At 37.6% G+C, this 57,671-nt stretch carries 58 protein-coding genes (1 of these 58 only partly in view); 32 read left to right on the top strand and 26 right to left on the bottom strand.

The window, feature by feature from the left end; all coding sequences use genetic code 11:
• Positions 1-127: 127 nt before the first annotated feature.
• Positions 128-1,045: a LysO family transporter gene (locus tag KKW16_RS00800; RefSeq protein WP_215767767.1), complete on the top strand. Its 918-nt coding sequence runs from the start codon at positions 128-130 to the stop codon at positions 1,043-1,045.
• 235 nt (positions 1,046-1,280) lie between these two features.
• On the opposite strand, the gene argS is transcribed toward KKW16_RS00800, so the two are convergent.
• Positions 1,281-3,014: an arginine--tRNA ligase gene (gene argS / locus KKW16_RS00795; RefSeq protein ID WP_215767766.1), complete on the bottom strand. Its 1,734-nt coding sequence runs from the start codon at positions 3,012-3,014 to the stop codon at positions 1,281-1,283.
• 79 nt (positions 3,015-3,093) lie between these two features.
• Between argS and KKW16_RS00790 the strand changes: the two genes are divergently transcribed.
• Genes KKW16_RS00790 through KKW16_RS00780 form a run of 3 tightly spaced genes read left to right on the top strand, consistent with a single transcriptional unit; the run spans position 3,094 to position 4,467 of the window.
• The gene (locus tag KKW16_RS00790) at positions 3,094-3,663 is read left to right on the top strand and encodes a VOC family protein (protein ID WP_215767765.1); all 570 of its coding nucleotides are present in this window, start codon (positions 3,094-3,096) and stop codon (positions 3,661-3,663) included.
• A gap of 3 nt (positions 3,664-3,666) precedes the next feature.
• A complete protein-coding gene (locus tag KKW16_RS00785) occupies positions 3,667-3,969 on the top strand; it encodes a hypothetical protein (protein WP_048952582.1) in 303 nt (100 codons plus the stop codon).
• Positions 3,970-4,002: 33 nt separating this feature from the next.
• Positions 4,003-4,467: an outer membrane lipoprotein gene (locus tag KKW16_RS00780; protein ID WP_048952581.1), complete on the top strand. Its 465-nt coding sequence runs from the start codon at positions 4,003-4,005 to the stop codon at positions 4,465-4,467.
• Between the two features lie 69 nt (positions 4,468-4,536).
• On the opposite strand, the gene KKW16_RS00775 is transcribed toward KKW16_RS00780, so the two are convergent.
• Together KKW16_RS00775 and KKW16_RS00770 are read right to left on the bottom strand one after the other, a co-directional pair.
• Positions 4,537-6,303, bottom strand: coding sequence for an ABC transporter ATP-binding protein/permease (locus KKW16_RS00775; protein WP_048952580.1), 1,767 nt, complete (start codon positions 6,301-6,303; stop codon positions 4,537-4,539).
• Positions 6,304-6,367: 64 nt separating this feature from the next.
• Complete coding sequence (locus KKW16_RS00770; protein ID WP_215767764.1) at positions 6,368-8,575, bottom strand: TonB-dependent siderophore receptor; 2,208 nt, start codon at positions 8,573-8,575, stop codon at positions 6,368-6,370.
• A 181-nt stretch (positions 8,576-8,756) separates the two neighbouring features.
• Between KKW16_RS00770 and truA the strand changes: the two genes are divergently transcribed.
• Positions 8,757-9,554: a tRNA pseudouridine(38-40) synthase TruA gene (gene truA, locus KKW16_RS00765; protein ID WP_140527634.1), complete on the top strand. Its 798-nt coding sequence runs from the start codon at positions 8,757-8,759 to the stop codon at positions 9,552-9,554.
• 54 nt (positions 9,555-9,608) lie between these two features.
• On the opposite strand, the gene dacB is transcribed toward truA, so the two are convergent.
• Positions 9,609-11,048, bottom strand: a complete 1,440-nt coding sequence (dacB, locus tag KKW16_RS00760; RefSeq protein WP_215767763.1) for a serine-type D-Ala-D-Ala carboxypeptidase — start codon at positions 11,046-11,048, stop codon at positions 9,609-9,611.
• 163 nt (positions 11,049-11,211) lie between these two features.
• On the opposite strand from dacB, the gene greA reads away from it, so the two are divergent.
• Positions 11,212-11,688, top strand: a complete 477-nt coding sequence (greA, locus tag KKW16_RS00755; RefSeq protein WP_005628917.1) for a transcription elongation factor GreA — start codon at positions 11,212-11,214, stop codon at positions 11,686-11,688.
• Positions 11,689-11,726: 38 nt separating this feature from the next.
• Here greA and yhbY read toward each other — a convergent pair whose 3' ends face one another.
• Positions 11,727-12,026 (bottom strand): ribosome assembly RNA-binding protein YhbY, encoded by a 300-nt coding sequence (gene yhbY / locus KKW16_RS00750; RefSeq protein ID WP_215767762.1) that lies wholly within the window; start codon positions 12,024-12,026, stop codon positions 11,727-11,729.
• A 126-nt stretch (positions 12,027-12,152) separates the two neighbouring features.
• On the opposite strand from yhbY, the gene rlmE reads away from it, so the two are divergent.
• From rlmE to KKW16_RS00720, 6 genes are all read left to right on the top strand, one after another.
• Positions 12,153-12,782, top strand: coding sequence for a 23S rRNA (uridine(2552)-2'-O)-methyltransferase RlmE (rlmE, locus tag KKW16_RS00745; RefSeq protein WP_005637911.1), 630 nt, complete (start codon positions 12,153-12,155; stop codon positions 12,780-12,782).
• 89 nt (positions 12,783-12,871) lie between these two features.
• Positions 12,872-14,764, top strand: coding sequence for an ATP-dependent zinc metalloprotease FtsH (ftsH, locus tag KKW16_RS00740; protein ID WP_215767903.1), 1,893 nt, complete (start codon positions 12,872-12,874; stop codon positions 14,762-14,764).
• 135 nt (positions 14,765-14,899) lie between these two features.
• On the top strand, positions 14,900-15,727 hold the full coding sequence (gene folP, locus KKW16_RS00735; protein ID WP_215767761.1) for a dihydropteroate synthase: 828 nt from the start codon (positions 14,900-14,902) through the stop codon (positions 15,725-15,727).
• Between the two features lie 37 nt (positions 15,728-15,764).
• Positions 15,765-17,099 carry a phosphoglucosamine mutase gene (gene glmM, locus KKW16_RS00730; RefSeq protein ID WP_215767760.1) on the top strand — a complete coding sequence of 445 codons (1,335 nt, stop codon included), beginning with the start codon at positions 15,765-15,767 and terminating at the stop codon, positions 17,097-17,099.
• Between the two features lie 58 nt (positions 17,100-17,157).
• Positions 17,158-17,637, top strand: a complete 480-nt coding sequence (sixA, locus tag KKW16_RS00725) for a phosphohistidine phosphatase SixA (protein WP_215767759.1) — start codon at positions 17,158-17,160, stop codon at positions 17,635-17,637.
• Positions 17,638-17,872: 235 nt separating this feature from the next.
• On the top strand, positions 17,873-18,298 hold the full coding sequence (locus KKW16_RS00720) for a hypothetical protein (RefSeq protein ID WP_139989985.1): 426 nt from the start codon (positions 17,873-17,875) through the stop codon (positions 18,296-18,298).
• 62 nt (positions 18,299-18,360) lie between these two features.
• Here the strand turns inward: KKW16_RS00720 and KKW16_RS00715 are convergent, their stop codons facing one another.
• The 3 genes from KKW16_RS00715 to moeA are packed head-to-tail and all read right to left on the bottom strand — an operon-like array spanning position 18,361 to position 20,651.
• Positions 18,361-18,681 carry an HI1450 family dsDNA-mimic protein gene (locus tag KKW16_RS00715; protein ID WP_179222760.1) on the bottom strand — a complete coding sequence of 107 codons (321 nt, stop codon included), beginning with the start codon at positions 18,679-18,681 and terminating at the stop codon, positions 18,361-18,363.
• Positions 18,682-18,701: 20 nt separating this feature from the next.
• Positions 18,702-19,433 (bottom strand): molybdopterin-synthase adenylyltransferase MoeB, encoded by a 732-nt coding sequence (moeB, locus tag KKW16_RS00710; RefSeq protein WP_215767758.1) that lies wholly within the window; start codon positions 19,431-19,433, stop codon positions 18,702-18,704.
• 3 nt (positions 19,434-19,436) lie between these two features.
• A complete protein-coding gene (moeA, locus tag KKW16_RS00705; RefSeq protein WP_215767757.1) occupies positions 19,437-20,651 on the bottom strand; it encodes a molybdopterin molybdotransferase MoeA in 1,215 nt (404 codons plus the stop codon).
• 149 nt (positions 20,652-20,800) lie between these two features.
• On the opposite strand from moeA, the gene folE reads away from it, so the two are divergent.
• Positions 20,801-21,457 carry a GTP cyclohydrolase I FolE gene (gene folE / locus KKW16_RS00700; RefSeq protein ID WP_140578816.1) on the top strand — a complete coding sequence of 219 codons (657 nt, stop codon included), beginning with the start codon at positions 20,801-20,803 and terminating at the stop codon, positions 21,455-21,457.
• Between the two features lie 48 nt (positions 21,458-21,505).
• On the opposite strand, the gene KKW16_RS00695 is transcribed toward folE, so the two are convergent.
• Together KKW16_RS00695 and fumC are read right to left on the bottom strand one after the other, a co-directional pair.
• Positions 21,506-22,114 (bottom strand): chalcone isomerase family protein, encoded by a 609-nt coding sequence (locus KKW16_RS00695; protein WP_215767756.1) that lies wholly within the window; start codon positions 22,112-22,114, stop codon positions 21,506-21,508.
• Positions 22,115-22,241: 127 nt separating this feature from the next.
• A complete protein-coding gene (fumC, locus tag KKW16_RS00690) occupies positions 22,242-23,636 on the bottom strand; it encodes a class II fumarate hydratase (RefSeq protein ID WP_005626500.1) in 1,395 nt (464 codons plus the stop codon).
• Positions 23,637-23,870: 234 nt separating this feature from the next.
• On the opposite strand from fumC, the gene KKW16_RS00685 reads away from it, so the two are divergent.
• From KKW16_RS00685 to valS, 4 genes are all read left to right on the top strand, one after another.
• Positions 23,871-24,305, top strand: a complete 435-nt coding sequence (locus KKW16_RS00685; protein WP_215767755.1) for a DNA polymerase III subunit chi — start codon at positions 23,871-23,873, stop codon at positions 24,303-24,305.
• A gap of 7 nt (positions 24,306-24,312) precedes the next feature.
• A complete protein-coding gene (yqfB, locus tag KKW16_RS00680; protein WP_215767754.1) occupies positions 24,313-24,627 on the top strand; it encodes a N(4)-acetylcytidine aminohydrolase in 315 nt (104 codons plus the stop codon).
• Positions 24,617-24,955, top strand: coding sequence for a hypothetical protein (locus tag KKW16_RS00675; RefSeq protein WP_215767753.1), 339 nt, complete (start codon positions 24,617-24,619; stop codon positions 24,953-24,955). The genes yqfB and KKW16_RS00675 overlap by 11 nt, the downstream gene beginning before the upstream one ends.
• 73 nt (positions 24,956-25,028) lie before the next feature.
• A complete protein-coding gene (gene valS / locus KKW16_RS00670; RefSeq protein ID WP_215767752.1) occupies positions 25,029-27,893 on the top strand; it encodes a valine--tRNA ligase in 2,865 nt (954 codons plus the stop codon).
• A gap of 132 nt (positions 27,894-28,025) precedes the next feature.
• Here the strand turns inward: valS and KKW16_RS00665 are convergent, their stop codons facing one another.
• From KKW16_RS00665 to KKW16_RS00650, 4 genes are all read right to left on the bottom strand, one after another.
• Positions 28,026-31,205 carry a type I restriction endonuclease subunit R gene (locus KKW16_RS00665; protein WP_215767751.1) on the bottom strand — a complete coding sequence of 1,060 codons (3,180 nt, stop codon included), beginning with the start codon at positions 31,203-31,205 and terminating at the stop codon, positions 28,026-28,028.
• 199 nt (positions 31,206-31,404) lie between these two features.
• Positions 31,405-32,046: a hypothetical protein gene (locus KKW16_RS00660; protein ID WP_140523752.1), complete on the bottom strand. Its 642-nt coding sequence runs from the start codon at positions 32,044-32,046 to the stop codon at positions 31,405-31,407.
• Position 32,047: 1 nt separating this feature from the next.
• Positions 32,048-33,448 (bottom strand): restriction endonuclease subunit S, encoded by a 1,401-nt coding sequence (locus tag KKW16_RS00655; RefSeq protein WP_215767750.1) that lies wholly within the window; start codon positions 33,446-33,448, stop codon positions 32,048-32,050.
• Complete coding sequence (locus tag KKW16_RS00650; protein WP_215767749.1) at positions 33,438-35,117, bottom strand: class I SAM-dependent DNA methyltransferase; 1,680 nt, start codon at positions 35,115-35,117, stop codon at positions 33,438-33,440. The genes KKW16_RS00655 and KKW16_RS00650 overlap by 11 nt, the downstream gene beginning before the upstream one ends.
• Before the next feature lie 164 nt (positions 35,118-35,281).
• On the opposite strand from KKW16_RS00650, the gene rbfA reads away from it, so the two are divergent.
• From rbfA to tyrA, 3 genes are all read left to right on the top strand, one after another.
• The gene (gene rbfA, locus KKW16_RS00645) at positions 35,282-35,668 is read left to right on the top strand and encodes a 30S ribosome-binding factor RbfA (RefSeq protein ID WP_118800409.1); all 387 of its coding nucleotides are present in this window, start codon (positions 35,282-35,284) and stop codon (positions 35,666-35,668) included.
• The gene (gene truB / locus KKW16_RS00640; RefSeq protein ID WP_215767748.1) at positions 35,668-36,588 is read left to right on the top strand and encodes a tRNA pseudouridine(55) synthase TruB; all 921 of its coding nucleotides are present in this window, start codon (positions 35,668-35,670) and stop codon (positions 36,586-36,588) included. Before rbfA ends, truB begins: the two co-directional genes overlap by 1 nt.
• Positions 36,589-36,677: 89 nt before the next feature.
• Complete coding sequence (gene tyrA / locus KKW16_RS00635; protein WP_215767747.1) at positions 36,678-37,802, top strand: bifunctional chorismate mutase/prephenate dehydrogenase; 1,125 nt, start codon at positions 36,678-36,680, stop codon at positions 37,800-37,802.
• Positions 37,803-37,837: 35 nt separating this feature from the next.
• On the opposite strand, the gene queF is transcribed toward tyrA, so the two are convergent.
• Genes queF through KKW16_RS00610 form a run of 5 tightly spaced genes read right to left on the bottom strand, consistent with a single transcriptional unit; the run spans position 37,838 to position 41,565 of the window.
• On the bottom strand, positions 37,838-38,677 hold the full coding sequence (gene queF / locus KKW16_RS00630; RefSeq protein WP_215767746.1) for an NADPH-dependent 7-cyano-7-deazaguanine reductase QueF: 840 nt from the start codon (positions 38,675-38,677) through the stop codon (positions 37,838-37,840).
• A 54-nt stretch (positions 38,678-38,731) separates the two neighbouring features.
• Positions 38,732-39,517, bottom strand: coding sequence for a Zn-ribbon-containing protein (locus tag KKW16_RS00625; protein WP_215767745.1), 786 nt, complete (start codon positions 39,515-39,517; stop codon positions 38,732-38,734).
• On the bottom strand, positions 39,508-39,888 hold the full coding sequence (locus KKW16_RS00620) for a SufE family protein (RefSeq protein WP_215767744.1): 381 nt from the start codon (positions 39,886-39,888) through the stop codon (positions 39,508-39,510). The genes KKW16_RS00625 and KKW16_RS00620 overlap by 10 nt, the downstream gene beginning before the upstream one ends.
• Entirely contained in the window at positions 39,885-41,084 is a 1,200-nt protein-coding gene (locus KKW16_RS00615) for a cysteine desulfurase (protein WP_215767743.1), read from the bottom strand. Before KKW16_RS00615 ends, KKW16_RS00620 begins: the two co-directional genes overlap by 4 nt.
• 1 nt (position 41,085) lies before the next feature.
• Positions 41,086-41,565 carry a thermonuclease family protein gene (locus KKW16_RS00610; protein WP_215767741.1) on the bottom strand — a complete coding sequence of 160 codons (480 nt, stop codon included), beginning with the start codon at positions 41,563-41,565 and terminating at the stop codon, positions 41,086-41,088.
• A gap of 313 nt (positions 41,566-41,878) precedes the next feature.
• Here KKW16_RS00610 and KKW16_RS00605 point away from each other — a divergent pair, with 313 nt between their 5' ends.
• The 4 genes from KKW16_RS00605 to KKW16_RS00590 all read left to right on the top strand — a co-directional run bounded on the left by KKW16_RS00605 (position 41,879) and on the right by KKW16_RS00590 (position 46,541).
• Complete coding sequence (locus KKW16_RS00605; protein ID WP_048952682.1) at positions 41,879-42,310, top strand: CidA/LrgA family protein; 432 nt, start codon at positions 41,879-41,881, stop codon at positions 42,308-42,310.
• Between the two features lie 20 nt (positions 42,311-42,330).
• Complete coding sequence (locus KKW16_RS00600; RefSeq protein ID WP_065264778.1) at positions 42,331-43,026, top strand: CidB/LrgB family autolysis modulator; 696 nt, start codon at positions 42,331-42,333, stop codon at positions 43,024-43,026.
• A gap of 92 nt (positions 43,027-43,118) precedes the next feature.
• A complete protein-coding gene (locus tag KKW16_RS00595) occupies positions 43,119-44,504 on the top strand; it encodes an anti-phage deoxyguanosine triphosphatase (RefSeq protein WP_502793449.1) in 1,386 nt (461 codons plus the stop codon).
• Between the two features lie 93 nt (positions 44,505-44,597).
• Entirely contained in the window at positions 44,598-46,541 is a 1,944-nt protein-coding gene (locus tag KKW16_RS00590) for an ABC transporter ATP-binding protein (protein ID WP_215767740.1), read from the top strand.
• Positions 46,542-46,569: 28 nt separating this feature from the next.
• On the opposite strand, the gene can is transcribed toward KKW16_RS00590, so the two are convergent.
• Complete coding sequence (can, locus tag KKW16_RS00585; RefSeq protein WP_215767738.1) at positions 46,570-47,259, bottom strand: carbonate dehydratase; 690 nt, start codon at positions 47,257-47,259, stop codon at positions 46,570-46,572.
• A 75-nt stretch (positions 47,260-47,334) separates the two neighbouring features.
• Positions 47,335-48,738 (bottom strand): asparagine--tRNA ligase, encoded by a 1,404-nt coding sequence (gene asnS / locus KKW16_RS00580; RefSeq protein ID WP_140449917.1) that lies wholly within the window; start codon positions 48,736-48,738, stop codon positions 47,335-47,337.
• A gap of 118 nt (positions 48,739-48,856) precedes the next feature.
• Between asnS and sohB the strand changes: the two genes are divergently transcribed.
• The gene (sohB, locus tag KKW16_RS00575; RefSeq protein WP_215767736.1) at positions 48,857-49,918 is read left to right on the top strand and encodes a protease SohB; all 1,062 of its coding nucleotides are present in this window, start codon (positions 48,857-48,859) and stop codon (positions 49,916-49,918) included.
• A 191-nt stretch (positions 49,919-50,109) separates the two neighbouring features.
• Positions 50,110-50,964, top strand: coding sequence for an OmpA family protein (locus KKW16_RS00570; RefSeq protein WP_048952675.1), 855 nt, complete (start codon positions 50,110-50,112; stop codon positions 50,962-50,964).
• A gap of 61 nt (positions 50,965-51,025) precedes the next feature.
• Here KKW16_RS00570 and ytfE read toward each other — a convergent pair whose 3' ends face one another.
• Positions 51,026-51,697 (bottom strand): iron-sulfur cluster repair protein YtfE, encoded by a 672-nt coding sequence (ytfE, locus tag KKW16_RS00565; RefSeq protein ID WP_204713949.1) that lies wholly within the window; start codon positions 51,695-51,697, stop codon positions 51,026-51,028.
• 239 nt (positions 51,698-51,936) lie between these two features.
• Here ytfE and KKW16_RS00560 point away from each other — a divergent pair, with 239 nt between their 5' ends.
• The 4 genes from KKW16_RS00560 (at position 51,937) to cspD (ending at position 53,483) form a co-directional block, all read left to right on the top strand.
• Positions 51,937-52,251, top strand: a complete 315-nt coding sequence (locus KKW16_RS00560; protein WP_048952673.1) for a YqcC family protein — start codon at positions 51,937-51,939, stop codon at positions 52,249-52,251.
• Positions 52,251-52,970, top strand: a complete 720-nt coding sequence (gene truC, locus KKW16_RS00555) for a tRNA pseudouridine(65) synthase TruC (RefSeq protein WP_215767901.1) — start codon at positions 52,251-52,253, stop codon at positions 52,968-52,970. Before KKW16_RS00560 ends, truC begins: the two co-directional genes overlap by 1 nt.
• Positions 52,963-53,115, top strand: a complete 153-nt coding sequence (locus KKW16_RS00550) for a YoaH family protein (RefSeq protein WP_048952672.1) — start codon at positions 52,963-52,965, stop codon at positions 53,113-53,115. The genes truC and KKW16_RS00550 overlap by 8 nt, the downstream gene beginning before the upstream one ends.
• 149 nt (positions 53,116-53,264) lie before the next feature.
• The gene (gene cspD, locus KKW16_RS00545) at positions 53,265-53,483 is read left to right on the top strand and encodes a cold shock domain-containing protein CspD (RefSeq protein ID WP_215767734.1); all 219 of its coding nucleotides are present in this window, start codon (positions 53,265-53,267) and stop codon (positions 53,481-53,483) included.
• A gap of 65 nt (positions 53,484-53,548) precedes the next feature.
• On the opposite strand, the gene matP is transcribed toward cspD, so the two are convergent.
• Positions 53,549-53,995 carry a macrodomain Ter protein MatP gene (matP, locus tag KKW16_RS00540; protein ID WP_048952670.1) on the bottom strand — a complete coding sequence of 149 codons (447 nt, stop codon included), beginning with the start codon at positions 53,993-53,995 and terminating at the stop codon, positions 53,549-53,551.
• A gap of 121 nt (positions 53,996-54,116) precedes the next feature.
• Between matP and KKW16_RS00535 the strand changes: the two genes are divergently transcribed.
• Both KKW16_RS00535 and fabA read left to right on the top strand, forming a co-directional pair.
• Entirely contained in the window at positions 54,117-55,883 is a 1,767-nt protein-coding gene (locus KKW16_RS00535) for an AAA family ATPase (protein ID WP_161798463.1), read from the top strand.
• A 165-nt stretch (positions 55,884-56,048) separates the two neighbouring features.
• The gene (fabA, locus tag KKW16_RS00530; protein WP_048952668.1) at positions 56,049-56,582 is read left to right on the top strand and encodes a bifunctional 3-hydroxydecanoyl-ACP dehydratase/trans-2-decenoyl-ACP isomerase; all 534 of its coding nucleotides are present in this window, start codon (positions 56,049-56,051) and stop codon (positions 56,580-56,582) included.
• 84 nt (positions 56,583-56,666) lie between these two features.
• Here fabA and hybG read toward each other — a convergent pair whose 3' ends face one another.
• From hybG to KKW16_RS00515, 3 genes are all read right to left on the bottom strand, one after another.
• On the bottom strand, positions 56,667-56,942 hold the full coding sequence (gene hybG / locus KKW16_RS00525; protein ID WP_005626486.1) for a hydrogenase maturation factor HybG: 276 nt from the start codon (positions 56,940-56,942) through the stop codon (positions 56,667-56,669).
• A gap of 29 nt (positions 56,943-56,971) precedes the next feature.
• Positions 56,972-57,481 carry a hydrogenase-2 assembly chaperone gene (hybE, locus tag KKW16_RS00520; RefSeq protein ID WP_048953234.1) on the bottom strand — a complete coding sequence of 170 codons (510 nt, stop codon included), beginning with the start codon at positions 57,479-57,481 and terminating at the stop codon, positions 56,972-56,974.
• A gap of 91 nt (positions 57,482-57,572) precedes the next feature.
• On the bottom strand, positions 57,573-57,671 hold the 3' end of the coding sequence (locus tag KKW16_RS00515; RefSeq protein ID WP_005638555.1) for a HyaD/HybD family hydrogenase maturation endopeptidase. 375 nt of this gene lie beyond the right edge of the window; only the last 99 of its 474 coding nucleotides appear in the window; its start codon lies off the right edge, out of view; its stop codon occupies positions 57,573-57,575.

The following is a 57,671-nucleotide window of genomic DNA, read 5'->3' as shown; positions in this document are numbered from 1 at the left end:
AACGTAGATATTCTTTCATTGGGAATTTGGTAGATTGATAAAAAGTATATATTATAAATAGTGCTTAGATATTGAAATGGTCTTTACTTTTACAGATGAGATAAAAGTAATAGTGGTGAAGGAAACAATGGAAGAAATAATTAACGGACTACTCATTGTGCTTGTGCCGATGGTGTTGGGTTACTTAGTCAAAATACAGAATCAAAATGCGTTAGCATTCATTAATAAAATTGTGATGTTATTGCTTTACATCATTTTATTTATGATGGGGTTTATGCTTGGGCAGCTAGAGCATTTAGAACAAAAATTGCCAATTATTGGTATGACCGCTTTAGGGCTATCGGCTATTATTTTGACTTGTAATATCGTAGGTTTGGCTATTTATGACCGCACTTTGTCTAAGCCTGTTAATTATTTACAGGGGGAATTACCATCTCGTTGGCATTCGTTAATAGACTCAATTAAATTATTAAGTGCGGTAATTATTGGCATCGTTTTAGGTTGGCTGTGCAATGATTGGTTGCATTTCCCATATGGTTCCAATCTTTACGTGCTTATTGCGTTGATCTTTTTTGTCGGGATTCAGCTTCGTAATAACGGCATTTCCTTGAAAGAAGTCTTATTAAACAGGCAAGGTTTAATGATGGGGGCAATTTTTACCCTAAGTTCTTTAGTCGGTGGTGTTATTTCGTCATTTTTTCTAAGTATGCCGATTACTCAGGGGTTAGCCTTTTCATCGGGATTTGGTTGGTATTCTTTATCAAGCGTCGTGCTGACAAATGCTTGGGGGCCGATGCAGGGCAGTATTGCCTTTTTCAATGATTTATCGCGTGAAATATTGAGTTTATTTTTGATTCCATTGTTTATGCAACATTATCGTTCTACAGCTATTGGAATTACAGGCGCAACGGCATTAGATTGTACATTACCTATTATTCAAAAATCAGGCGGAATTGAAGTAACGCCTATCGCCATTTCTTTTGGTATGGTGACAAATTTATTACCGCCGTTGTTGTTAGTCTTTTTCTCGAGTTTTCCTATTTAGAAGCTTAAAAAACTTGATTTTGATAAAAAAACCGTGACCAACTTCACAAATCTGAAAATATGTATTTGCATAACTGATCGGATTTCTTTATTCTGAAACCACTAAAAACAAGTGCTATCTTAAATAGCCGACATCTATTTTGCTTTCCGAGTAGTGCCCCATTGGGGCACTTTTTTTATTCTGTAAATAAGCATAAAAAATCCCTTTCGTAAGAAAGGGATTTGAATTATCTAAATTACATTTTTTCTACGGTTTTAATACCGAGTAACTCTAAACCTTGTTTTAAGGTTTTTTCCGTTAATAATGCCAATTTCAAACGGCTTAATTTTACGGACTCATCTTCAGCATTTAAAATTGGGCAATGTTCATAGAATGATGAGAATATGCCTGCTAGTTCGTATAAATAAGCACAAAGCACGTGTGGTGTGCCTTCTTTTCCGACAGTTTGCACCGCTTCTTCAAATTGTAGAAGTTTAATTGCAAGCGCTCTTTCTTTATCATTTTCAAGCGTTAAAGGTGCAGCCAAAAGTGCGGTCGAATTTATATCTGTTTTATTAAAGATCGAACGAATTCGAGTGTAGGCGTATTGCATATAAGGCGCAGTGTTACCTTCAAAGCTTAACATGTTATCCCAATCAAAAACGTAATCCGTAGTTCGGTTTTTGGAGAGATCCGCATATTTCACCGCACCAATACCGACAGCCTCAATTACGGCTTCTTTTTCATCATTAGATAAATTTGTATTTTTTTCATTAATTAATACAGTGGCACGCTCAATCGCCTCATCTAATAGATCGGCTAATTTCACCGTGCCACCGGTACGGGTTTTAAATGGTTTACCATCTTTACCAAGCATCATCCCGAAGTTTTTATGTTCTAAAGAGAAACTTTCTGGTACATAACCAGCTTTACGAGTAATTAACCAAGCTTGTTGCATATGTTGGCTTTGGCGAGTATCTGAAAAAACAAGTGCGCGGTCAGCTTTTAATGTTTCATAACGATATTTTGCTGCAGCAATATCGGTGGTAGTGTAAAGGAACCCACCGTCTTTTTTCTGGACGATCACGCCCATTGGGTCGCCTTCTTTATTTTTGAATTCATCCAAATAAACAACCAATGCACCATCATCTTCTACAGCTAAGCCTTGTTTTTTAAGATCTTCTACGATGCTTGGTAACATTGGATTATAAAGACTTTCACCCATCACATTTTTTTTGGTTAAAGTCACATTCAAGCGATCATAGTTGTGCTGATTTTGTTGCATCGTGATGTCAACTAAACGTTTCCACATCGCTCGGCAATATTCATCACCGCCTTGTAATTTCACAACATAATTACGCGCTTTTTCAGCGAAAACTTCATCTTCATCGTAGTGTTTTTTGGCTTCGCGATAAAAGGCCTCAAGATCTTGCAATTCCATTTCACTCGCATGCTCGTTTTGCATTTTTTCAAGATAAGCAATAAGCATTCCGAATTGCGTTCCCCAGTCACCAACATGGTTTGCACGAATGACATTGTGACCTAAAAATTCTAGGGTTCTCACAACCGCATCACCGATGATAGTAGAGCGCAAGTGACCTACATGCATTTCTTTTGCTACGTTTGGAGATGAATAATCAATCACAACGGTTTGTTTATCTGTAGCTTGAATGCCTAAATTTTTTTGGGAAAGCGCAGTTGAAACTTCAGTTGTTAGCCAAGTTGGATTTAAGAAAATATTAATAAAGCCCGGCCCAGCGATTTCTAATTTTTCTGCAATATCAGATAGTTGAGCGTTATCTAAAACTTTTTGAGCAAATTCTCGTGGATTTAAACCTAATTTTTTTGCCGCAGCCATAATGCCATTGGCTTGATAATCGCCAAATTGTGGTTTTCCTGATTGACGAACAAGCGCATCGCAAGATTGATCTGCTCCAGCAAGAATCATAGCTTGTTTGATTTTGTCGGATAAAATAGATTGAATATTCACGTTTTTTCCTATGTTCAAATTGAATAATGAAAATAATCGGCTATGATACCGTTCTTTATGAGTTTCTCAAAGGGACAAAATGACAAATTTACAGGAAAAATCACCCGCACTTTTTTCTGATTTGGCGGAATTTGAAAGAAAAATTCAACAATTAGCTCAAATGATGTCAATTGATTTTTCAAATTATGAAATCGATCACCTTGCCGTGCGTGTAAATAATGAACAAAATGCAAAAAACTGGCTGACACTTTTATTGAAATACGGTAGAATTTTGTCCGATAACATTGTCAACGGACGTAAGATTTATCTAATTCAGTTAGAAAAAGCAGTGAAATTCGCTAATCAGTTCGTTGATGTTATTGAACTACCGTTCCCTAAAAATAAGCCGTATCTCGTAGAAGGTTGGGAGCATATTGAGGTTGTAATGCCATTTTTACCGAATGAATCGATAAATGAATGGGTACAGCGTATTAATATGCGTTTTTTATGGAGCGAATTAACTCAATTAACCATTAAAGTGAGCGAGCCTAAAGTGGATGGCGAGAGATTGCCTAATCCATCTATTGCAGTAAGTTTTGTTGATAAGACATCAAATCATACTTGTATTAAGGTTCATCCTTATTCTATTAAGAAAATACTCGAGGTTTAGCAAATGAAAAAATTCTCTTTAGCATTAGTTGTATTAGCTGGTTTAGGTTTATCTGCGTGTTCATCTCAAACTGCGCCAGTTGGTGAAAATGCCTATAAAGGTAATATTGTATTTAGTCAACCACAAGGTGAAAACTTACAGTTAACTATTCGTAAAAATGATTGTTCAGGTAATCAACAAGAAGGTGAACAGGTAGTTATTACTCGTAAGTATGATTCTTCTTTAGTTGTTGGTGCATGTGTTATTGTTTCTGGTGATGAAAAAGCAACAAATGTTTCAACATTATCACCTAGAAACCCACTTTAATTTCTTTTAACCCTTTAATAAGGTATATAGCATATGAAAAAAATGACAGCAACGTTAGCACTTTTAGTTGCTTTCTCTGTGACTGGCTGTGCTAATACAGATGTTTTCAGTGGTGATGTTTATACAGCATCTCAAGCAAAAGAAGCGCGTTCAATTACTTATGGAACAATTGTTTCTGTCAGACCAGTTAAAATCCAGGCCGAAAACCAAGGTATTGTTGGTGGTATCGGTGGAGGTGCTTTAGGTGGTATAGCAGGTAATGCAATTGGTGGAGGCCGTGGACAGGCTATTGCAACAGTAATTGGAGCGTTAGCAGGTGCTGTAGGTGGCAGTAAAATTGAAGAAAAAATGAGCCAAGTAAATGGTGCTGAATTAGTGATTAAGAAAGACGATGGTCAAGAGATTGTCGTTGTTCAAAAGGCTGATTCGAGTTTTGTTGCTGGAAAACGGGTTAGAATTGTCGGTGGCGGTTCTGATCTTAACGTTTCAGTGCTATAAATTAAATTTATATAAAAAGCGAACGTTTGGTTCGCTTTTTTATTATCTAAAATATGTTAAAACAAACGATTATTCACATAATAAACATATATCTAATTTCAATTGTTTATTGTGGAATTGTTGAAGCGTACTTCTATGGCCTATACTTAAAATAATCATTTCAGGTAAATGATATCGAATTTTTCGATAGAGCAAATACTCAGTTGTTTCATCTAATGCAGATGTTGTTTCATCTAAAAATACGACATCGGGTTTAGTGAGTAAAATACGAATAAAGGCAACACGTTGTAATTCTCCGGGGGATAAAATAACTTGCCAGTCATTTATATGATCAAGGGCGTGGATATATTTACCTAAGGCACAATCTTCCATTGTTTGAATTAGATCTGGATGGTTGGGATTGATATTAGGATAACAAATTGCTTCCCGTAAAGTGCCTTGTGGCATGTAAGGACGTTGTGGTAAGAATAAACTTCCAGAGCAAGGATGTTCTGCAATACCAATCGTTTCAAAAGGATAAATTCCCGCAATTGCTTTTAATAATGAAGTTTTCCCTGTGCCTGATGCACCCTGAATTAATAGTGCATCACCATTAACTAAATTAATATTTAAATTATTAAGTAATACACGACCTTTTTCATCTTTAATACCGAAGTCTTTTAATGCGACACGATGAGAACATAGAAATGGTTGATAAAACTCTTGATTATCTAAATCATCCATTTTTTTCATAAAACCATATAAACGGTTTAAACGAGCCTGATAGAGTGTAAATTGCTCATAAAATAATCTAAAAAATGAAAGGGCAGTCATTAACCGGTTAAAAGCCTGTACAGTTTGATGCATATCACCAAGTTTAATTTGTCCAGCAAAGAAACGTGGTGCTTGTAACATTAATGGTAAGAGTTTTGCTACTCGAGTAACTCCAGAATTAAATCCATCCAATCCAAGCATTTTTAATACAATAGCCCAACGATTATGAATTATTTGAGTAAATTTGTGTTGTAAGAATAGTTGTTCCTTTTTTTCACCATGATAAAAAGCAATGCTTTCCGCATTATCACGTACACGGATTAAAGAGTAACGATAATCCCCATTGAGTTTTTCTTTATTAAAATTTAGTTTAATTAGCGGTTTACCTATCCAGACTGACATTAAAGTTGCAAAGATAATAAAGGAATAAATGAAGAATACGACACCTTTCTCAATATTTAAACTAAATAGACTTAATACACCAGATAGTGACCATAGGATAATAGTAAATTCTATCGTTGTAAGAATAGAATTAATCATTCCACGCACAATTTGTACGGTACTAGTAATAAATTCACGAGCATCTTGTTCAATACGTTGATCAATATTATCGGGTAAATCTTGTTCGTATTTTAAACGATAGTATTTTTTATTATTTAGCCAACGTTGAATTAATGATGAGTTTAAACTTTCAAGCCATCGAATTTCAAATACCTGACGGAAGAAGTAATCACTAATCGAGTGAATGACTTGAACAAGTACAAGAAGAGCATTAAGTTTAGCAAAGAACCAGAATTTTTCTATATTCATTTCTTGCATTGAGCTATATAATCCATTGTAAAAAAATGAATTAAGCACGCTAAATCTTACTTCTAGCAATATCATTATAAAGAGCACTAACAACATTAAAATAAGTTTAATGCTGGTTTTTTTACTAATCGATGGTGACACGATACACCAGAATTTTTTGCCAAAAGTAGTTTGTTTTAAGGCTAAGATTGTTGCGCTAAAGCATAATATCACCCAAAAAAGTGCGGTTAAAATCCAGTTTAAACTATTATTAAGTTCGGTTTGCCAGTTCATTGATTTCCTATAAAAAATGAAAATCCCCTATTCCTATATAGAGATAGGGGATATATTTTATGAATTAAAAGCTGAATTTTGCGCTTAATACAACTTCACGCGGTGAACCTATAGATAAGTGTTCCATTGTGGCTGTGGTATGAGAGACAAAATAACGTTTATTAGTAAGGTTTTTGCCTGTTAAACGTAAATTAAGATCTTGCTTGCCAAGTTTTACGTCATAAGAAATAAAGGCATTATAAAGCGTAGCAGATGGTATTTTGAACCAAGTCGCTTGACCATTATTGATATAGTTAAATCCCCAACTTCCTTGATATTCAGCACCAGCACCCGTACGCCAATGACCACCTAAGAAGTGACCCCAATCGTAGATTAATGTTAATCCTGCAAGATGTCTTGGTGTACTATCAAAATCAGTACCTATATTTTGTGGTTCAGCATCATCACGCAATACTTTTGTTTTAGTATAAGTATAATTGGCTGAAATTGTTAGTTTGTCAGTTAGCTTGCCATTAATATCAATTTCGATACCTTGAGAACGATCTTTGCCTGCAATTTTAATAACATTTTCATTTGTAGCAGGATCTTTATAGCGTTTTGCGGTGTTATCTTTAATTATATGGAATAAAGCTAGGTTAGCACTTAACCATTCATTATTGTATTTGGTTCCAATTTCAAATTGACGACTTGTTTCAAGTTTGATTTTTTCACCTTTGTAATCCCAGCTACGAGAGGGATTAGGTTTAGCTGACGTACCTACATTTCCATAAATAGACCAGTCAGGTGTAATTAAGTGAACTAAACCTAATTGTGGTAAAAGGGCAAAACCACTGTCATTATTACGGAATTTTTGATTTTCGCGTCCTTGTCCTGATTTTATTTGATGCCATTGTGCCCGAACACCACCAGAAACAATCCATTTGTCACCCAAATAGATTGCATCCTGCACGACTAAACTAAGAGTTTTATATTGTTCTAACATATCGCTAGTTCGTACATCTGTTTTTGACGATGCCTGCCCATTAATCACCTGTGTTGAATTATATTCTGGGGTATCAATAGACATTGTATGTGTTCCGCTACGGCGTAAATCGCCAATCGTTAACTGATATTTTTGTAGTTCAACAGCTGTACGTAATTGGTGAGTAACGGAAGGGGATTGTTCTATAATCCCAATAGCAGATAAATTCAAACTATTATTTACTGCATCGGACGGATTTGTGCTGTCAATTCGTCGTGTTACCTTTCTGGTTTTGGCATCATATTTTGTAATACGAGCTTGCCAATCAGAATAATGATTTTTTGCATATCCATAATCTGTTTTCAGAGTCCAATTCGGGTTTAATTTATGTTCAGCATTAAATTGAATGGTATGAGAGTAACCTGTTGTTACATTGATTGGATCATCTAATCTTCTTTCTAATGGAATATCAACAGGTTTGCCATAATTTGGGTTATGGTTAAGCCCAACTTTTTTATTTGTATCAATGAAAATACCGCGATCAAAATCACCTTTATAATCTTGATATTCATAAGACAAGGTTAATTTTGTTGAATCATTTTTCCAGGATAGAGATGGTGCAATGATTGTTTCTTTATTTTCCCCAAAATTACGCCAAGAATGTTTTTTCTTGTGATCAGCAACGATGCGATAAGCGAATCCAGTATCAGCAATGGGGCCTGTAACATCAATGCCAAAATTACGGCTATAATTTGAACCGTAACTTGTATCTAATGTTGTTTTATGCCCTTCATATGAAGGTTTTTTAGTTACAACGTTAATTACGCCGCCTGGATTTTGCATGCCATATAATACTGAAGCGGGGCCTTTTAGTACTTCAACTCGTTCTACGTTAGCATTAAAGTTACGTGCTAGTGGACTTGCAAGTCCGTTACGCATAATAGAACCATCACGATTTCCACCGTAGCCACGGCGTTTTACTGTATCAAGTGTACCTGCTAAATTATTACCTTGACTTAAACCACTAATTCCTTTTACTGCGTCTTCTAAAGTACTTGGCTGTTTATCTTGTAATTGTTCTTGTGTCACAATATCAATACTATAAGGTGTATCAATAATTGATGAATTTACGCCCGTAATTTCAGTGCGTTCAGCCTTATAGCCTTTTTCATTAACAAGTTTTGTAATGACTTCAATACCTTCTAATGTGTGTTCATTAGTTGAATATTCTTTTGCATTTACATTAGCTACAAACGAAACCGAAACTCCGGCAAAAAGTGCGGTGTAAATTAGGCTTAATTTAAATTTCATAAAATGCTTCCGTAGATTAGATATAGGTAAAAAGAGGCGCGAGTATATCTAAAAGGTTAATTTATATCAATGGTAATTGTTATCATTTAATAAAAAATATGTTTATTCTTACATAATGAAATTTGCGTACCCTATAAAGTTGCGTTACCATAATTTCACTCTATCAAAAATAAGGCATAAGATGAAAATCGCATTAGGTATTGAATATCAAGGCACAAATTATTACGGCTGGCAACGTCAAGAAAATGTGCGTAGCATACAAGAACAACTTGAAAACGCGCTTTCCATTATTGCCAATGAAAAAATTGAAATTTTTTGTGCTGGGAGAACTGACTCAGGGGTGAGCGGAACAGGGCAGGTCGTACATTTTGAAACCAGTGCAGTACGCCCTGATAAAGCATGGACATTCGGGACAAATGCGAATTTACCTGATGATATTGCGGTTACTTGGGCAAAAAAAGTTGATGATGAATTTCATGCGCGTTTTTCAGCGATGGCTCGTCGATATCGCTATATTCTTTATTGTAACAAATTACGGTCTGCTATTTTACACGGAGGAATTACGCATTGTTATTTAGATCTTGATGCAGAAAAAATGCATCAAGCTGGTCAGTATTTACTAGGCGAGCATGATTTTTCCTCTTTTCGTGCCGCACAATGTCAATCAAACACGCCGTGGCGTAATGTTCATCACTTATCAGTTACTCGAATTGGGCAATATATTATTGTGGATATTCAAGCCAATGCTTTTGTGCATCATATGGTCCGTAATATTGTTGGGAGTTTGATTGAAGTTGGTGCAGGTAAAGAATCAATTGAATGGATGAAATGGCTACTAGAGCAAAAAAATCGTCAGCTTGCGGCACCAACTGCAAAACCTGATGGACTATATTTAGTAGATGTAATTTATCCTGAAAAATTTGGCATTCCTAAAAGCCATTTAGGACCATTATTTTTAGGTAATGAGTATGTTAAATAATTAAAAAAACACCGCACTTTGTCATTTTAAGTGCGGTGTTTTTTAGAAGGTTTATTAATATTTATAGATTTCGTTGTATAAGCCACTCTCAAATTGTACTAATGGTGCTCGTTTTGTTTTGCTTTCCAAATCGCCTGTTGAGTAGCCATTAATAAATTGAACAAAGGCCACTTTTTCTCCTCGAGCGTTTGTCATAAAGCCGGCTAGGTTATAAACCCCTTTCAAAGAGCCGGTTTTAGCAATAACATTTTTTACTAATGGCGGGCTAATTAATCCACCTCGCCCACTGATCGTGCCATCTACACCTGCGATGGGGAAAGTTTCCATTAAATGTAATTTATCTTCGTTTTTGGCGATGTATTCTAAAACGGATAGCATCGTTTTAGGTGCTACAAGATTATGGCGAGACAGACCTGAACCATCGGCTAAAATACTGTTTCCAAAACGAATTCCTTGTTTTTGTAATATGGACTTAATCGCTAATGTGCCTAATTGAAAGGATGCTGGGCGTTTATAGTAATTGAATGCCACAGCTCGGAACAATGAATCAGCAATCTGGTTATCCGATTTTTTCATCATTTTTTTCAATAAATCGGGTAATGGTTTGGATAAATGTTTCGCTAATAACTGACCTTGTTGTGGTTTTTGTGGCAACATGACTTTGCCATTAAATTCAATACCTAATTGTCTTAATTGTCGTTGAATAATCGCAGCTGCATAAGCATCTGTATCTTGTACGGCAAAGCTTAAGCCAAAAGGTTTAGATTGACGTGCTAAACATCCTTTTACTTGATAACGATTATTGTCGTGTACAACAACATCGAGCTGACAATAAGGCGCTTCATTGCTATCCGCTACATAAACTTGTCCAAACACTTGAATTGGAAATTGTGCAGGCACATTGATTTTTACTGTTTCACCTGGATTTTGATTGGCATCTAGTTCCGCATAGAAACAGTTATTATCAATATTCGCAGCAGATGGGGGAGAGTTGAAACACATGGTCAGATCGTTCCAAATCCAACCTAATCCTCGGTCGTGACTCGAAAAAACAGATGTATCTAATACTAAATCGCCATTAATTTTTTTGATACCTTGTTTTTTTAATTCTGCAAGTAAGGTATAAAGTTGGCCACTTGTGAGATCTGGATCGCCTGTGAAACGCACGATTAAGTGACCCTCTAAATTCCCATTTTGAATTTTCCCATTACTCAAAAGCGCGGTCTCAAATTGGAATTGATCGCCTAATGCAAGTTTAGCAGCAACAGCTGTAAAAACTTTTTGTGTACTCGCAGGAAGCATAAAGGTTGAGCCATTATAATCCGCAATAATTTGGTTTTGATTTATATTTTTTGCGATAAAACCTACGCTAGATCCTTCGGGCAATTGTTGTGTCAAGTCTGAAACATTAATGTTTGCGAAGGTTGGAAGGCTAAAGCTTACGGAAAGTAAAAAGGAGCCAAGTGCGGTGGAAATTGAAGATAATTTTTTCATATTAGGTTTGTTATGGTTGCTATTTTTTTTTAGACGAACAATAATAAGCCCCGAATGAAATTGAGTAAATCATTTTCTCATTTCAAGTTTATTTTTAATAATACTGCGGCAAGATTTTAGGGTTTTGCCGTGGTTTTTGTTTTATTTAGTAAAAGGAAAAACAATGCAACAAATTCCAATGACTGTGCGTGGCGCAGAACAATTACGTGAAGAATTGGATTTCTTAAAAAATGTACGTCGTCCTGAAATTATTAAAGCGATAGCAGAAGCCCGTGAGCACGGTGATTTAAAAGAAAATGCAGAATATCATGCAGCTCGTGAGCAACAAGGTTTTTGTGAAGGTCGTATTCAAGAGATTGAAGGTAAACTTGGTAATGCTCAAGTTATTGATGTCACAAAAATGCCAAATAACGGTAAAGTTATTTTTGGTGCAACAGTTGTGCTTGTAAATACTGATACAGACGAAGAAGTTACTTATCGTATTGTGGGCGATGATGAAGCGGACATTAAATCGGGTTTGATTTCGGTTAATTCTCCCATTGCACGAGGTTTAATTGGTAAAGAATTAGATGATACCGTTAATATTACAACGCCTGGCGGTGTCGTTGAGTTTGATATTATTGAAGTGAATTATATTTAAATAAAAAAGTGCGGTTAAAAATGACCGCACTTTTGTTGTTATTTGCGTGGAAGCTGAATTTTTGCTTCTTCGCTTGGGCGATAAAGCACCAAAATATGCCCGATGGTTTGTACTTGTTCAGCTTTGGTTTCACGCACAATCGCATCGATAATAAGTTGTTTTGTTTCGCGATCTGCACCAGCAACTTTTACTTTAATGAGTTCGTGATGATTAAGTGCATTTTCAATTTCAGCAAGTACGCCTTCGGTTAAGCCATTTCCACCAAGCATAACGACTGGGTTAAGATGGTGCGCAAGACCTTTTAAAAATTGTTTTTGTTTGGTTGATAAGGTTGTCATAAGGATTCCTAATTAAAAAGAGCGGTTGATTTTCTCAATGTTTTTCACTGATTTCAATCAGCCTCGGCTTGAATTTGGCAGATTGTAACCAAATATAAGCAAAACTACTACCAAAAATAGAAGATTATGGGAAAGAAAAAACGTTCAGCGAGTTCTTCTCGCTGGCTAAATGAACATTTTAGTGATCAATTTGTGCAAAAAGCGCATAAGCAAAAGTTGCGTTCACGCGCTTATTTTAAGATTGATGAAATTCAGCAAACGGATAAATTATTTAAACAAGGAATGACTGTGGTCGATCTCGGCGCAGCACCGGGCGGTTGGTCGCAATATGTGGTGGGGCAAATTGGTGGCAAAGGTCGAGTGATTGCTTGTGATATTTTAGAAATGGATCCCATTGTAGGTGTTGATTTTCTGCAAGGCGATTTTCGTGATGAAAATGTTTTGAATGCTTTATTAGCGCGCGTAGGCGAAGATAAAGTTGATGTGGTAATGTCTGATATGGCACCAAATTTTAGTGGAATGCCATCAGTAGATATTCCACGCGCAATGTATTTGGTCGAGCTTGCTTTAGATATGTGTAAACAGGTTTTGGCAACCAAAGGAAGCTTTGTTGTTAAAGTTTTCCAAGGTGAAGGCTTTGATGAATATTTAAGAGAAATTCGTTCTTTATTTAATGTGGTGAAAGTGCGTAAGCCTGAAGCATCACGCGGACGCTCTCGTGAAGTATATATTGTGGCGACAGGCTATAAAGGCTAATTGCTTTGATAGCTTTTCATCGCTAATGATGTGTAGTATCTTGTAAAAAATTTTTTAACTTAGGAAAGGTAGGTTAGACTTTGAACGATATGGTCAAAAATCTGGTGCTTTGGGTGGTAGTAGCGGTCATTATGATGACGGCATACCAAAGTTTCAATTCATCTTCAGTAGAAAATTCTACTGATTATACAACCTTTGTTTACGATGTAAGCAACGGACAGGTGACAGAAGCGCGTTTTGATGCCAATGAAATTACGGTAACGAAAACGGATGGATCTAAATATTCAACCGTAATGCCCCCACTTGAAGATAAAAAATTGCTTGATGATTTATTAAGCAAAAAAGTGAAGGTGGAAGGTACGCCATTTGAAAAACGTGGTTTCTTATCCCAAATTTTAATTTCTTGGTTCCCAATGTTATTCCTTGTTGGTGTATGGGTATTCTTTATGCGCCAAATGCAAGGTGGTGGCGGCAAGGCGATGAGCTTTGGTAAAAGCCGCGCCAAAATGCTGAATCAAGATCAGATTAAGGTGACTTTTGCGGATGTCGCTGGTTGCGATGAAGCAAAAGAAGAAGTGGGTGAAATCGTTGATTTCTTGCGTGATCCGAATAAATTCCAAAACTTGGGTGGTAAAATTCCAAAAGGTATCCTGATGGTAGGGCCTCCAGGTACTGGTAAAACCTTACTTGCTCGTGCTATCGCAGGGGAGGCAAAAGTTCCATTCTTCACTATTTCAGGTTCTGATTTCGTAGAAATGTTTGTGGGTGTTGGTGCATCACGTGTACGTGATATGTTTGAACAGGCTAAGAAAAATGCACCTTGCTTAATCTTTATTGATGAAATCGATGCTGTGGGTCGTCAACGCGGTGCAGGTTTAGGTGGTGGACATGATGAACGTGAACAAACCTTAAACCAAATGCTCGTTGAAATGGATGGGTTTAGCGGTAATGATGGTGTAATTGTTATTGCAGCGACTAACCGTCCAGATGTACTTGATCCAGCTTTAACTCGTCCAGGCCGTTTTGACCGACAAGTTGTTGTTGGCTTGCCTGATGTAAAAGGTCGTGAGCAAATCTTAAAAGTACATATGCGTAAAGTGCCTGTAGCGCAAGATGTTGATGCAATGACATTAGCGCGTGGTACGCCGGGCTATTCTGGTGCAGATTTAGCAAACTTAGTGAATGAGGCAGCTTTGTTTGCTGCTCGAGTGAATAAACGTATGGTAACCATGCTTGAGTTTGAAAAAGCAAAAGACAAAATCAATATGGGGCCAGAGCGTCGTACCATGATTATGACGGATAAGCAAAAAGAGTCTACTGCTTATCATGAAGCAGGCCATGCGATTGTGGGTTATTTAGTACCTGAACATGATCCTGTACACAAAGTGACTATTATTCCTCGTGGTCGTGCGTTGGGTGTGACATTCTTCTTGCCTGAAGGTGATCAAATCAGTATTAGCCAAAAACAATTAGAAAGTAAGCTTTCTACCTTGTATGCGGGTCGTTTGGCAGAAGATTTAATTTATGGTGAAGAAAATATCTCAACGGGTGCATCAAATGATATTAAAGTAGCGACTAATATCGCGCGTAATATGGTGACGCAATGGGGATTCTCTGACAAATTAGGTCCGATTCTTTATACGGAAGATGAGGGCGAGGTTTTCTTAGGTCGTTCAATGGCGAAAGCAAAACATATGTCAGATGAAACCGCTCATGCAATTGATGAAGAAGTTCGTGCAATTGTAAATCGTAACTATGCGAGAGCAAGACAGATTTTGATCGACAATATGGATATTCTTCATGCGATGAAAGATGCATTAGTCAAATATGAAACCATTGAAGAAGAACAAATCAAACAATTGATGAATCGTGAACCAGTCACACCGCCATCTGGATGGGAAGAGCACACAGGGCAAGCTGCTTATGTAAATAGCAGTAATGCTCAAAGTGCGGGTGAAAATTCGGTAGATTCTAATTCCTAATCAACTCTCTAATCAACTATCTAATCAACAAGGCCTTTCCTCGGAAAGGCTTTATTTTTCCCTAATGATTTTTTTCTTCAGCGTATTCCGTTATAATCGCCCGATTAAAATTAATCTAAAAATCCACCGCACTTTATGAAAATTTACGTGAACAATAAATGTCTTGATTTAAGCGTGCCCCAAATTATGGGGATCCTTAATTTTACGCCTGATTCTTTTTCTGATAGCGGACAGTTTTTTAGCTTGGATAAAGCGCTTTTTCAAGTTGAAAAAATGTTGGAAGAAGGTGCGGCAATTATTGATATTGGTGGTGAATCTACGCGCCCTAATGCAGATGAAGTCTCTGAACAAGAAGAATTACATCGTGTTGTGCCAGTAGTGGAGGCTGTGCGAAGCCGTTTTGATTGCTGGATTTCTGTCGATTCTTCAAAAGCAGTTGTGATGCGTGAAGCGGCAAGTGTTGGAATGGATTTGATTAATGATATTCGTGCTTTGCAAGAACCAAATGCGTTAGAAACTGCAGTAAAACTAGCTTTACCTGTTTGCATTATGCATATGCAAGGTCAACCTAGAACGATGCAGACAAATCCTCATTATGAAAATGTCGTACAAGATGTATTAGCTTTTTTACAGAAACGCACTAATGAATGTCTTTCTGCTGGTATTAAAAAAGAAAACTTAATTTGGGACATGGGATTTGGTTTTGGTAAGTCTGTACAGCATAATTATCAATTATTACAAAATCTGAATGAATTTTGTCATAGCGGATATCCAGTGTTAGCGGGATTATCTCGCAAATCAATGATTGGCGCTGTGCTTGATAAGCCCGTCGATCAGCGAGTGATAGGTAGTGCGGCAGGTGCGCTTATTGCAGCGCAAAAAGGTGCAAAAATTTTACGCGTACATGATGTTGCAGCAACATCAGATATGCTCAAAGTTTGGCAGGCAACAGAAAATGCCTGATGGTTTTATAACTATAAAAAATTAAAGGAATTTTATTATGGCAAATCGTAAATATTTTGGAACAGATGGTGTACGTGGAAAAGTGGGTACTTATCCAATCACACCAGATTTCGCATTAAAATTAGGCTGGGCTGCAGGAAAAGTATTGGCTTCTCAAGGTTCGAAAATGGTTTTAATTGGTAAAGATACCCGAATTTCTGGATACATGTTGGAATCAGCCCTTGAAGCAGGTTTGGCTGCCGCGGGTTTATCTGCTGCATTTACTGGTCCTATGCCTACACCTGCTATTGCTTATTTAACCAGAACTTTCCGTGCTGAAGCGGGGATTGTGATCTCAGCCTCTCATAATCCTTATTATGATAATGGCATTAAATTCTTTTCAGCAAAAGGCACTAAATTACCTGATGAAATTGAAGAAGCAATTGAAGCGATGTTAGAGCAACCGATGGATTGTGTGGAATCTGCCGAATTAGGTAAAGCAAGCCGTATTAATGATGCAGCAGGACGCTACATTGAGTTTTGTAAAGGCACATTTCCAGCCCACTTAGGCTTGGAAGGTTATAAGATCGTGGTAGATTGTGCAAATGGTGCAACCTATCATATTGCTCCTAACGTGTTGAGAGAGCTTGGTTCGGAAGTCATTGAAATTGGTACAGATCCAAATGGTTTGAACATTAATGAAAAATGTGGCGCAACGGATGTGACAGCATTGCAAGCGAAAGTAGTTGAAATGAAAGCTGACGTTGGCTTAGCTTATGATGGCGATGGTGACCGCATTATGATGGTCGATCATTTAGGAAATAAAGTTGATGGCGACCAAATTCTCTTTATTATTGCACGTGAAGCATTGCGCTCAGGCCAATTAAAAGGCGGTGTCGTTGGCACATTAATGAGTAATATGAGCTTAGAGATTGCGTTGAAAATGCTTGGCGTTCCTTTCTTACGTGCAAATGTGGGCGACCGTTATGTATTGGAAAAAATGGTTGAAAACGATTGGACGCTTGGTGGTGAGAATTCTGGACATATTATCATTGCGGATAAGAATACAACGGGTGACGGCATTGTTGCGTCATTGGCTGTATTGGCGGCGATGGCACAGCATAAATTATCATTAAATGAATTAGCGAGTGCGGTTAAATTATTCCCACAAGTGTTAATCAATGTACGTTTTGCGGGTGGGGATAATCCACTTGAAAGTGACGCTGTAAAATCTGTTGCCGCAGACGTTAAAAAACGTTTAGAAGGCAAAGGTCGTATTTTATTGCGTAAATCGGGTACGGAACCACTTATTCGCGTTATGGTGGAATGCCAAGACGCTGAACTTGCACAACAATGTGCAGAAGAAATTGCAGAAGCAGTTAAATCTCATTAATTTTTTAACCGCACTTTATTTAGTGCGGTTTATTTTTATCAAATACTTAGGAAAGCAAATGAATATTTTTATTATGCGTCATGGCGAGGCTGAAGTAATGGCTAATAGTGATAAAGCTCGTCGCTTAACTGCTTATGGTATTAAACAAGCCTTTAGTCAGGGGCAATGGTTAAGAAAACAGTTAGAGTTAGCTACGCCAGATCGTATTATTATTAGCCCTTATGTGCGAGCACAAGAAACCTTTGAGCAGGTAAATCAGGCTTTTAATGGTGAACTATCATCAAAAATAGAAATTTGGGACGGTGTTACACCTTATGGCCATGCAGAAATGGTGACGGATTATTTTTCTGTATTGCGTAATGAAGGTATAAAATCTATATTTATTATTTCTCATTTACCTTTAGTCGGTGAAATTGTAGCGGAGCTCTATGGAAAGCGAAATCCAATCAGTTTTTACCCAGCGACTATTGCATATTTAAATTGGTCTGGACAATATGCAAAAATTCTCATGTATAAAAATGCAGATGCATTGATCTAATTGTGTTATTAATAATCAAATTAATGGTTATTTATCTTTACAAAAAATAAATATTTTCCATGGAGCTTTATAAATATGCTTTATTTATCAATTGGTTAGTTTTATTTTTGTTTGTAAAGATTTTTAAAGAAATGTAAATTTTTATTTTACCTATTTCCTTTTTAAGAAATATGCGTAAACTACGCCACACAAAGCAATAGGGCTTTGCAAAATGAATACTAGATGGAGATTTATCATGAAAAAATTAGCATTAGCTGCATTAGTGTTGGGTTCAACGGTCGCTTTAACCGGTTGTTTTGATAAAGATGAGGCAGCACAAAAAGTTGCAGAGGCAAAACAAGCGGCAACTTCAGCTGTTACGGATGTGAAAGAAGCTGCAACTAATGCTGCAGCAGATGTAAAAACTACTGCACAACAAGCTGTATCTGATGTGAAGGATATGGCGAGCAACGCTGTAGATTCTGCAAAATCAGCGGCAGCAGAAAAAATAGCTGAAACTAAAGATGCAGCTATGGCTAAAGTTGAAGATGCGAAGAATGTGGCAATGGAAAAAGTTGAACAAGCCAAAAATGCAGCATCTTCAAAAATGGAAGAAATGAAACAATCTATAGGTGAAAAAGCGAATCAGACAATTGATGCGGTGAAAGAAGCTGCTAAATAATTCTGTGATTAAATAGAAAAATCCCTATTGTGAATTCAATAGGGATTTTTTAGTATTTGATATTATTTTTTCCAGATAACATGAAATTCACGATTTTCTTCTCGATGAGAAATTAAAAATTTTGCAAATATATCGTCCATTTCATCTTGATTGTTTACTAATCCAACCCAAATCTCGGCATATTCATTCGGATCTATGAGTACGCCAATTTCGTCTTCCCAGTTATCGGCAGTTTCTACAAACTCAACACCTCCTCGTTCTTCAAATTGTAGGTTGAAGAGAAGGATATCGGCAGGATCAAGATTTTCACTTGCCATTTCTAGAAAAATATCGTACGCAATATCAATTGCTGTATCAGGATCAAGTTTTTTGATTTCAGTCATCATAAAATATTCTCATAAAACTAAGGGTTATTTATTGGTAATTTTATTTCTCGAATGTTCATTGAAAAGCCATCAATAATGAGTAATCTACCACATAAATTCTTGCCAATTTTTAAACGTACTTTAATTGCTTCTAATGCTTGAATAGAACCAACAATCCCAACAATTGGGGCTATTACTCCTGCTTCTACACAACTTAATATATTCTGCCCAAATAATTTACTTAGTTCACGATAGGTTGGTGTATTTGATTCATAGGTAAAGACTGAAATCTGGCCTTCCATTCGGATTGCCGCACCAGAGATTAAGGGAATGTGAGCTTTCTCGCATTGGCGATCAAGTTGATTGCGAATATCGACGTTATCAGTGCAATCTAAGACAAGATCAAAGTGCGGTATTAATTCGGCCAGTTTTTCTTCGGTTAGTTTTGCATTTATTGTTTGAATATCAATATGTGGGTTAAGCTGTTCTAGAGCTATTTTAGCAGATTCAACTTTTGGCATATTCAGTCTAGCATCACAATGAAGCACTTGACGTTGTAGATTGGAAAGTGAAACATGGTCAAAATCTAATAGGGTTAGGTGTCCTATACCTGAAGCGGCTAAATATTGACTAGCCGCACAGCCTAATCCACCTAAACCTACAATGAGAATTTTGCTCTCTTTTAGTTTTTCTTGTCCTTCAAAATCAATCGATTTAAGAATGATTTGCCGGTTATATCGTAGCTCTTCTTCGTAATTTAATTCAGTCATAGGCTACCCCAATAAATGATTGAAGAGTTCTATGGTTACACGTTCACCTGCTGATACATTGCCACGCTCTTGTTCTAATACAATAAAACAATTACTTTTTATGAATGCACTAAATAAGTGAGATCCTTGAAACCCAACAGACTTAACCTCAATTTGTCCTTGTGAGTTGATGTGATAAAAACCTCGTTGGAAATCTAAGCGACCAGGCGCTTTTTTTAAGTTTGTTGAAGCAATTGCTGAAAAACGTGCTGGATTTTTCCATCGTTTTTGACCTTGCAATTTTGCAATAAGGGGCTGAACGAGTTGATAAAAAGTCACAAGTGCAGAGACAGGGTTACCAGGTAAGCCACAAAACCATGCATTTTCTAGTTTACCAAAAGCAAAAGGTTTACCAGGTTTAATGGCAAGTTTCCAGAAATTAATTTCACCTACTTTTTCTAATACTGTTTTAGTGAAATCTGCTTCTCCAACAGATACCCCACCACTGGTAATCACTAAATCAGCCTGCTTTTGTGCAGATATAAAGGCTTTTTCAAATTCAGCCTCATTGTCTGGTAATAATCCTAAATCAATAACTTCACAATGAAGTTTTTCTAGCAGTAATTTTACGGTGAATCGATTTGTATCGTAAATCTGTCCAATTTGTAACGGTTTACCTACCTCGACAAGTTCGTCCCCAGTGGAAAGTATGGCCACTTTTAATCGATGATAACATTTTACTTCTGAGATACCTAAAGAAGCTAATAATGGTAAAGAAACAGCATTTAATTCATCACCTTGTGTTAATACTATATCCCCTTTTTTAACATCCTCTCCAATACGACGAATATTTTGATTGATTTTAGGTAATTCAGAGAAGGTGATTGTTCCGTCTTCATTTATGTTGACTTGTTCTTGCATTACGACAGCATCAGCGCCTTCAGGAATCATTGCCCCAGTCATAATTCTTATTGCACTCTGGGCAGGCCATGAGCCTTGAAATGGTATTCCTGCAAAGGATTTACCTGCAACAGAAAGGGTCAGTGATTTTTCTAAATCAGCTAAACGTACAGCATAGCCATCCATAGCAGAATTATCGAAAGAAGGGACATTAATAGGGGAAATAACATCTTCTGCACAAATTCTATTAGCGGCTTGTTGTAAATTAAGTGTTTCAATTTGTGTAGGAAAGGAGAGCTGTTCTAGCATATTATTACGGGCTTGATCCAACGTGAGCATAGAGATTCCTTAATTAAAGTAAAATTTAAAGTATTGTAGTCTGAAAAATCTTAAAACTAAAGATTTCATTTTACTTAGTGATTTTTCTCATTTTGCGTTCGCTTTATCCTTTGTTAGAATAACGCATTATTTTTTTAGGAAAGACTGTTATGACCGATATTTCACAAGATGCAATAAGTGTGCGCAATGCTTTAATTGCTAAGGGCATTGAAACGCCGATGATAGATCTAAATCAATGTAAGGAAGTACGTCGCTTAGGTATTGCAAAACATATGCATGAAGTGATGAAATTAATTGGATTGGATTTGCGAGATGATAGTCTTGAAGAAACACCTAATCGTTTGGCAAAAATGTTTATTGATGAGATTTTTAGTGGAATGGATTATGCAAATTTCCCTAAAATGACGAAAATTAAAAACCAAATGAAAGTGAGCGAAATGGTGCAGGTTAATGATATTACATTGACGAGTACTTGTGAGCATCACTTTGTGACGATTGATGGTAAAGTTTGTGTAGCATACTATCCAAAAGATTGGGTTATTGGTCTTTCGAAGATTAATCGTATTGTGTCGTTTTTTGCACAGCGTCCACAGGTACAAGAAAGGCTAACAGAACAACTTCTCACAGCTTTTCAAACTATTTTAGAAACAGAGGATGTCGCCGTTTATATTAAGGCAACACACTTTTGTGTGAAAGCGCGGGGAATTAAAGATACAAATAGTTATACTATTACCTCTGCTTATGGAGGCGTATTTTTAAAAGATCGTGATACGCGTAAAGAATTTCTGGCTACTATTCAAAAATAAAATGGAAATAAAATCGCCGCACTTTTTGACAAAAGGCGGCGTTTTTATTTATCCAAAAGATTTTTTCTCTTGATTTAACAGATAGTTTGGCGGTAGTTCAGGCGTAGAATCTTGTTCATCAAAGGATTCAATTTCAGGTTTGAGATAAAATTCAGCCGCTTCATGATTGCTTTTTGTTTTGCCTAATAATTGTGGCTGAAGTTTTACAAAAGTGCTATTCGGTGCAAGCCAGATGCCGATAAACGCTTGATTAAATTTAGCATCAAAATCATGTTCCAAAACAGTATCATTTAATACAAAGTAGCCTCTATCTGGTAAGGCAATATAGTTCAAGATATCGTTTGGTGAGAAATCAGGAAATGTGGATTGCATTTCTTTAAGCCAGCTTTGAGTATCGCCATCATTAAGTTTTAAGGTTTCGATTTCTTTAATAAGCGTAATCGCAAAATTTTTTCCTTCAATGGGTTTTTCATATTTGAAAGAGAGCATTAATGGGCGTTCATTTTCTTGATAAGTACCCGTTTCGGAAAATAAACCAATGGTATAAACATGGAACGGCCCCCAAGTGTATTCGGCATTTCCGATGGGTTGCCAATGAGCAAAAGGTGCGGCAGAAAAAAACGTTATCATTGCCACAAAAAGGGATTTCATTTTCATAATAAATTGCCGTGAGTAAAATTGTGTTGATTATAACAAACCGCATCAAAAAACAAATGAGAAACGAGTAAAAAGGCGAGTAATTTTACTCGCCTTTAATATTACTGATGTTAATTTGTGCGGTGAATTATTTTAGGCTACCCACCATATCTTCTGGGCGAACCCATTTATCAAAATCTTCGGCAGAAACTAAACCTAAATTAATTGCTTCTTCACGCAATGTTGTGCCATTTTTGTGCGCCGTTTTTGCAATTTTAGCCGCGTTTTCATAGCCAATATGCGTATTAAGTGCGGTCACCAACATCAATGAATTTTCAAGTTGCTGTTTAATTCGTGGATAGTTTGGTTCAATACCCACTGCACAGTGTTCGTCGAAAGATACGCAAGCATCACCCAATAATTGAGCTGATTGTAAGAAGTTTGCAATCATCACAGGGTTGAACACATTTAATTGGAAATGACCTTGTGATCCCACAAATGCGATGGTCGTGTCGTTACCAAATACTTGTGCACAGACCATTGTCATCGCTTCGCATTGAGTTGGGTTTACTTTACCCGGCATAATTGAAGAACCCGGTTCATTTTCAGGAATTAAAATTTCACCAATTCCCGAACGAGGGCCTGATGCTAATAGACGAATATCGTTCGCAATTTTAAATAAACTCATTGCTAATTGACGTAATGCACCGTGAGTTTCAACAATCGCATCATGAGCGGCTAATGCTTCAAATTTATTATCTGCGGTGACAAACGGAAGTGCAGTGAATTTTGCAATGTAATCTGCCACTTTCACATCATAGCCTTTCGGCGTGTTCAAACCTGTGCCAACCGCGGTACCACCCAATGCCAATTGGCTTAAATGTGGAAGGGTGTTTTTTAATGCTTTTAAGCCGAAATCTAATTGAGCCGCATAAGCCGAAAATTCTTGGCCTAACGTGAGTGGCGTTGCATCCATTAAGTGAGTGCGGCCAATTTTTACCACGTTTTTGAAGGCTTCAGATTTTGCAGCAAAAGTTTTTTGTAAACGTTCAACGCAAGGAATGGTGTGCTCAACTACTTTTTTATATGCCGCAATGTGCATTGCCGTTGGGAAAGTATCATTTGAAGATTGTGATTTGTTCACATCATCATTTGGGTGAATAATAGATTTTTCACCTAATTTTCCACCGTTTAACACATGCGCACGATTGGCAACCACTTCATTCACATTCATATTAGATTGTGTGCCAGAACCAGTTTGCCAAATAACGAGTGGGAATTGATCATCTAATTTATTTGCTAAAATTTCGTCACAAGCCTGAGCAATTAAATCACGTTTTTCAAGAGGTAATACACCTAAATCATGATTAGCAAATGCGGCTGCTTTTTTCAGATAGCCAAAAGCTTCGATAATTTCATGTGGCATTGATGCGGCAGGACCAATTTTAAAGTTATTGCGTGAACGTTCAGTTTGTGCAGCCCAGTATTTATCTGCTGGAACTTGAACTTCACCCATTGTGTCTTTTTCAATACGAAATGCCATTCTGTACTCCTATTAATTGAATGAAAATTAAAACTGAATTGATTTTAACACTTCCGAGTTATGAGTGGAACGTAACAAAAACGTTAAAAATCAGTTTTGTGACATAGATCATAAAAGTGCGGTGGATTTCCACACATTTGTAATAATGTATATTTAATTATTTATTTTTTAGGGTTTTTTCGTTAGAATTTCAACCTTTTTATAGGGCTAGATTGAGAAAATAACGGGGCTAAAATGGCAAAAACTGCGCAATTTTACATTCTTACGGAAGATTGTACTCTAACTGTAGAAGAAATTGCCTGTAATCTTGCTGCCTCAATATGGCGCTCAGGGAAAAAAGTATTAATTAGCTGTGAAAATGAGGCTCAAGCGCTAGAGATTGACGAGCGTTTGTGGCAACGAGATCCCAATGAATTTGTTCCACATAATTTATCGGGTGAAGCCACACAATATCCCACACCGATTGAGATTTCATGGCTTGGGAAACGAAATTTGCAACGCCGTGATGTGTTAATTAATTTGCAACAAGAAATCCCAGATTTTAGCCATAGTTTTACCCAACTTATTGATTTTGTTCCAAAAGATGATGTCTTAAAAACACAAGCCCGAGAACGCTATAAACAATTACGTCTGCAAGGTTGGAATCTTTCTACTGAAAACGTGGGTTAATAAATAAATGAACGATATTACCTTTTATCAACGCTTTGAAGCCGATATTCTCGCAGGGCGTAAAACCATTACCATTCGAGATAAATCCGAAAGCCATTTTAAAGCAGGCGACATTTTGCGTGTGGGGCGGTTTGAAGATAATCAATATTTCTGCACTATTGAAGTGTTAAGTGTTTCGCCGATTACTTTTGATGAACTGACAGAACAACATGCGAAGCAGGAAAATATGGGATTGGAAGAATTGAAAGAGGTGATTCGGGGGATTTATCCGAGGGAAGAACAGTTTTATGTAATAGAATTTGGGGCACTCTATGTTAAATAAATTAGATAGGAATTTAAAAAAATTAATGGGAATTATTGCTCTTGTATCTTCTCTTTTAGGGATGGCGGGAGGATATATTCAAGGATTAGTAAGCCTTAATAATTCAGTTTCGGAACTTAATAATTTGAAACGCGAATATTCTATTATTAGTCAAAAATTAACATTAACTGATTCATTAAAAGATAATGCGAGTATCAGTTCTGAAATAAATTATTATAAACAACTATTGAAAGAGCAATGTTTTAATGATCCAAGATTTAATGATGGTTGCCGGTCATTTGATGAAAAATTATTTAAATTACAAGATAAGTTAAAACTTATTCAGTAGGTTAAAATTTTAGTTATTTTTTGATTGATTACTCAGTGGGATAAATCCCATTTTACACAAAGAGAAAAAATAAATGACACAAAAATTCGAAATGGCAGACCGATTCAACCCGTCTGCGGTAGAACAAGCCCTTTATCAACATTGGGAAGAGAGCGGTTATTTTAAACCGTCGGAAAATGAAAACGCTCCGAGCTATTGCATTGCAATTCCGCCTCCGAACGTAACAGGTTCTTTACATATGGGGCACGCTTTCCAACAAACCTTAATGGATACCTTAATCCGTTTTAACCGTATGGAAGGGCATAACACCTTATGGCAAGCAGGAACAGACCACGCGGGTATTGCAACCCAAATGGTGGTGGAACGTAAAATTGCGGCTGAAGAAGGCAAAACACGCCACGATTATGGTCGTGAAGCGTTTATCAACAAAATTTGGGATTGGAAAGCCTATTCAGGCGGCACAATCAGCCAACAAATGCGTCGTTTAGGTAACTCAATCGACTGGGAACGCGAGCGTTTCACTATGGACGAGGGATTATCCAATGCAGTAAAAGAAGTGTTTGTGCGCTTACACGAAGAAGGTTTGATTTACCGTGGCAAACGCTTAGTAAACTGGGATCCAAAACTTCATACGGCGATTTCTGATTTAGAAGTAGAAAACAAAGAGAGCAAAGGTTCGCTTTGGCATTTCCGATATCCGTTAGCTAACGGTGCTAAAACGGCGGATGGTAAAGATTACTTAGTGGTGGCAACTACGCGTCCAGAAACTATGTTGGGCGATACGGCGGTGGCGGTGCATCCTGAAGATGAACGCTACAAAGATTTGCAAGGTAAGACTGTAATTCTACCGCTTGCCAACCGTGAAATTCCGATTATTGCCGATGAATATGTGGATCGTGAATTCGGTACTGGTGTGGTAAAAATTACCCCTGCGCACGACTTTAACGACTACGAAGTAGGTAAACGTCACAGCTTGCCAATGGTTAATGTATTAACTTTAAATGCAGATATTCGTGATGAAGCCGAAATTATCGGTACTGACGGCAAACCACTTGCGGGTTATGAAGCGATGATTCCTGCGGATTTCCGTGGTTTAGAGCGTTTTGCTGCACGTAAAAAAATCGTGGCAGATTTTGAAGCACTAGGTTTATTAGACGAAATTAAACCACACGATTTGAAAGTGCCTTATGGCGACCGTGGCGGCGTGCCGATTGAGCCGATGCTAACTGACCAATGGTATGTTAGCGTGAAACCGCTTGCTGATGTAGCAATCAAAGCAGTAGAAGACGGCGAAATCCAATTCGTACCGAAACAATATGAAAACCTTTACTTCTCTTGGATGCGTGATATTCAAGATTGGTGTATCTCTCGCCAACTTTGGTGGGGACACCGTATTCCGGCGTGGTATGATGCTGAAGGTAGCGTGTATGTCGCGCGCAACGAAGATGAAGTGCGGTCAAAATATAACTTAGATTCTGCGGTTGAACTCAAGCAAGATGAAGACGTGTTAGACACGTGGTTCTCATCTGGTTTATGGACATTCTCAACTTTAGGTTGGCCAGAGCAAACCAAAGAACTCAAAATGTTCCATCCAACGGATGTGTTAATCACGGGCTTTGACATCATCTTCTTCTGGGTTGCACGTATGATTATGTTTACGATGCACTTCGTGAAAGATGAAAACGGCAAACCACAAGTGCCATTCAAAACGGTGTATGTAACAGGCTTGATCCGTGATGAGCAAGGCCAAAAAATGTCGAAATCGAAAGGTAACGTACTTGACCCAATCGATATGATTGACGGTATCAGCCTTGAAGATTTACTTGAAAAACGTACTGGCAATATGATGCAGCCGCAATTGGCAGAGAAAATTGCTAAAGCAACGCGCAAAGAATTCGCTGAAGGTATTGCAGCTCACGGTACAGATGCATTACGTTTCACATTAGCGGCATTAGCTTCAAATGGTCGTGATATCAACTGGGATATGAAACGTTTAGAAGGCTACCGTAACTTCTGTAACAAATTATGGAATGCAAGCCGTTTCGTGTTAACGAATGAAAAATTGGATTTAAGCGAAGGCGAGATCGAATTCTCATTAGCCGATCGTTGGATTCAATCCGAATTCAATCGCACAGTGGAAACTTTCCGTAACTCATTAAGCCAATATCGTTTCGACCTTTGTGCTAACGCAATTTATGAATTTACCTGGAATCAATTCTGTGACTGGTATTTAGAATTGACTAAACCAGTATTTGCAAATGGCAATGCAGCACAAATCCGTGCGGCAAGCCAAACTTTGGTTCACGTGTTAGAAAAATTATTACGCTTAGCACATCCGCTCATTCCATTTATTACCGAAGAAATTTGGCAAAAAGTGAAAGGATTCGTGGGCATCACTGCAGACAGCATTATGTTACAACCTTTCCCACAAGTGGAAGAGAACGGCTTTGATCCTGAAGCAGAAGCTGAAATTGATTGGTTAAAAGAAGTGATTGTTGCAGTACGTAATATCCGTGCAGAAAGCAATATCGCACCAAGCAAAGGCTTAGATCTGTTATTCCGTAATTTAAGTGCAGAAAACGCAAAAATTCTCGAAAAACAGACCGCTCTTTTAAAAGCCATGGCGAAGTTAGACAACGTTCAAGTGTTAGCTGCAAACGAAACCGCACCGCTTGCGGTAGCGAAACTCGTCGGCAATGCGGAATTACTCGTGCCAATGGCTGGCTTTATCAATAAAGAAGCTGAGCTTGCGCGTTTAACTAAAGAGATTGAAAAATATCAAAACGAAGTTAAACGTATCGAAAACAAACTCAGCAACGAAGCTTTCGTGGCTAAAGCACCAGAAGCAGTGATTGCAAAAGAGCGAGAAAAACAAACAGAATACCAATCTGGATTAGAAAAAATCCAAGAGCAGTATAAAGCGATTGAGGCGTTGTAGTTTTTGATATTAAAAAACAGCTAATTTATTAAATATAGATTAGCTGTTTTTTTATTCATAATAAACTTTATTTAAGTGATATAAGATGTAAGGTTATTATTCATTCAAATTAAAGTGATTTTACTGTATAGATTAGAATCTAGTTAAATCCTCTGCAATTTCTTCAGCTTGTTTAATCACATAAGTTACTGCTTCTTCCTGTTTATCGGGGGGGTATTTGTAGCGTTGTAGGGCGCGTTTAATGAGAATACGCATTTTGGCTCGTACCGCCTCTTTGTATTGCCAGTCGATTGTGACCGATTTTCTAAGTGTTTCCGTGATTTCTTTCGCCAGTTTAGAAAGCACTTCATCCCCCATCAAATCTTTTGCACTTTGATTTTGAGATAGGGCTTCATAGAAAGCTAGTTCCTCCTTGGTTAATCCTAGTTTTTTCCCTAATGCTAAACGTTCTTGAAAATCTTGGCTCATTTTAAAGAGTTCCTCCAAAATCTCTAATACGCTCAAATTGTGGTTGTGGTATTGATTCAATGCTTCCTTCAAACGTTGTTCAAAATCTTTTTGCAAGGTTAAGTTTGAGCCTGATTTAACTTTAATTTCACTTGCTAAATAACGTTCCATTGCCGTAATCCATAAATTTTTAGTTGGGCTATTTTTAACAGTTTGTAAAAATTCCTCGGAAAGCAAGCTAATTTGTGGTTGTGGTTTTTCTAGCAGATCGAATAAATCAATCACGCCTTCAGAATACACAGTTTGATTAACCAGTTTTTTTAATAAAATCTGTCTTTCATTTGTGCCAGTGCCTTTTTGTTCACGTTTAGTTAAAATTGCCCGTACGGCATCATAAAAGGCGATTTCTTGATTATACGGCTCAACTTCAGTCAATGCGCCACACAACATATAGCCTTTTTTCACCAAACCCGCCGCTTTCAAAAAGGCTTTTTTGCGCGGCTCGGTTTCTTTTTTATTAAACCAATGTTGATCGTGCGCTTTGCCATCAAATGGTAATTGATCGAGGCTTAAAATATGATTGGCGGCAAACCGAATAGCCATCAAAAGAGCATTCGGATTATCTTTTTCTAAGGCCGTCTGAACATCAAAGGTTTTCCCTTCAACCGGCGTTGCAAACAGGCTACGGACGAACTCTAAATGCTCTTTCATTTTAAAGAACACATCAATCACGTTATCCGTCAGCTTGCCCTTGCCTTGCGAATTGGTGTATTGCTTGGTCGCTTCTTTGAGTTTTTCGGCAATGCCGACATAATCCACAATCAAGCCGCCATTTTCTCTGCTTTTATTACGGAATACACGGTTTACTCGGGCGATGGCTTGCATCAGGTTATGCCCTTGCATAGGCTTGTCGATATACATCGTATTACAGCAAGGCGCATCAAAGCCCGTCAGCCACATATCGCGCACAATCACCACTTTCAGCGCATCGTTCGGATCTTTAAAGCGGCGTTCAAGCGTTTGTTTTTCTTGTTTACTGTAAACGTGTTTCTGCATTTCTGGTGCATCAGAAGCAGAACCCGTCATCACAATTTTAATCGCCCCTTCGTTAATATTGTCCGAATGCCATTCAGGGCGCAGTTTGATGATTTCATTGTATAAATCCACGCAAATCTGACGGCTGGAAACCACCATCATCGCTTTGCTGTCCACCACTTCATTGCGTTTGGCAAAATGCTGCACAAAATCCGCGGCTAAATTAGCCAAGCGGGCTTGCGAACCCAGCAATTTTTCCTGCAAACGCAGGGCAGGGGATTGCTCCTCTTCCAGTAAATCATCAATTTCTTTGAATAGCTCATCGTGTTCTTTTTCGTTTAAGCGGATTTGGCGCGCTTCATACACAATCGGCACGGTTGCGCCATCTTCCACTGCATCTTGCAAGTCATAAATTGACACATAGCGACCGAACACATCTTGCGTGTCCTTATCTTCTAGGCTAATCGGCGTACCGGTAAAACCGATAAATGAAGCATTAGGCAGCGCATCGCGTAAATGGCGGGCGTAACCTGCCTGAAATTTGCCGTTATGCAATTTTTGCGTAAAGCCATATTGGCTGCGGTGTGCCTCATCGCTGATCACAATAATATTGCTGCGTTCATTTAAAACAGGGAAGCGGTTTTCTTCCTCATTTAGGGCGAATTTCTGAATCGTCGTAAAAAACACGCCGCCAACTTCATTTTGTGCGAGTAGTTGGCGCAGTTGATCGCGGTCTTCCACTTGTTGCGGTGTTTGTTTGATTAAATCTTTGCCTGAAGAAAAGGTTTGGAAAAGTTGACCGTCCAAATCGTTGCGGTCGGTGACCACCACAATCGTCGGATTTTTCAATTCAGGCTGCGCAAGCAGTTTGCCGGCATAAAACAACATGGAAATAGATTTACCAGAACCCTGCGTATGCCACATCACGCCAATGCGGCAGTCGCCTTTTTCTGAGGTCGCCCAAATGGTGGAATTTACCGCCTCATTTACGCCGTAATATTGATGGTAAGCTGCGATTTTTTTAATGGTTTTACCGTTGGAATCCCGCTCAAATAAGACGAAATAGCGGATATAGTCCAATAAATCCTCAGGCTTCAGCAAGCCATTAAGCAGGCTTTGTAATTCATCGTCAAAATATAACCGCGCGCTTTTATTTTTTTCATCGACCACTTTCCACGGCGTAAAGCGTTGGAAATCTGCCGAAAGCGAGCCCAAGCGTGCGGCAATACCGTCTGAAATAATTAAGGCTTGGTTGTAAACAAACAGCTCAGCAATTTCATCTTTATAGGTTTCAAACTGATTAAACGCCTGTAACAAATCCGCGGATTCACGCAACGGATTTTTGAGCTCAAATACCACTAACGGCAGACCATTGACAAAGCCGATAATATCAGGAATTCTCTTGCCCCCTTTACGGCTGCGGATTTCCAGCTGATTGACGGCAACAAAGCGGTTGTTTTCCCAATACTCAAAATCCACCAAGCGTGCCATCTCGATTTTTTGCTCATTTTGTCCGTTGCTATTGGGAGCCTGATATTCCACCCGCACGCCATCACGCAACAGTTTATAAAATGCCTGATTACGCACCACCAAGTCGCCAATATCACTTTTTGTCACCGATTTAACCACAGAGTCCACCGCACTTTCAGGCAGCTGCGGATTAAGCTTACGTACCGTCTCACGCAGTTGTTCAATAAAGACTACGCCGCTCAAATCGCCACGGGCAAACTTGCCTTCATGAATAGGCAAGTCTTTACCGTAACGATATTCCCAACCGAGGGATTGCAGGCGTTGAAGAGTGAGTTGTTCGATGTCGTTTTCATTGAGCATGATGTGTTCCTTAGTGTGTGGTTTAAATCTCCCCTAACCACTCTTTACGAAAGAGGGGAATGGTATTGCGCGTAGTTTTAGTTTAGGTGTTTTTTATGAGTAATTTTTCTGTTAATTCGCCCCCTTGCAGCCAACAAACCTCTGAATAAATCCCCCTCTTTCGTAAAGAGGGGATAGGGGAGATTTGGCAGAAGTGAAATCAACCTTGTAATTCATATTCCAAATCAAGAGAATCATAGAAATCTAAGAATTCTTGATTTAGATTTGAGTATTCATCTTTGAATACTGGGGCATTATTTCCTTGGGTATCATCAGAAATAATATCACCTAATATTTCTGATAAATTCTTTTTAAGAATAAATTGGTCAACGATTTCTCCCCAAACTGGAGATTTGTGATTAAGTTCATAATCATTCAGGTTACCTACTAATCCCATCTCTTGCATTTTTATTATTTTTATTGTTTGTTTTTTAGGAATCAAAATATAAGAACAAGCTTGAGAAAATTTTGCTTTTTTAGAAGGTGGATTAAATTTGCTTGTAGAAAAATCATCAGCTACTCCATTAGATTCAATATAAATGCAAGATGTAGAGTAATTAGGTGATTTTTGAACAAAGAATTTACAGTTATCAAAATCATGTTTTGATAGGATTCTTTCTACATCAGAATAGAAATCTTCTAAAAAATCCTTTAAATCTGCAATGTATTCAGGATTTTCGATGTGGCATCTTCTATTAGAAATATGTGAATCTCTAATTTCTTTTATTCGTTGAAGAAATGTATCTTTAGTAGGATATGTAACGTTACGTCTTTTTAAGTAGCAAGGTTTACCTCTAGCCATTTTAAATTTCTCCATTTAATAATTTAGGTAATAACAAATCTCTAGTATCTTTCAATAAATCAATTTCAGATAGAAGCTGTTTTCTTTTTTCAAATAAAGAAGAAACATATTTCTGATGTAATTCAAGTAATTTAAAATCGGGTACTAATAAAGAGATTTGTTTCAAATGTGTAGGTCCAAAGTTACGCTGGGCAGAACCTGAAGCTCGGATTTCCAATTCATGTTGTAATTGATTCTCAACAAAGCCAGCAATGAAGCCTAATGTGCTTTTATTTTTAATAGGACGGAAACGGATAACGCTTGTATTGAGTGATAAAGGTAAATGTTCCTTCCTTACAAAAGCAAATCGTCCTAATGTTCCAGATGTTGAAACAACAATATCGTCTTCTTCAAGCTGGAAGTGTTTATATTTTCCAAAAGCTTCTTCCTTCGTGATTTTATTTGCGGTTGTTAATGTCAAGTCTCCATTCTGGATGCAGCGAATATTGATAAACTTGATACCATCTTCTTCATCTGTATATTGCCAATTACGAATGCCTGGACCTTCAAGAAAGTCAATGATTTCAGGTAGTGCTTTAATTTCCCACCCCTTCGGAATTTCAACCCCATCAACCTCCACCATCTCACACGGAAACGCTTTGGCGGTTTCGGCTAATTCTGCGTAGCGTTCAGGTTGTGTTTGTGAAAGTGCGGTCAGTTCTTCGGGTGTTTTTCCGCTGATTGTCTGCATGACTGCCAGTTCCGCTTGTTCAAGGCTAAGGCCGTCTGAAAGGGCTTGGACTTTGGCACGCACGGGATCGAAATCGACAAACCAGCTTTTAAACAGGGCTTGGGCGATTTGTTCCAAGGTTTGGTTGATTTGGGTGTTGAGTTGGATTTTTTTATCTAATTCAGAAAGTATATCTGCAATTTCTGTTTGCTTTTCTAAACTAGGAATGTAGAAACAAAATTCTTTAATTGTTTTTGCACTAAGATTTTGTTGTGCAGCACCTGTAGCAAGACTTTGGATTTCTTTTTTATATAAACGTAGCAAATAGAAAATAAATCTATAATCAGCTTTTTTAGGATCTATAATCAATGCACAGCAAGCTTGATTACAAGCCATTTCTTTTCCTAAAACTCCAAGTTCTCCAACAGTAGCTCCATACATAGCTAGAAGAATTGTATTTACAGGGAGTAGTTTTGCAGATGATTTTCTAACAGCTTCTTCTGTTATTTTTTCTTCGCTTTCCCAAATATACCCATTGTTAAGTTCTTTAGTTTTAACCCAATTTATATTCCCGTTTTCATATAACTTGGGATTTTTTCTACTGGGTGTTCCGCCTGATGTTACCTTTAAACAAATTTCTTCTAAAGAATATTTATGCCAATTTTTATTCGAAGCTAAAATATTAAATATCATACCCCAATCCCCCTAAATTCTTCTTAATCTCCGCTTCCAATTCCGCACTTTTCGCAAATTGCTCCTTCAAAAGAGCGGTCAGATTTTGCATTTTTTCTGCAAATGGTACGCCGTCGTCTTCTTGTTCTGCAGTGCCAACGTAGCGCCCCGGTGTGAGGACGAAGTCGTTGTCTTTAATCTCTTCTAAAGTCGCGGATTTGCAGAAAGCGGCTTGGTCTTCGTAGCCGTCTGATTTTTGCCAAGCGTGGAGGGTATCGGCGATTTTGGCGATGTCGTCAGCGGTGAAATCACGCAATACGCGGTCTTTCATATAGCCGATTTGGCGGGCATCGATAAATAACACTTCGCCTTTGCACTTTTTGTTGCGGTTTAAAAACCAAATACAGGCAGGGATTTGGGTGTTGGTAAAGAGCTGGCCGGGTAGGGCAACCATACATTCGACCAAGTCGGCATTGATGATGGCTTTGCGGATTTCGCCTTCGTTATTGGTTTGGCTGCTCATGGACCCGTTGGCAAGCAATAATGCCATTTTGCCGTTTGGCGAGAGGTGGTAAATCATGTGTTGCAGCCACGCGAAGTTGGCGTTGCCTTTGGGTGGCGTGCCGTATGCCCAGCGTGGGTCGTCGGAAAGGGATTCGTTCCACCAATCGCTGATATTGAATGGCGGGTTTGCCATGATGAAATCCATCTTTTTATCGATGTGTTGCGGCTGCGTGAAGCTGTCGGCGTTATGTTCGCCGAAGTCGTAATCAATGCCACGAATCGCCATATTCATCGCCGCGAGTTTCCAAGTGGTTGGGTTGAATTCTTGCCCGTAGATGGAAACGTTGTTGATGTTGACTTGATGGGCGGTGATAAAGCGTTCGGTTTGCACGAAAAAGCCGCCGCTGCCCATGGCAGGGTCATACACGCGGCCGGAGTATGGCTCTAGCATTTCGACAATCAGAGAAACAATGGATTTCGGCGTAAAATATTGGCCGCCTCGTTTGCCTTCGGCTTGGGCAAATCTGCCGAGGAAGTATTCGTAAACGTGGCCTAGAATGTCTTTTGCGCCTAAATGCACAGGCTCGCCGTTGTAAGTCGGACGGGTAAAGTTGGTATCGGAGAAGAGGATAATCAGCCCGCGCAGGGTGTCTTCGTTTACGGCATAGCCGCTAATGCGTTGGAGTACGCCTTTGAGTTTTTCGTTGTCTTTTTCAATGGCATCGAAGGCATCGTCAATGAGTTTCGCCACGCCAGAAAATTTTCCACCCCAAGGCAATTCTGCCCCAGTGTTGAGAATAGAGACTTCTTGTAAGGCTTGCCAACGTGCAGAAGCTGGCACCCAAAATACGTTATCCGCGGTGTAATAATCACGGTTTTCTAGTTCTGCAGTTAAGGCTTCTTGATACTCTTCTTCAGTATCAAAAAAAGTGCGGTCAAGATAGAGGGGATTTTCAGCATCGAAAAGTTCCGCCTGAATTTTTTCCTGTTGATGAGTGAAACTATCAGAAATGTATTTTAAAAAGATAAGACCAAGAACGATATGTTTATAGTTAGCGGCATCAAGTTGTTGGCGGAGTTTATCCGCAGATGACCAAAGTTTTTCATCTAATTCATTTAAAAATGCTTGTTGTAATGCATGATTTTCATCGACAATCTTGGTCGTCTCGTCTCGTCTCGCTTGCATAAATTATGCCCTCTGTAAAGTGATTTTTATCGGAAGTTTGAATATTCAAACAAATTATCAGGTGTCATTCTATCGAAAAACAGTATTAGGTTGAAAGGGATTTTTACGTGCTAAATCCAATGATTTCCAGTAGAATGGGGCGCTTTTATAAATAAGGAATAACTATGGCAAGAGAATTTAAACGTAGCGATCGCGTCGCTCAAGAAATACAAAAAGAAATAGCAGTAATTTTACAACGAGAAGTGAAAGATCCCCGTATTGGTATGGTGACGGTTTCTGATGTGGAAGTGTCGAGTGATTTATCTTACGCAAAAATCTTCGTGACTTTTTTATTCGATCACGATGAAGCGGCAATTGAGCAAGGCATGAAAGGCTTAGAAAAAGCATCGCCTTATATTCGTTCATTACTAGGTAAAGCGATGCGTTTACGTATCGTGCCAGAGATTCGCTTTATTTACGATCAATCCTTAGTTGAAGGGATGCGTATGTCAAATCTTGTGACAAATGTTGTGCGTGAAGATGAGAAAAAACACGTTGAGGAAAGCAACTAATGTCTAGACCTCGTAAACGCTGGCGTGATGTTGATGGTGTGTTTTTGTTGGATAAGCCACAAGGCATGTCATCAAATGACATTATGCAAAAGGTGAAGCGTTTATTTCAAGCGAACAAAGCGGGGCACACTGGCGCGCTCGATCCGTTGGCTACGGGGATGTTGCCGATTTGCTTGGGCGAAGCAACTAAGTTTTCACAATTTTTGCTTGATGCAGATAAGCGTTATCTTGTTACGGCAAAATTAGGCGAACGTACCGATACTTCCGATGCGGAAGGGCAAGTCGTGGAAACTCGTGAAGTTCATGTTGAAACTCAGCAAATTTTGACCGCACTTGAACAATTTCGTGGTGATATTTTACAAGTGCCGACCATGTTTTCTGCGCTAAAACATAACGGTAAACCGCTTTATGAATATGCACGACAAGGTATTACGGTTGAGCGTGAGGCGCGTCCAATAACGATTTTTGAACTCAATTTTATTGAATATCACGCACCTTATTTAACCTTAGAAGTGCATTGTTCAAAAGGCACTTATATTCGCACCTTAGTAGATGATTTGGGTGAAGTGCTAGGTTGTGGCGCGCATGTGACAATGTTACGCCGTACAGCCGTAGCGGATTACCCCGTAGCAGAAATGATGCCAATCGATGAGTTACAACTGCTTGCTGAAAGTTTTCCATTAAGTGAATTGGATCGTCTATTACTGCCAACTGATACCGCTGTAAGTAAATTGCCCGCTTTGCATTTAGATGTAGAGCAGAGTAAAGCCATTGGTTTTGGTCAGCGAGTGAAATTTGCTAACGACCAGCAATTAAGTGGCCAAGTGCGGTTATTTTCAGCGGAGAATTTATTCTTAGGCGTAGCCTTGATCGATGGGAATATTATTCGCCCACAAAGGTTAATCACGCAATCCGCATAACCTAATTGCCTTTCCTATAAAATTCTAGTAATCTCATCTGTAATTAATTTTTTACAAATTGTGTAAACTAAATTTTGCAGGTGAGTTTTATGGAAGCCCTAAAGGATTTACGTTCTGAAATTGATTCGCTTGATCGCGAACTTATCCAACTTTTTGCTAAACGTCTTGAGTTGGTTTCTCAAGTCGGTAAAGTTAAACATCAACATGGATTACCTATTTATGCGCCTGATCGTGAAATAGCAATGCTCCAAGCGCGTCGTTTAGAAGCTGAAAAAGCAGGCATTTCAGCCGATTTGATTGAAGATGTTCTACGTCGTTTTATGCGCGAATCCTATGCCAATGAAAACCAATTTGGCTTTAAAACCATCAATCCTGATATTCACAAAATTGTTATTGTGGGCGGTTATGGTAAATTGGGTAGTTTATTTGCCCGTTATTTACGTGCATCTGGCTATCCAATTTCTATTTTAGATCGTGAAGATTGGACGGTAGCTGAAAGTATTTTAACAAATGCGGATGTCGTGATCGTTTCCGTTCCCATCAATATTACTTTGGAAACGATTGAGCGACTAAAACCTTATTTAACGGAAAATATGTTGCTTGCAGATTTAACTTCTGTTAAGCGTGAACCGCTAGCGAAAATGCTTGAAATTCATTCTGGCGCGGTGTTAGGTTTACATCCAATGTTTGGGCCAGATATTGCAAGTATGGCAAAACAAGTGGTTGTACGTTGTGATGGCCGTTTCCCTGATCGTTACGAATGGTTACTTGAGCAAATTCAAATTTGGGGCGCAAAAATTTATCAAATCGATGCCACAGAACACGATCATAATATGACTTATATACAAGCCTTGCGCCATTTTTCAACTTTCGCGAATGGTTTACATCTTTCCAAACAGCCCGTTAATCTTGCTAATTTATTGTCGCTTTCTTCCCCTATTTATCGCTTAGAACTTGCGATGATCGGTCGTTTATTTGCGCAAGATGCAGAGCTTTATGCAGATATTATTATGGATAAGCCAGAAAATTTATTAGTAATTGAAACGCTAAAACAAACTTACGACGAAGCCTTAGCTTTCTTTGAAAATAATGATCGTCAAGGTTTTATTGAGGCTTTCCATAAGGTGCACGACTGGTTTGGCGATTATTCAGAACAATTCTTAAAAGAAAGTCGTCAGCTATTGCAGCAGGCAAATGACTTGAAGCAAGGGTAGGGGAAAGTGCGGTGAAATTTCATCGCACTTTTCTTTTACTGTCTCGCTAATCTTAAATTTTCAGGTAAGTTCTCAAAATTGGAACGGAACGGGTTGATGTCTAATCCGCCACGACGAGTATAGCGTGCGTAAACAGTGAGTTTTTCTGGTTTTGCGTAGTGCATTAAATCGCAAAAAATACGTTCGACACATTGTTCGTGGAATTCATTGTGTTGACGGAACGATACAACGTAACGTAATAATTTTTCGTGATTGATTTTTTTACCAACATAATGAATATGCAAGGTGCCCCAGTCTGGTTGATTGGTAATGAGGCAGTTAGATTTCAATAAATGGCTGACTAATTTTTCTTCGACAATTTCATCCGATACGCAATCTTTTAGCCAATCAGCGTTAAATTCGTAGCTGGTAATTTCAATATCTTGTTCATCAATGCAATCGCCTTGTAAATGATCAATTTTTTGAGAATCATAAACTGTCACTGGATTTAACCGCACTTTTACATCGCCTTGCGCACATTCGCTTAAATCGCGTTGCATGGTTTGTTGAACGACATTGAAGTCGGCAAATTTGCTTTGGTTGAAGCTATTTAAATAAAGTTTAAAACTTTTTGATTCAATCAAATTTTGGCTTTGATAATCCAGATAAATGTCTGCGATAGCCACTTGCGGTAAGCCTTTTTCATTGAGCCACGAGATTTCATAAGCCGTCCAAATATCGGCACCAATGGTAAAAGGCTGGTTTTGAGTAATGCCCAATCCATCACGATTTAACGCGCGTGGCACAGGCTGTAATAAAGTGCGGTCATATTGAGAGGCGTATTCTGTTTTTTGACCGAGTTTTAAGGATTTTAAGCTGTTGTCTTGGTAATTCATCTTTTCTCCGATTAGGTGTTCGAATTTTGCAAATTTCGACACTTTATAAATTAATTACAAAAAATTCCACGATAGATTCGAGACTAACCGACAGGTATCGCATTTAAAATGAAAGGTATCAAAAATCGCATCTTTTAACACCCAATTTGCACCACAAGAAGGGCAGCAACGGGATTTTTCAGATTCTAAAGATTGCCCACCTACACGATATAAATAATAGTAAGTCGGTATGCTCGTTTCTTTTTCGATTTCTTGTGCTAAATAACGCCCATGTTTTGAAAGCGTGCTTTCATGATCTGAAATTTCTGCCAAAGATTGTTGTTCTAATACAGAACCATTCATTTGTAGTTGATCACAGGCTTGCCAATTTTCTTGCCATTTAATCAGATCTTGGCTTAAGTGCGGTTGATTTTTTAGTTGTTTATACAACGGGATTGGTGCGAAATTTTCTCCGCTATGAATTGGCGAACAACTTTGTAAATGGGTTGTGTAAAGCACTTGCCAAGTTGGCGATGTATTTTCTGCTGTTTGATCTGAATTGAAATCATCGCCCACAAGTTGAAAACCATCAAAAATTACGCCGCACTTTTCGGCTTCTTGTAATGCGCGATTCACTTCTGCGTTATTATTTTTCGGGAAAAGACTATCTTGCTCAGGACAAATGACACGCATAGCAAAACCTTGTGCGCCATCTTCTTCTGCTAAGTATAAAGGAATTTCACGTCCGATAATTTGCCCGTTATACCGCCATTGATCGAGCACTGCATTAAGTAAACGGCTTTGCAATTCAATGTTATTTTCAATGGCAGTTAGGCGAAAATAGGTTTCGATTAAATACATAAATTTTTTAATTGCTGTCCGATTTGGTTTAAGCCGTTTAAACGTGTTTCGCTTAAACGTTGTGAAATGCCGAGCTCGCTAAAAAAGGCAGTAATATCAAATTTATTCAATTCATCCGCTGTCTTACCATTTATTTGATTAAGTAAAATCGAAAGCAAGCCATTCATTATTCTGGCTTCGCTAAATCCGTTGAATTGAAAAGTGCGGTCATTTTTAGGAATAATTTGAAACCACATTTGTGCTTCGCAGCCGGTAATGGATTGCATTTGAGCAAGTTCATCATCGCTTGGGCGAGATAAATTTTTGCCAGCTTGAATAATCAGGCGATAGCGATCTTCCCAATTTTTAGCTTGTTTTAATTGTTCTATCATTGTAATAAATCCAGTGCTTTATCTAAGGCGGTAAAAAATGCCTCTACATCTTCCTGTGTATTATAAGGCGCAAAAGATAGGCGTAATGTGGTGCGTTCGCCTAAGCGTGCTAAATAAGGCTGGGCACAATGTTCGCCCACTCGGAGCGCAATATTTTGTTCGCTTAAGAGTGTAGAAAGATCAGAACAGTCAATGCCGTCAAATACAAAGCAAACAACGGTACTTGGTTGAGGAGAACTGAATAATCGACAATTCTCGTAAGATTTTAACCGCACTTTGACGGATTCTGCCAAGGATATAGCGTGCTGTTCTGCTGAGGTAAAATCCCATTTTTGTAGCCAATTCAGTATGGCATTAAAGCCAATAACTCCAGCAATATTGGGTGTGCCTGCTTCTAAACGATAAGGTAACTCGGAAAAAGTAATCCGATTATTTGATACACGATCAACCATTTTCCCACCGAAAAAGAGCGGTTGAAGTTGAGAAAGTGCGGTCAATTTTCCTGTTAAAACGCCAAGGCCATTTGGACCATAAATTTTATGGGCTGAAAATGCGAGGAAATCTGCATCTAAATCTTGTAAATCGATTTTAATATGACTAATCGCTTGTGCAGCATCCACTAAAACCAACGCATTACTATGTTTTCTGATAAGTTGAATCAGGCGTTTAATCGGCTGTTCTGTGCCCGTGACATTTGAAACAAAATTCAGCGCAACGAGTTTAGTTTTTTTAGAAAGGGCAGAAATAAGGGCATTTTCATCAATTAGCCAATTATCTAAAATCGGTAAAATTCGAATTTTTGCACCGCACTTTTTCGCCGTTTCGTGCCAAGTGACAAAATTGGCATGATGATCTGCTTGGCTAATCAGAATTTCATCTTCTGCGTTTAATTGTGGTAGTAATCCATTTGCCACTAAGTTAATCGCGTGAGTTGTACCCGACGTCCAAATAACAGCGCGTTTATCTTCTGCATTAACCCATTCTTCAACCTGTGTGCGAGCCTGTTCATATTGTGCTGTTTGGGCCGCATCATATTGGCTACGATGTACTGAACCCGCAGAAGCATAAAATTCAGCGGTGCGATCAATTAACACTTGAGGTTTCAACGCGGTAGCAGCGTTATCTAAATAAACAACCGCATCTTCATCTTGGAAATAGGGAAATTCTTGACGGAACGTTTGATAATCAAAAGCCATATTAATTTTTCTCTTGTCTGCGCCATTGACTTGGTTCAATCGGATTATTGTTCGCCCAAAGACCAATTCGTTTGGCTTGTGCATTTTCTTGCGCTTGAAGATAAATCGGATCATGGGAATATTGCTTATAAGCCCATGCCATACCTTGTTTAACCATTTCTAAATTAATATTTTTATCTTGATAATAAACAATCGCCAATGTGCGTTGATAGCGATCTTGACCTTTTAAAGAAAGACGCACATCACGGAGATAAACCATATCAGATAACGCTTTTTTAGATTTTTGTCCAAAAGCTTGTTTTTTCTCTGGTGCATCAATTTCAGCTAGTCGCACTTTGATTTGTCGATTATTTTTAGCAAGGCAGGTAAGTGTATCGCCGTCACTAATTCCAACGACACGACAAGTATTTTCTTCACTAGAGCACGCAGAAAGTGCGGTTAAAAAAAGTAAAGAAATTAAAATTAAGCAGTTTTTCATCATTAACCTTGGTAAATTGGCGCTATTGGTGCCAATAAGCGTGTAGAGTATTCCATTTTATGGGTGATAAATGTGTAGACAGATTGTTTAAGATTCATGGTTAATAAGGTGGAACATTGTAACAAATCTTAAGCCTGATGAATAATAGCTGGTGATTTGATTGTGTTTAACTCTTTGTAATTTGATATCAAAATTTGATCGAGCTCACATTTTTTTCAGATTACGCCCGATTTTATTTAAAAATAGGTGGTCAATTTTCTCTTAAAAGGCGTAAAATCTTTTTTAAACATTATCAAAAAAGTTGAAAAGGTCGAATATGGTTCAAAAGGTGTTTTTATTGGCCCGTTCTTTGGTCATTTTATACATTATGTTATATCTCGGAAATCTTATTGCACATTATGTACCTGTAGGTGTACCTGGGAGTATTTGGGGATTGTTATTGCTCTTTTTAGGTTTAACAACACGATTAATTCATTTAGATTGGATTTATTTAGGCGCGAGCTTATTGATTCGTTTTATGGCGGTGCTTTTTGTGCCTGTAAGCGTAGGTATTATTAAATATTCTGATTTATTAAGAGAACAGGTTAATATTTTATTACTTCCCAATATTGTAAGCACATGTATTACATTAGTTGTGATTGGTTTTTTTGCCAATCATTTATATCAACTCCAATCTTTTACACATAAACGGAAAAAAGTAATAAAACGTCGCCAAGTTCAAGAGAAACAAATAACTGAAAACATGTAGTCTTTATTTGGATGTCAATTATGCAGCAGTACGCAATTTATCTTTATACATTTTTAACAATTTTCGGATTTTGGCTTGCATTACAAATTAGTAAACGTTGGAAATCAGTCATTTTCAATTCATTTATCTTAACCGTATTGATTCTTGTGGTAATTTTAGTTGTAGGCAAAATTCCATATGATGATTATATGGCTGGGAATGCACCAATAAACAATTTGCTTTCATTAAGTATCGTTGCTCTTGCTTTGCCGCTTTATGAACAACTCCGACAAATTGCCAAACAATGGAAAATCATTCTTTCAACGGTTTTCATTGCCTCTTTTTTAGCAATGTTAAGTGGTGCACTTTTAGCATTTCTTTTAGGCGCAACTCCCGAAATGGTCGCAACAGTTTTACCTAAATCTATTACAACGCCTATCGCGATGGAGGTTTCTCGCCATTTAGGCGGAATTCCTGCTGTTACCGCTGTAGGGGTTGTTGTTGCAGGTTTGCAAGGCTCTGTTTTTGGTTACCTTGTATTAAAAAAATTAGGTATTAAACATCAAGAAGCTATAGGACTTTCCGTTGGTTCTGTTTCTCATGCACTTGGAACAGTAAGCTGTATGGAAACTAACTCAACGGCAGGAAGTTACAGTTCTATTTCTCTTGTGCTTTGTGGGATTATTAGTTCTATTCTCGCGCCATTTGTATTTAAGCTGATTTATTTCTTTGTTTAAATATCAATAAAAATTCAACCGCACTTTATTTATTCTAGATTGTGTTTGTTCTAGATAAAGTGCGGTTGTTTTTTGTGCTAAATGATTAGATAATGCAGAAAAACGAAATAAAACAAAGCGATATGAAACCACTTATCATTGATTCTTCTTGGACAGAACGTTTTCTTCCAGATCCTCCACGCGAAAAAGATAATCGACCACCATTTCGTCGTGATCGGGGGCGAATTTTACATTCTGCCGCCTTTCGTTGCTTACAAGCGAAAACTCAAATACATGCGATTGGTGAAAATGATTTTTACCGTACCCGTTTAACTCATTCTTTGGAAGTCGCACAGATTGGTAGTAGTCTTGTTGCACAACTTAAATTTTTAGAGACTGTTGAAAGCCTTTCGCAAACATTAAATATTGATAAAAACGAGTTGCAAAAACAATTAAAACCGTTATTGCCGAGTAACGATCTTATTGAGAGTTTGTGTTTTGCTCATGATATTGGGCATCCGCCTTTTGGGCATGGTGGAGAAACGGCATTAAATTATATGATGGCAGAGCAGGGCGGTTTTGAAGGCAATGCACAAACCTTTAGAATTTTAACAAAACTTGAGCCTTACACTGAAAATGCAGGGATGAATCTAACGCGTCGAACACTATTGGGTGTAGTGAAATATCCCGCGTTGTTAGATGTGGCCTCGCCTCAATATGCAGAACTTAATTTTTCTCGCAATATTGATCCTCGTTTTGTGCGTATTCACGATTGGATTCCAGGAAAAGGCATTTTCCGAGATGATTTAAAAATGTTTAATTGGTTGCTCGAAAATCTTTCTGAAAATGACCGTATTTTATTCTGTCAATTTAAAAAAGTTCGGGAAAATCCAGCTGAATCTTTACATACTCGGTTTAAATCGCTGGATTGCAGCATTATGGAATTAGCGGATGATATTGCCTATGGTGTGCATGATTTAGAAGATGCGATTGTGACTGGCGTGGTAAACCCTCATCAATGGCAAGCAGCACATTTCGCATTAAAACAAATTCCATCAGCTTGGTTGCATGAAAATATTGATTCAATTAGCCAACGACTTTTCTCTGATAAACATTTTGAGCGAAAACAAGCTATTGGCGCATTGGTGAACTTTTTTATTACCAATGTGCGGTGGAAATTAACGGCAAATTTTGATGAACCTTTGTTACGTTATAACGCAGAGTTGCCACCTGAAGTGATTGCTGCACTTGGTGTATTTAAAAAATTCGTTTGGGATTATGTTATCCGTAATGTGGATACCCAACGAATTGAATATAAAGGGCAGAGAATGTTGACTGAAATGTTCCAGATTTTTGAATCTGATCCGGAGCGTTTATTACCAAGAAATACTGCAAATCGTTGGCGTAATGCACCAGAAGAAAGGAAGAAACGGATTATTTGCGATTATATTGCAGGCATGTCAGATGCACACGCATTGCGGGTATATCAACAACTTTGATTTAAGAGAGAATCCCATCGAATTGATGGGATTTTTTATGCAAACCGTATAGAATAGTGCGGTTAGTTTTCACTGAATTTTTATGGGGCAGTTGTGGCATTAATTAGTTTAACCAATGGATATCTTTCCTTTAGTGATGCACCTTTGTTAGATCACGCAGAACTACATATCGAACCGAATGAACGTGTTTGTTTAGTTGGGCGTAACGGCGCAGGTAAATCAACTTTATTGAAAATCATCGCAGGCGATGTGCTCATGGATGATGGCAAAATCCAATACGAAAAAGATCTTGTTGTTTCTCGTTTAGAGCAAGATCCACCGCGCAATGCGCAAGGTAATATTTTTGATTATGTCGCGGAAGGTGTAGGGCATTTAACGGATTTATTGAAAGAATACCATCATATTTCTGTTCAATTGGAAGAAAATTACAGTGATCAAATTTTAAGTCAATTAGAGCAAGTTCAGGCTAAATTAGAACACGCTGATGGCTGGAGATTTGAAAATAAAATCAATGAAGTGTTGTTAAAACTGGGCTTAAATCCAAACACAAAATTATCCGCACTTTCGGGCGGTTGGTTACGCAAAGCGGCACTAGCACGCACATTGGTGTGCGATCCTGACGTATTATTACTTGATGAACCTACCAACCACTTGGATGTGGAAGCCATTGAATGGTTAGAAAATTTCTTACTGGATTTCCAAGGTAGCATTGTATTTATTTCCCATGACCGTTCTTTTATTCGCAAAATGGCAACACGGATTGTGGATTTAGATCGCGGTCAATTAGTGTCTTATCCGGGCAATTACGATTTATATTTAACCACAAAAGAAGAAAATCTACGCGTTGAAGCCTTGCAGAATGAATTATTTGATAAACGTCTTGCACAGGAAGAAGTGTGGATTCGCCAAGGTATCAAGGCTCGCCGTACAAGAAATGAAGGACGAGTGCGAGCATTAAAAGCGATGCGTGAGGAACGCCGCCAACGCCGTGACGTAATGGGAACAGCTAAATTACAATTAGATACCTCAAGCCGTTCAGGCAAAATTGTCTTTGAAATGGAAGACGTGAGCTATGAAATCGCAGGAAAAACCTTGTTAAAAGATTTTTCAACAACGATTTTACGTGGAGATAAAATTGCGCTTGTTGGGCCAAATGGCTGTGGGAAAACCACGTTCATTAAATTATTGCTGGGGGAAATTCAGCCAACATCAGGCAAAATTCGTTGTGGTACCAAATTAGACATTGCTTATTTTGACCAATATCGTGCTGATTTAGATCCTGAAAAAACCGTAATGGATAATGTGGCGGATGGTAAACAAGATATTGAAGTTAATGGTGTAAAACGCCATGTACTGGGGTATTTACAAGATTTCTTGTTCCCGCCAAAACGTGCAATGACTCCAGTTAAAGCCTTATCGGGGGGAGAACGAAATCGTTTATTGCTTGCAAAATTGTTGCTCAAACCAAACAATTTATTGATTCTTGACGAACCAACCAATGACCTCGATGTAGAAACATTGGAGCTTTTAGAAGAAATTTTGACTGATTATCAAGGCACATTATTAATTGTGAGTCATGACCGTCAATTTATCGATAATACTGCGACAGAATGCTATTTATTCGAAGGTGAAGGGCATTTGAATAAGTATGTGGGTGGATTCTTTGATGCTAAACAGCAACAAGCCAATTTCAGGGCAAGCAAAGCAGTGGAAGAACAGGCTAAAGCGAAGAAAACTGAAGCGCTAAAAGAAGAAAGTGCGGTGAAAAATGACCGCACTTCTAAGCCGAAATCAGTGAAACTCTCTTATAAAGAACAACGTGAGCTAGAACAGCTTCCACAACTATTAGAAGAATTAGAAAATAAAATCACTGAACTTCAAGCTGAAATAGCCGAACCAGCATTTTTCCAACAGGCTCATGATATTACCGACGCTAAATTAAAAGCATTGGCGGATACTGAAGCCGAATTAGAAACAGCATTTTTACGCTGGGAAGAATTGGAAGAAAAGAAAAATTTGGCTGAAGGTAAAGCTTAAAAAAATAACGCCCGAAAGGGCGTTTTCTTTAGACATTTTCAAGATGATCTTTTTTCAAAATACTTTCTTCATCAAGCGTTGATAAGCGTGAGATAGCGTTACGGTAAGAAATTTCAAGTGTTTCTCTACTGGTTGCCATTACGCCTTGATCCACTAAAAATCCATCATTTACATCATATACCCAGCCGTGCAATGAGAGTTTTTGTCCGCGTTCCCAAGCACTTTTTACAATTGAAGTGCGCCCAAGATTGTAAACCTGTTCCGCTACGTTAATTTTAGTCAACATATCCGCTCGTTTTTCTGGGGAAAGTTTACCGAGAAGATGACCGTGTTTAAACCAAATATCACGAATATGAAGAAGCCAGTTGTTGATAAGCCCTAAATCTTTATCAGCCATAGCAGCATGAATACCACCGCAGTTGGTGTGGCCACAGATAATAATATGTTCAATTTTAAGTACATCGACGGCATATTGCACAACAGAAAGGCAATTAAAATCTGTGTGAATTACTTGGTTAGCAACATTACGATGAACAAATAATTCACCTGGTTCAAGATTCGTCAATTTCTCAGCGGGTACACGGCTATCTGAGCAACCAATCCAAAGGTAATGTGGCGTTTGATGATCCGCCAGCTCTTGGAAGTAAGTCGAATTTTCTTCTTTCATTCTTTGTGCCCAACTGTAATTGTTGGCGAAGAGTTGTTTAATTTTATCCATTTTGCTTTCCTTAAAATTCTGAAAAAATTGACCGCACTTTGGCGTAAGTGCGGTCAATATTAAATCTAAATTGAATTAGAAATTCGCATTTCTTGGCGCGCGTGGGAATGGAATTACATCACGAATATTCTGCACGCCAGTTACATAGACGATTAAACGTTCAAAACCAAGACCAAAACCAGAGTGTGGAACGCTACCGTATTTACGAAGATCTCGATACCACCAATAATCATCTGGATTTAATCCCATTTCTTCCATGCGTTTATCAAGCACGTCTAAACGTTCTTCACGTTGTGAACCACCGATGATTTCACCAATTCCTGGTGCTAACACGTCCATTGCCGCTACAGTTTTTCCATCATCATTTAAACGCATATAGAATGCTTTAATGTCTTTTGGATAGTTTTTTACTACAACTGGTGATTTAAAATATTCTTCCGCCAAGAAACGTTCGTGTTCAGAAGAAAGATCGATACCCCAAGAAACAGGGAATTCAAATTTCTTACCAGATTTTAATAACACATCAATGGCGTCAGTATAGTCAATTTGCGCAAAATCTGAGTTTACAAAGTTTTCTAGACGCGTAATAACATCTTTATCTACGTGTTTTTCAAAGAATTGTAAGTCATCTTTACGCTCAGACAATACTGCACGGAATACGTATTTCAACATATCTTCTGCAAGTTTTGCGTTATCCGCTAACGTTGCAAATGCTACTTCTGGTTCAACCATCCAGAACTCAGCTAAGTGACGGGTGGTATTTGAGTTTTCTGCGCGGAATGTTGGACCGAAGGTATAAATTTTGCTTAATGCACAAGCATAGGTTTCGCCGTTTAACTGACCTGAAACCGTTAAAAATGATTCTTTACCGAAGAAATCTTGGCTGAAATCAACTTTTCCATTTTCACCACGCGGAAGATTTTCTAAATCAAGTGTAGAAACACGGAACATTTCACCCGCACCTTCAGTATCTGATGCAGTAATTAATGGGGTTGCCACCCAGTAGAAGCCTTGCTCATGGAAGAAACGGTGAATTGCTTGAGATAAACAATGGCGAACACGTGCGACCGCACCAATAATATTGGTACGAGGGCGTAAGTGAGCTACTTCGCGTAAATATTCAATAGAGTGGCGTTTTGCTGCCATTGGGTAAGTATCTGGATCTTCAACAAACCCTGTCACTTCTACTTTTTCTGCTTGTAACTCAACAGCTTGTCCTTCTGCAGGCGATTCAACAACTTTACCCGTTACAATCACAGAACAGCCTGTTGTTAAACGTAAAATTTCGCTTTCGTAATTTTCAATATCGTTATTAATAATCGCTTGAATTGGATCAAAGCAAGAACCGTCATAAACCGCTAAGAAAGATAAGCCAGCTTTAGAATCGCGACGGGTACGTACCCAACCTCGTACAGTGACGGTTTCACCAATCGCCACTTTCCCTTGTAATACATCAACAATTGATGCTACGTTAGACATATAAACCTCTATAACTAAATGTAATTTTACGTAAAAATGTAGATATTCTACCTGAGTATGGAATTTTTTCCATAAAAAAGTATAGAATGGGGTGGATTATTCATCGTGAGGAGAAACAATGTTAAACGATATTTTAACGGGCTATGGAATTTTTGTTTTAGAAATTTTGACGGTTTTATTAGTGATTTTAGTCATTGTGAGCTTAATTATTTCACATCGTCAGAACAATAAAGTGAAAGTAGGCGAGCTGGAAATTAAGGATTTATTGGAAGAATTTGATAGTCAAGTTCGAGTGTTGCGCGATTTTAATTTTTCTGAAGAAGATCTAAAACAACAAGCTAAAGCAGAGAAAAAAGCTGAAAAGCAAAAAGCCAAAAAACGTAAAGAGAAATTAAAAAAAGGTGAAACTGTAGATGAGGAAAAGAAAGGTTGTGTATATATCTTAGATTTTCATGGTGATATTTCAGCGTCAGAAACAACCGCACTTAGAGAAGAAATTTCAGCAATCTTAAGTGTAGCAAAACCAGAAGATGAAGTATTACTACGTTTAGAAAGCCCAGGCGGTATTGTGCATGATTATGGGTTTGCTGCATCTCAATTAGCTCGTTTAAAACAAAAAGGAATTAAGTTAACGGTTGCGGTGGATAAAGTAGCAGCAAGTGGAGGTTATATGATGGCTTGTATTGCTGATAAAATTGTATCAGCTCCGTTTGCTATCATTGGGTCGATAGGTGTGGTTGCACAAATTCCTAATATTCATCGTTTATTGAAAAAATATGATGTGGATGTAGATGTAATGACCGCTGGGGAGTTTAAGCGAACTGTAACAATGTTAGGTGAAAATACCGAAAAAGGTAAACAAAAATTCCAACAAGAATTAGAAGAAACACATCAATTATTTAAACAATTTGTTTTACAAAACCGTCCTAACTTAGATATAGATAAAATAGCAACAGGAGAGCATTGGTTTGGGACGCAAGCGCTAGAATTGAAATTGGTTGATGAAATCACTACAAGTGATGATTTGATTTTAGATAAGATGAAAGAAAAAAGAGTTCTAGCAGTGAAATATCGATTGAAAAAATCGTTAATAAAAAAATTAGGTCGCCAAGCAGAAGAAAGTTTAGCGAATATTATTTATAGTTATATGATGAAGAAGGTAAATAATTTTATTCAATAAACTTTAATTTCTTTACATTATCTTTACAAAAAAAACGGTTGATTTAGGCAAAATCAAGTAATTTGTTATTTACAAGGTAAAGTTTTGCCATTAGTATATGCGCCGAAACTTTGAAAGTTTTGTTCTTTGAAATTTATAAAGTTTAGTTATCCCTTTAATTTAGGGATTTTACAAATTAAAAGGTAAAACAAATGAAATTATCTCGTATTTTATTATCTACTGTTGCAATCGCAACTGTGACAGCTTGTGGTAACTTAAGCAAAGTAACAGATGCAGGTACACCTGAATATAAAGATGTAAATGGTGAGCAAGTACCACAATTGGTATGGCCAAAAATTGATACATCAGGTTTTAATCATGATGGTAGTCAATTTGGTACATGGCCAAATTGGTCTAATGTTCGTTTGATCGAACGTGGTCAAAATAAAGATCAAATTCGTCAATTAATCGGTGATCCTCATTTTGCTGAAGGTTTATATGGCGTAGAAGAATGGGATTATGTATTTAATTATCGTGAAAATGGGGTTCACAAAGTTTGTCAGTATAAAGTGTTATTTGATAAAAACCATAATGCACAATCTTTCTTTTGGTTCCCTAATGGCTGTAACGGTAATTCTGCATTCAGTTTAAGCGGTGATTTCTTATTCGATTTTGATAAAGATACTTTAACTGCGCGTGGTAAAGAAGTCGTTGATAACGTTGCAAATCAATTAAAGGCAACTGGTGCAAAAGATGTTAAAGTTGCAGGTTATACTGACCGTTTAGGTTCAGATTCTTATAACTTAAATCTTTCTCAACGTCGTGCGAATCGTGTTAAAGCACGTTTATTAGAAGATGGTGTTGTTGCTCAGATCAACGCAGTTGGATATGGTAAAAATCCACAGGTTAAGGCTTGTGATGATGTAACAGATAAACAAGCGTTAAGAGAGTGTTTAAGACCTAACCGTCGTGTAGAAGTGACTGCTTCTGGTTCTGTATTAAAATTACAGGAAGGTAGTCAATCTAATGGCGGTACTCAAGGACCAGCTCCTTTATACCAAAAATAATTTAGGTATTACGTCATTAAAAAATAGGGCTAGATATTTTATCTAGCCCTTTTTACATAAATTATTTTTCTTTTAATACTCTAGGGAATAAAATATTATTCTCTAAATGAATATGATGCATAAGGTCATCAATAAACTCATTAATCCCACTGTATAGAGCTTTCCAACTAAAACAAGCATCAGAAGGTGCTGTACAATGATTAGTGAGAGATTTAACGACTTCTACATCTTGCCCTGCTTCATCATGCTCCATTTCCATTACACGGATTGGCATAGCTGCCATCATATAATTTTTGGCCTTAATCATTGGGAAAAGAATTTGTTCTTCTTTCATTAAATGTTGGCTTAATTCGATGTAAATTTTTTCTAGTTGTGCGGCTACACCAATTGGGCAATCTTCACGATCACCATGTACATTTTCAACTTTTTGAGCCAAGGTAATTAATTCAGGTAGCTGCTCTCGATGGCGATTATGGTAGCGTGTAATAATATGATCGATAATTTCGTCATAATGTGCAACATTCCAATCTTTATCATTATTTTCTGATTTACTTTGTTGTAAATGGGCTAAGCGCGTTTCAATCTCAGCGAGATTAAGATTTTTTTGCTGTGCGGCAACTTCTAGTAAGATAGAACCACCGCAACAAAAATCTAAATCATATTCACGAAAAATTTTGGTTGCTCCCGGGATAGAAACTGCTAATTCGCTAAGTTTTTGTTGGGCAAAAGACATAAATCACTCCTTCTTAAATGAAATAGAATAAAACCGATTAAAATAGTAGGATATTTTCTTTGTGATGGAAAGTGTTTATATTCATTTCTTGATAAAATGATGACTTAAATCAAGAAAAATACTTCAATAGTGAGATTAAGTAGTAAGGAAGATGATGATTAACGATTAAAATTATAGTACTTTTGCGAAATAGTATGATTTTTTGTAGAATAAGCATTATATTTTTTAGAGGAATTATTATGCGTAATCAAACAAAAAAGTATATCCAGCAATTACAAAATGTTATGCATTCTTTGTCATTATGGCAAAGTATTCCTCCAGCTGCTGATGCTTTTCTCAGTGAAGAACCGTTTTCTATTGATACGATGTCTGCTCAAGAATGGTTACAATGGGTATTTATTCCACGTATGCTAGCATTACTGGAAAGTGGTGCGCCGTTGCCAAATCAGATTGCAATTTCCCCTTATATTGAAGAAGCAATGAAAGAGTTTGATGAATTAGAACAATTATTGTCTCCTTTAATAGCCTTAGAAGAATTATTGAAAAATCAATGATATTAGAGATTCTATATCAAGATGATGTACTGATTGCAGTGAATAAACCTGCAGGAATGATGGTACATCGTAGCTGGCTTGATCCTCACGAAACACAATTTGTCATGCAAACTTTACGAGATCAAATTGGTCAGCATGTGTTTCCTGTTCATCGTCTCGATCGTCCCACATCTGGTGTCTTATTATTTGCATTAAATAGCGAAATTGCCAATATATTATGTCAGCAATTTGAACAGCGATGTGTGGAGAAATCTTATTTAGCCGTCGTAAGAGGATATTTAGAGGGAAGGGACATTATTGACTATCCATTAAAAATTCAATTAGATAAAATTGCAGATAAATTATCCCAAGAAGATAAACCTCCTCAAGATGCCATAACTAAATATGAAGGGATAAGAACTACAGAAATGCCTTATCCGGTTGGGCGTTACCAAACCACACGTTATTCTTTAGTGAAATTGATTCCTTATACGGGGCGAAAACATCAATTGCGGCGACATATGAAACATATTTTTCATCCAATTTTAGGGGATACTCAATATGGCGATTTACATCAGAATCGAGCATTAACTACTCATACAGGTTGTCAACGATTATTTTTGCATGCTTATGAATTAATATTTATTCACCCTATAACACAAATAGAGATAAAGCTCACTGCAGGTTTAGATGAACAATGGTTAAAATTAATGAATAAATTAGGATGGGAGAATGTTTGATATTATTTTAACGCATGAACAACAACAAAAAGCAGTAGAACAAATTCAAGCGTTGATGGCGAAAGGTGTAAGTAGTGGTGAGGCTATCCAAATTGTAGCAAAGGCGATACGAGAAGCACATAATCATAATAAAAAGGCATCATAAAACTAATTTTTTGTGATCTAGTTATCATTTTTGAAGATTTCTCATTGCATTATTTCATAAAATGACTGAACATATTAACCATGCGAGGTGATAAGGCAATCGCCTTATTGGTATTTTGTTTTAATAGGCAAAGCCTAGAGAGGTCTTTTATGGAAATTGGTATAGTGAAATGGTTTAATAATGCAAAGGGATTTGGTTTCATTTCCGCTGAGGGGGTAGATGCCGATATTTTTGCTCATTATTCTGTTATTGAAATGGAAGGGTATCGCTCTTTAAAAGCAGGGCAAAAAGTACAATTTGAAGTGATTCATGGAGACAAAGGCTCTCATGCCACAAAAATTATCCCTATAGTGGATAACCAGGAGTAACGATGTTGCTCTGATTTTCTCTATTTAGTCCTAAGTAAAAAGACAAGAATTGCAGCTTGTCTTTTTTATTTGAGTAAATTCTTCAAGCTGTTTTTCATTGCAGCCATTTGATTTTCAAATTGTGCTTTACTTTCTCGCTCATCAATCATATAGGTAATAGTTTCTGATAATGTCATTTTCATTTTGCGAGAATATCTTGAAAGACGTTGCCATACAGCATATTCTAAATCGATAGACTTCTTTTTTGTATGTTGTTTTTCACCATTAAAAAAGCGTTTACGGCGCGCCCGAATAGCCTGATCTAATTTAATTGGAAGTGCTGGAGAAAGATGGTTTTTTATCCACGCTTCTATTTTTTCGGGATAATGTTGACAGGCTAATAATTCTTGTGATTTTGCCTCTTGTAGACTGCGTTCTTCATAACATGTAATATTTTCTCCTTCACGGTATTTTCGAATGAGATAAATCCATTTCCAATTAGCTTCTTGATTTTCAAGTTTTTGATATTTCATGTTTTAACTATTCAGTGACGTGGTAACTCGACTAGTGTAAGTCTTTTTAAATGAATTTTCTAGCAGATTTTTACAAGCGTATGAAATATGCGATAATAGCCCTAATTTTTTCAAAAAGAGAGTGACTGTGAGTTCATTTTTTCCTCAACAAGCCTTGGATTGGCAAGCGTTGCAACCAGATCTAGCTATAACAGAATTTCCACCAGAGAGGGTTGATTTTTGGTCATTACAACCTAATGCTAAACAGGCTCTATCTGTATTTTTACGTCATCCTAATCGTTTTTTGCTAATGCTTAAAGCTGATGATCAAGCTGAATATGCTTCGTTATTGGAATCCTTTACTAAGTTGCATCATCATCGTGAACAATTGGTTTTTGGTGTAAATTATGTTGTTGAGCAAGGAGACGCTTTTTCTTTTCCACGTGTTTATACAGAGATGGCCCATTCCCTAGACGATAATTTTGCTACGCCAGGTGAGGTGGTGAACGCACTTTATTGTGATCAATTTCAATTGTTTGGTTCTCTTCGTGTTCATCCTAGTTCTCATGATATTCAATTAAATCCTGGATTAGTTCATCGTGCAAATGGAGGAGTATTAATTTTAAGTGCAGCAATGCTATTATCTCAGTTTGACTTATGGTTACGACTAAAGCAAATTTTACAAACACAAACTTTTGATTGGTATTCAGCTCATCCTTTTAAACACTTGCCCTGCGATGTGCCTAGTTATAAGCTTAATTTGAAAGTTATTGTGCTTGGAAATCGTACAGAATTGGCAACTTTAGGTGAGTTAGAAGAATCATTATATTCTTTTGCTGATTATGCTGAAATTGAGAGTTATATTTCAGTGGCAGAAGTTGAATCTCAAAAGATGTGGGCTGGTTATGTGAAGAAAATAGCACAAACACTTAATGTTGAAATGAATTTTTCTGCACTCAATAAATTATATAAATTATTAGTACGCGAAAGTGAAGATCGATTTCTCATCAATATTTCACCTCTTAAACTTAAAGAAATACTACAAGATGTAGTGACATTAACGGGTAATTCAATATTAAGTGCGGATGATTTTGAAGCTGTTTTTCAAAGAAAATCTATACAATATGGCTTTTTGAAAGAGCAAACTTATGCTGATATTTTAAATGAACAAGTCTATGTGGAGACCCAAGGGGAAATTGTTGGACAGATAAATGGGCTTTCAGTGATTGAATATCCAGGCACACCGGTGAGTTTTGGTGAACCCTCACGTATTAGTTGTATTGTCCAGTTTGGTGAAGGGGAAGTTATTGATGTTGAAAGAAAAAATGAGCTTGCAGGAAATATTCATAGTAAAGGTATGATGATTGCTCAAGCTTGTCTTTCTAATATTCTTGATCTCCCTTCTCAATTGCCTTTTTCTGCATCATTGGTGTTTGAACAGTCTTACGGTGAAATTGATGGTGACAGTGCATCGCTTGCAATTTTCTGTGTATTGGTGAGTGCTTTATCTGATTTACCACTACCTCAAAACATTGCGATTACAGGTTCTATCGATCAATTTGGTTTGGTTCATTCAGTAGGCGGTGTAAATGATAAAATTGAAGGTTTTTTCACAATTTGTCAGCGTCGTGGATTAACAGGCAAGCAAGGTGTGATTATTCCTATGACAACTATACAGCAACTGAGTCTATCTGATGAAGTTAAAAGTGCGGTAAAAAATAATGAATTTTTTATTTATCCAGTTGAAGATATTTATCAAGCCTGTGAGTACTTGTTTGAACGTGATTTATTAGATGAAAATAAAGAATATTCAGAAAAAACAATGCCTATTTCTCGTTTAATTCAACGTAGGATTGAAAATCAGCTCAATTCTGAAAAAAAAGGATTTTGGGATTTTTTTAAATCTTAATTAAGAAAAGCGAACATTTGTTCGCTTTTCTTTTAGTTATAATTAAACGGCACTGATCCGACTAGTTCTGCTAACAAGTGTTCGCTATTTACAGATTTATTTATTCTTTCTAGAATATATTTAATCAGTATAGTGCTGAAATTATCATGTATATAGGAAGGTAAAATGCAAAACACTTGTACACCTAATAAAAAAAGCAGTTATTCATACGATGATTTGCTTGCATCAGGTCGTGGTGAGTTATTTGGTAACGATGGGCCTCAATTGCCTGCACCAACGATGTTGATGATGGACAGAATTATCGAAATGAATGAAGAAAAAGGCGCATTTGGTAAAGGCTATATTGAAGCAGAGCTTGATATTACCCCTAATTTACCTTTTTTTGGCTGTCATTTTATTGGTGATCCAGTTATGCCTGGGTGTTTAGGGTTAGATGCAATGTGGCAACTTGTAGGCTTCTACTTAGGCTGGATTGGTGGCAAAGGAAAAGGTAGGGCATTAGGAGTTGGTGAAGTAAAATTTACTGGACAGATTTTGCCAACGGCTAAAAAAGTGATCTATCGAATTAATATGAAACGTGTTATTAATCGTAAGCTTGTGATGGGTATGGCTGATGGTGAAGTTGAAGTTGATGGACGTATCATTTATACCGCTACAGATTTAAAAGTAGGTTTATTTCAAGATACTTCAGCATTTTAGTTTTATAGAGCGGACAGGTATATCCTGTCCTGCTCTTATAGGATTGAGCGATGAGATAAATTACATCGGATCAGTATGTTATCTTTATTTTTGATTTAATCCTAAAAAATCCCCAACTTCGTGTTCTAGTTGACTCATGGCGAGTAGGGCTTCTTGGGTTTTCTTGGCTTCATCTTCATCAATAACACTCATTGCAAAGCCTACATGAACGAGCACCCATTTGCCAAGTAAATCGGCAGGATCTCCTGTGCAGACTAGTGAAATATTCACATCACGTTGTACGCCACATACATCCACTGTGGCAAGTTGAAGAGCGCTTTCGCCAATCTTAACAATTTGGCCTGGAACACCTAAACACATAATACTTTCACTCCTATTGAAATTTGTACCTATTTTACTATCGCGCGGAATAAGTTACGTCGATCTGGATCAAAAGTTGTTGCTTTTGTTGGCATTGATAAAATCATTCTGAGGCAATCTTGTGCGAGTTGAGCTGCTTGAGTATTTGTCATGGCAGGATCAATCGGAGAATGAAGGGAGCAACTAAGATATTGTGGAATATTTTCTAAACTACTCACTGTGAAGGTGAAGGTTTTATAGGGTAGTTGTACTGAAAGTTTATCACCAATTTCACGCGGTTCCCATTCTTGATCTTTGCCTGGTAAAATGACAATGCTCAACATCCAAGGTGTCACAACTGTACCTATCCATTGGTTTTCAAAAAGTACAAATTTAGGACAATAGCAGTCGATACCTTTTCGATAGAAAGGAAGATCTTTCATTTCTTCTGCAACTTTTCGCATTTCGTTTTGGAAGATTGAAGATGGCTCTTCGGAGAAGCCTTGAATAACACCTTCAAGTGAGGTGGTATTTTCTGGTGTTTTTTCGTGTCGATACATAATTATTAAAATTTATAGCGAGGTGAATTTCAACAATTCACGCATACCATAAGAGCAAATTATGGCGTGCGTGAAATGTATTATTTCTCATCTACATTTGAACGTGAAATCCATACTCTTTCAAAACGTTTTCTAATGTTTTAAAAATTTCTGGAAATTGTTTTTGAATTGTTTCACTTAATGCAATCTG

Source organism: Haemophilus sp. SZY H8 (genome assembly GCF_018829755.1).
Classification (GTDB): Bacteria; Pseudomonadota; Gammaproteobacteria; order Enterobacterales; family Pasteurellaceae; genus Haemophilus; species Haemophilus haemolyticus_K.
Note: the sequence above shows the minus strand (reverse complement) of the source record. Positions and strands in the feature narration are given on the sequence as shown.

Excerpts from the sequence above, each read along its gene's own strand:
- KKW16_RS00800 (WP_215767767.1), top strand. The coding sequence starts at position 128 with ATGGAAGAAATAATTAACGGACTACTCATTGTGCTTGTGCCGATGGTG.
- KKW16_RS00790 (WP_215767765.1), top strand. The coding sequence starts at position 3,094 with ATGACAAATTTACAGGAAAAATCACCCGCACTTTTTTCTGATTTGGCG.
- KKW16_RS00785 (WP_048952582.1), top strand. The coding sequence starts at position 3,667 with ATGAAAAAATTCTCTTTAGCATTAGTTGTATTAGCTGGTTTAGGTTTA.
- KKW16_RS00780 (WP_048952581.1), top strand. The coding sequence starts at position 4,003 with ATGAAAAAAATGACAGCAACGTTAGCACTTTTAGTTGCTTTCTCTGTG.
- KKW16_RS00775 (WP_048952580.1), bottom strand. The coding sequence starts at position 6,303 with ATGAACTGGCAAACCGAACTTAATAATAGTTTAAACTGGATTTTAACC.
- KKW16_RS00770 (WP_215767764.1), bottom strand. The coding sequence starts at position 8,575 with ATGAAATTTAAATTAAGCCTAATTTACACCGCACTTTTTGCCGGAGTT.
- truA (WP_140527634.1), top strand. The coding sequence starts at position 8,757 with ATGAAAATCGCATTAGGTATTGAATATCAAGGCACAAATTATTACGGC.
- dacB (WP_215767763.1), bottom strand. The coding sequence starts at position 11,048 with ATGAAAAAATTATCTTCAATTTCCACCGCACTTGGCTCCTTTTTACTT.
- greA (WP_005628917.1), top strand. The coding sequence starts at position 11,212 with ATGCAACAAATTCCAATGACTGTGCGTGGCGCAGAACAATTACGTGAA.
- yhbY (WP_215767762.1), bottom strand. The coding sequence starts at position 12,026 with ATGACAACCTTATCAACCAAACAAAAACAATTTTTAAAAGGTCTTGCG.
- rlmE (WP_005637911.1), top strand. The coding sequence starts at position 12,153 with ATGGGAAAGAAAAAACGTTCAGCGAGTTCTTCTCGCTGGCTAAATGAA.
- ftsH (WP_215767903.1), top strand. The coding sequence starts at position 12,872 with ATGGTCAAAAATCTGGTGCTTTGGGTGGTAGTAGCGGTCATTATGATG.
- folP (WP_215767761.1), top strand. The coding sequence starts at position 14,900 with ATGAAAATTTACGTGAACAATAAATGTCTTGATTTAAGCGTGCCCCAA.
- glmM (WP_215767760.1), top strand. The coding sequence starts at position 15,765 with ATGGCAAATCGTAAATATTTTGGAACAGATGGTGTACGTGGAAAAGTG.
- sixA (WP_215767759.1), top strand. The coding sequence starts at position 17,158 with ATGAATATTTTTATTATGCGTCATGGCGAGGCTGAAGTAATGGCTAAT.
- KKW16_RS00720 (WP_139989985.1), top strand. The coding sequence starts at position 17,873 with ATGAAAAAATTAGCATTAGCTGCATTAGTGTTGGGTTCAACGGTCGCT.
- KKW16_RS00715 (WP_179222760.1), bottom strand. The coding sequence starts at position 18,681 with ATGACTGAAATCAAAAAACTTGATCCTGATACAGCAATTGATATTGCG.
- moeB (WP_215767758.1), bottom strand. The coding sequence starts at position 19,433 with ATGACTGAATTAAATTACGAAGAAGAGCTACGATATAACCGGCAAATC.
- moeA (WP_215767757.1), bottom strand. The coding sequence starts at position 20,651 with ATGCTCACGTTGGATCAAGCCCGTAATAATATGCTAGAACAGCTCTCC.
- folE (WP_140578816.1), top strand. The coding sequence starts at position 20,801 with ATGACCGATATTTCACAAGATGCAATAAGTGTGCGCAATGCTTTAATT.
- KKW16_RS00695 (WP_215767756.1), bottom strand. The coding sequence starts at position 22,114 with ATGAAAATGAAATCCCTTTTTGTGGCAATGATAACGTTTTTTTCTGCC.
- fumC (WP_005626500.1), bottom strand. The coding sequence starts at position 23,636 with ATGGCATTTCGTATTGAAAAAGACACAATGGGTGAAGTTCAAGTTCCA.
- KKW16_RS00685 (WP_215767755.1), top strand. The coding sequence starts at position 23,871 with ATGGCAAAAACTGCGCAATTTTACATTCTTACGGAAGATTGTACTCTA.
- yqfB (WP_215767754.1), top strand. The coding sequence starts at position 24,313 with ATGAACGATATTACCTTTTATCAACGCTTTGAAGCCGATATTCTCGCA.
- KKW16_RS00675 (WP_215767753.1), top strand. The coding sequence starts at position 24,617 with ATGTTAAATAAATTAGATAGGAATTTAAAAAAATTAATGGGAATTATT.
- valS (WP_215767752.1), top strand. The coding sequence starts at position 25,029 with ATGACACAAAAATTCGAAATGGCAGACCGATTCAACCCGTCTGCGGTA.
- KKW16_RS00665 (WP_215767751.1), bottom strand. The coding sequence starts at position 31,205 with ATGCTCAATGAAAACGACATCGAACAACTCACTCTTCAACGCCTGCAA.
- KKW16_RS00660 (WP_140523752.1), bottom strand. The coding sequence starts at position 32,046 with ATGGCTAGAGGTAAACCTTGCTACTTAAAAAGACGTAACGTTACATAT.
- KKW16_RS00655 (WP_215767750.1), bottom strand. The coding sequence starts at position 33,448 with ATGATATTTAATATTTTAGCTTCGAATAAAAATTGGCATAAATATTCT.
- KKW16_RS00650 (WP_215767749.1), bottom strand. The coding sequence starts at position 35,117 with ATGCAAGCGAGACGAGACGAGACGACCAAGATTGTCGATGAAAATCAT.
- rbfA (WP_118800409.1), top strand. The coding sequence starts at position 35,282 with ATGGCAAGAGAATTTAAACGTAGCGATCGCGTCGCTCAAGAAATACAA.
- truB (WP_215767748.1), top strand. The coding sequence starts at position 35,668 with ATGTCTAGACCTCGTAAACGCTGGCGTGATGTTGATGGTGTGTTTTTG.
- tyrA (WP_215767747.1), top strand. The coding sequence starts at position 36,678 with ATGGAAGCCCTAAAGGATTTACGTTCTGAAATTGATTCGCTTGATCGC.
- queF (WP_215767746.1), bottom strand. The coding sequence starts at position 38,677 with ATGAATTACCAAGACAACAGCTTAAAATCCTTAAAACTCGGTCAAAAA.
- KKW16_RS00625 (WP_215767745.1), bottom strand. The coding sequence starts at position 39,517 with ATGTATTTAATCGAAACCTATTTTCGCCTAACTGCCATTGAAAATAAC.
- KKW16_RS00620 (WP_215767744.1), bottom strand. The coding sequence starts at position 39,888 with ATGATAGAACAATTAAAACAAGCTAAAAATTGGGAAGATCGCTATCGC.
- KKW16_RS00615 (WP_215767743.1), bottom strand. The coding sequence starts at position 41,084 with ATGGCTTTTGATTATCAAACGTTCCGTCAAGAATTTCCCTATTTCCAA.
- KKW16_RS00610 (WP_215767741.1), bottom strand. The coding sequence starts at position 41,565 with ATGATGAAAAACTGCTTAATTTTAATTTCTTTACTTTTTTTAACCGCA.
- KKW16_RS00605 (WP_048952682.1), top strand. The coding sequence starts at position 41,879 with ATGGTTCAAAAGGTGTTTTTATTGGCCCGTTCTTTGGTCATTTTATAC.
- KKW16_RS00600 (WP_065264778.1), top strand. The coding sequence starts at position 42,331 with ATGCAGCAGTACGCAATTTATCTTTATACATTTTTAACAATTTTCGGA.
- KKW16_RS00595 (WP_502793449.1), top strand. The coding sequence starts at position 43,119 with ATGCAGAAAAACGAAATAAAACAAAGCGATATGAAACCACTTATCATT.
- can (WP_215767738.1), bottom strand. The coding sequence starts at position 47,259 with ATGGATAAAATTAAACAACTCTTCGCCAACAATTACAGTTGGGCACAA.
- asnS (WP_140449917.1), bottom strand. The coding sequence starts at position 48,738 with ATGTCTAACGTAGCATCAATTGTTGATGTATTACAAGGGAAAGTGGCG.
- sohB (WP_215767736.1), top strand. The coding sequence starts at position 48,857 with ATGTTAAACGATATTTTAACGGGCTATGGAATTTTTGTTTTAGAAATT.
- KKW16_RS00570 (WP_048952675.1), top strand. The coding sequence starts at position 50,110 with ATGAAATTATCTCGTATTTTATTATCTACTGTTGCAATCGCAACTGTG.
- ytfE (WP_204713949.1), bottom strand. The coding sequence starts at position 51,697 with ATGTCTTTTGCCCAACAAAAACTTAGCGAATTAGCAGTTTCTATCCCG.
- KKW16_RS00560 (WP_048952673.1), top strand. The coding sequence starts at position 51,937 with ATGCGTAATCAAACAAAAAAGTATATCCAGCAATTACAAAATGTTATG.
- KKW16_RS00550 (WP_048952672.1), top strand. The coding sequence starts at position 52,963 with ATGTTTGATATTATTTTAACGCATGAACAACAACAAAAAGCAGTAGAA.
- cspD (WP_215767734.1), top strand. The coding sequence starts at position 53,265 with ATGGAAATTGGTATAGTGAAATGGTTTAATAATGCAAAGGGATTTGGT.
- matP (WP_048952670.1), bottom strand. The coding sequence starts at position 53,995 with ATGAAATATCAAAAACTTGAAAATCAAGAAGCTAATTGGAAATGGATT.
- fabA (WP_048952668.1), top strand. The coding sequence starts at position 56,049 with ATGCAAAACACTTGTACACCTAATAAAAAAAGCAGTTATTCATACGAT.
- hybG (WP_005626486.1), bottom strand. The coding sequence starts at position 56,942 with ATGTGTTTAGGTGTTCCAGGCCAAATTGTTAAGATTGGCGAAAGCGCT.
- hybE (WP_048953234.1), bottom strand. The coding sequence starts at position 57,481 with ATGTATCGACACGAAAAAACACCAGAAAATACCACCTCACTTGAAGGT.